This window comes from Escherichia sp. E.sYA108, from assembly GCF_011754335.1.
GTDB classification, from domain to species: domain Bacteria; phylum Pseudomonadota; class Gammaproteobacteria; order Enterobacterales; family Enterobacteriaceae; genus Escherichia; species Escherichia coli.
Map to the genome: position 1 here is coordinate 2131187 of NZ_JAAQVZ010000001.1, position 57554 is coordinate 2188740.

59 protein-coding genes, 3 tRNA genes and 1 pseudogene (2 of these 63 running past the window's edge) are annotated in these 57554 nt (G+C 49.4%); 47 read left to right on the forward strand and 16 right to left on the reverse strand.

Annotated elements, in window-relative coordinates:
- From fliE to HBM92_RS09865, 4 genes are all read left to right on the forward strand, one after another.
- Nucleotides 1-113, forward strand: the 3' portion of a protein-coding gene (fliE, locus tag HBM92_RS09850; RefSeq protein ID WP_001274301.1) for a flagellar hook-basal body complex protein FliE. Its footprint begins 202 nt before the window's first position; only the last 113 of its 315 coding nucleotides appear in the window; the start codon falls outside the window, past its left edge; the stop codon is at nt 111-113.
- 344 nt (nt 114-457) lie between these two features.
- A complete protein-coding gene (emrE, locus tag HBM92_RS09855) occupies nt 458-790 on the forward strand; it encodes a multidrug efflux SMR transporter EmrE (protein ID WP_001070440.1) in 333 nt (110 codons plus the stop codon).
- 168 nt (nt 791-958) lie between these two features.
- A complete protein-coding gene (gene ybcL, locus HBM92_RS09860) occupies nt 959-1510 on the forward strand; it encodes a Raf kinase inhibitor-like protein YbcL (RefSeq protein ID WP_001313946.1) in 552 nt (183 codons plus the stop codon).
- Nucleotides 1511-1519: 9 nt separating this feature from the next.
- Nucleotides 1520-2317 (forward strand): helix-turn-helix transcriptional regulator, encoded by a 798-nt coding sequence (locus HBM92_RS09865; protein WP_000879821.1) that lies wholly within the window; start codon nt 1520-1522, stop codon nt 2315-2317.
- Nucleotides 2318-2818: 501 nt separating this feature from the next.
- Here HBM92_RS09865 and ompC read toward each other — a convergent pair.
- The 4 genes from ompC to yedE form a co-directional block, all read right to left on the reverse strand.
- Entirely contained in the window at nt 2819-3901 is a 1083-nt protein-coding gene (gene ompC / locus HBM92_RS09875; protein ID WP_000737290.1) for a porin OmpC, read from the reverse strand.
- A gap of 512 nt (nt 3902-4413) precedes the next feature.
- The gene (locus HBM92_RS09880) at nt 4414-5082 is read right to left on the reverse strand and encodes an SOS response-associated peptidase (protein WP_000334564.1); all 669 of its coding nucleotides are present in this window, start codon (nt 5080-5082) and stop codon (nt 4414-4416) included.
- A 108-nt stretch (nt 5083-5190) separates the two neighbouring features.
- Complete coding sequence (yedF, locus tag HBM92_RS09885) at nt 5191-5424, reverse strand: sulfurtransferase-like selenium metabolism protein YedF (RefSeq protein ID WP_000790504.1); 234 nt, start codon at nt 5422-5424, stop codon at nt 5191-5193.
- Nucleotides 5421-6626, reverse strand: a complete 1206-nt coding sequence (gene yedE, locus HBM92_RS09890) for a selenium metabolism membrane protein YedE/FdhT (protein ID WP_000118896.1) — start codon at nt 6624-6626, stop codon at nt 5421-5423. The genes yedF and yedE overlap by 4 nt, the downstream gene beginning before the upstream one ends.
- A 186-nt stretch (nt 6627-6812) precedes the next feature.
- Between yedE and yedD the strand changes: the two genes are divergently transcribed.
- Nucleotides 6813-7226: a lipoprotein YedD gene (gene yedD / locus HBM92_RS09895; RefSeq protein ID WP_001296171.1), complete on the forward strand. Its 414-nt coding sequence runs from the start codon at nt 6813-6815 to the stop codon at nt 7224-7226.
- A 33-nt stretch (nt 7227-7259) separates the two neighbouring features.
- Here yedD and amyA read toward each other — a convergent pair whose 3' ends face one another.
- The 4 genes from amyA to fliD all read right to left on the reverse strand — a co-directional run bounded on the left by amyA (nt 7260) and on the right by fliD (nt 11031).
- On the reverse strand, nt 7260-8747 hold the full coding sequence (gene amyA / locus HBM92_RS09900) for an alpha-amylase (RefSeq protein WP_001245699.1): 1488 nt from the start codon (nt 8745-8747) through the stop codon (nt 7260-7262).
- A 77-nt stretch (nt 8748-8824) separates the two neighbouring features.
- A complete protein-coding gene (fliT, locus tag HBM92_RS09905; RefSeq protein WP_001057836.1) occupies nt 8825-9190 on the reverse strand; it encodes a flagella biosynthesis regulatory protein FliT in 366 nt (121 codons plus the stop codon).
- On the reverse strand, nt 9190-9600 hold the full coding sequence (gene fliS / locus HBM92_RS09910; protein WP_000270663.1) for a flagellar export chaperone FliS: 411 nt from the start codon (nt 9598-9600) through the stop codon (nt 9190-9192). Before fliS ends, fliT begins: the two co-directional genes overlap by 1 nt.
- 24 nt (nt 9601-9624) lie before the next feature.
- Nucleotides 9625-11031 (reverse strand): flagellar filament capping protein FliD, encoded by a 1407-nt coding sequence (gene fliD / locus HBM92_RS09915; protein ID WP_000146770.1) that lies wholly within the window; start codon nt 11029-11031, stop codon nt 9625-9627.
- Nucleotides 11032-11296: 265 nt separating this feature from the next.
- Here fliD and HBM92_RS09920 point away from each other — a divergent pair, with 265 nt between their 5' ends.
- The 8 genes from HBM92_RS09920 to sdiA all read left to right on the forward strand — a co-directional run bounded on the left by HBM92_RS09920 (nt 11297) and on the right by sdiA (nt 19083).
- Complete coding sequence (locus HBM92_RS09920) at nt 11297-13084, forward strand: FliC/FljB family flagellin (RefSeq protein ID WP_000079699.1); 1788 nt, start codon at nt 11297-11299, stop codon at nt 13082-13084.
- A gap of 319 nt (nt 13085-13403) precedes the next feature.
- Complete coding sequence (fliA, locus tag HBM92_RS09925) at nt 13404-14123, forward strand: RNA polymerase sigma factor FliA (protein WP_001087467.1); 720 nt, start codon at nt 13404-13406, stop codon at nt 14121-14123.
- A gap of 45 nt (nt 14124-14168) precedes the next feature.
- A complete protein-coding gene (gene fliZ / locus HBM92_RS09930; protein ID WP_001296169.1) occupies nt 14169-14720 on the forward strand; it encodes a flagella biosynthesis regulatory protein FliZ in 552 nt (183 codons plus the stop codon).
- A gap of 87 nt (nt 14721-14807) precedes the next feature.
- On the forward strand, nt 14808-15608 hold the full coding sequence (gene tcyJ / locus HBM92_RS09935) for a cystine ABC transporter substrate-binding protein (RefSeq protein WP_001296168.1): 801 nt from the start codon (nt 14808-14810) through the stop codon (nt 15606-15608).
- A gap of 104 nt (nt 15609-15712) precedes the next feature.
- Nucleotides 15713-16699 carry a D-cysteine desulfhydrase gene (dcyD, locus tag HBM92_RS09940; RefSeq protein WP_001128236.1) on the forward strand — a complete coding sequence of 329 codons (987 nt, stop codon included), beginning with the start codon at nt 15713-15715 and terminating at the stop codon, nt 16697-16699.
- A 14-nt stretch (nt 16700-16713) separates the two neighbouring features.
- A complete protein-coding gene (gene tcyL, locus HBM92_RS09945; protein ID WP_001158220.1) occupies nt 16714-17382 on the forward strand; it encodes a cystine ABC transporter permease in 669 nt (222 codons plus the stop codon).
- Nucleotides 17379-18131: an L-cystine ABC transporter ATP-binding protein TcyN gene (gene tcyN, locus HBM92_RS09950; RefSeq protein ID WP_001273000.1), complete on the forward strand. Its 753-nt coding sequence runs from the start codon at nt 17379-17381 to the stop codon at nt 18129-18131. Before tcyL ends, tcyN begins: the two co-directional genes overlap by 4 nt.
- A gap of 229 nt (nt 18132-18360) precedes the next feature.
- Complete coding sequence (gene sdiA, locus HBM92_RS09955) at nt 18361-19083, forward strand: transcriptional regulator SdiA (RefSeq protein ID WP_001154255.1); 723 nt, start codon at nt 18361-18363, stop codon at nt 19081-19083.
- Between the two features lie 67 nt (nt 19084-19150).
- Here sdiA and yecF read toward each other — a convergent pair whose 3' ends face one another.
- On the reverse strand, nt 19151-19375 hold the full coding sequence (yecF, locus tag HBM92_RS09960; RefSeq protein WP_000106474.1) for a DUF2594 family protein YecF: 225 nt from the start codon (nt 19373-19375) through the stop codon (nt 19151-19153).
- Nucleotides 19362-19538: a protein YecU gene (gene yecU, locus HBM92_RS09965; protein ID WP_001304283.1), complete on the reverse strand. Its 177-nt coding sequence runs from the start codon at nt 19536-19538 to the stop codon at nt 19362-19364. The genes yecF and yecU overlap by 14 nt, the downstream gene beginning before the upstream one ends.
- A 295-nt stretch (nt 19539-19833) precedes the next feature.
- Between yecU and uvrY the strand changes: the two genes are divergently transcribed.
- The 7 genes from uvrY to yecA all read left to right on the forward strand — a co-directional run bounded on the left by uvrY (nt 19834) and on the right by yecA (nt 24238).
- Nucleotides 19834-20490, forward strand: a complete 657-nt coding sequence (uvrY, locus tag HBM92_RS09970; protein WP_000611328.1) for a UvrY/SirA/GacA family response regulator transcription factor — start codon at nt 19834-19836, stop codon at nt 20488-20490.
- Nucleotides 20487-22319: an excinuclease ABC subunit UvrC gene (gene uvrC / locus HBM92_RS09975; protein WP_001283421.1), complete on the forward strand. Its 1833-nt coding sequence runs from the start codon at nt 20487-20489 to the stop codon at nt 22317-22319. Before uvrY ends, uvrC begins: the two co-directional genes overlap by 4 nt.
- A 56-nt stretch (nt 22320-22375) precedes the next feature.
- Nucleotides 22376-22924, forward strand: a complete 549-nt coding sequence (pgsA, locus tag HBM92_RS09980) for a CDP-diacylglycerol--glycerol-3-phosphate 3-phosphatidyltransferase (protein ID WP_001160187.1) — start codon at nt 22376-22378, stop codon at nt 22922-22924.
- Nucleotides 22925-23075: 151 nt separating this feature from the next.
- Nucleotides 23076-23151 (forward strand) — tRNA-Gly (locus HBM92_RS09985).
- Between the two features lie 53 nt (nt 23152-23204).
- Nucleotides 23205-23278, forward strand: a tRNA-Cys gene (locus HBM92_RS09990).
- A gap of 12 nt (nt 23279-23290) precedes the next feature.
- Nucleotides 23291-23377: transfer RNA gene (locus tag HBM92_RS09995), tRNA-Leu, on the forward strand.
- 195 nt (nt 23378-23572) lie between these two features.
- Nucleotides 23573-24238, forward strand: coding sequence for a UPF0149 family protein YecA (gene yecA, locus HBM92_RS10000; RefSeq protein WP_000847882.1), 666 nt, complete (start codon nt 23573-23575; stop codon nt 24236-24238).
- A gap of 61 nt (nt 24239-24299) precedes the next feature.
- Here the strand turns inward: yecA and tyrP are convergent, their stop codons facing one another.
- On the reverse strand, nt 24300-25511 hold the full coding sequence (gene tyrP / locus HBM92_RS10005; protein WP_000797555.1) for a tyrosine transporter TyrP: 1212 nt from the start codon (nt 25509-25511) through the stop codon (nt 24300-24302).
- Nucleotides 25512-25701: 190 nt separating this feature from the next.
- Here tyrP and HBM92_RS10010 point away from each other — a divergent pair, with 190 nt between their 5' ends.
- Nucleotides 25702-25941: a YecH family metal-binding protein gene (locus tag HBM92_RS10010; RefSeq protein ID WP_000377245.1), complete on the forward strand. Its 240-nt coding sequence runs from the start codon at nt 25702-25704 to the stop codon at nt 25939-25941.
- Between the two features lie 37 nt (nt 25942-25978).
- Here the strand turns inward: HBM92_RS10010 and ftnA are convergent, their stop codons facing one another.
- Both ftnA and HBM92_RS10020 read right to left on the reverse strand, forming a co-directional pair.
- Entirely contained in the window at nt 25979-26476 is a 498-nt protein-coding gene (gene ftnA, locus HBM92_RS10015) for a non-heme ferritin (protein WP_000917208.1), read from the reverse strand.
- Between the two features lie 171 nt (nt 26477-26647).
- Nucleotides 26648-26971, reverse strand: coding sequence for a YecR-like lipofamily protein (locus HBM92_RS10020; RefSeq protein WP_001237881.1), 324 nt, complete (start codon nt 26969-26971; stop codon nt 26648-26650).
- A gap of 262 nt (nt 26972-27233) precedes the next feature.
- Between HBM92_RS10020 and azuC the strand changes: the two genes are divergently transcribed.
- Together azuC and yecJ are read left to right on the forward strand one after the other, a co-directional pair.
- Entirely contained in the window at nt 27234-27320 is an 87-nt protein-coding gene (gene azuC, locus HBM92_RS10025; protein WP_010723106.1) for a stress response protein AzuC, read from the forward strand.
- A 114-nt stretch (nt 27321-27434) separates the two neighbouring features.
- On the forward strand, nt 27435-27686 hold the full coding sequence (yecJ, locus tag HBM92_RS10030) for a DUF2766 family protein YecJ (protein WP_000082127.1): 252 nt from the start codon (nt 27435-27437) through the stop codon (nt 27684-27686).
- A 78-nt stretch (nt 27687-27764) separates the two neighbouring features.
- Here the strand turns inward: yecJ and HBM92_RS10035 are convergent, their stop codons facing one another.
- A complete protein-coding gene (locus HBM92_RS10035; RefSeq protein ID WP_000179469.1) occupies nt 27765-28268 on the reverse strand; it encodes a non-heme ferritin-like protein in 504 nt (167 codons plus the stop codon).
- 796 nt (nt 28269-29064) lie between these two features.
- On the opposite strand from HBM92_RS10035, the gene araF reads away from it, so the two are divergent.
- The 5 genes from araF to otsA all read left to right on the forward strand — a co-directional run bounded on the left by araF (nt 29065) and on the right by otsA (nt 35005).
- A complete protein-coding gene (gene araF / locus HBM92_RS10040) occupies nt 29065-30054 on the forward strand; it encodes an arabinose ABC transporter substrate-binding protein AraF (protein WP_001443145.1) in 990 nt (329 codons plus the stop codon).
- A 69-nt stretch (nt 30055-30123) separates the two neighbouring features.
- A complete protein-coding gene (araG, locus tag HBM92_RS10045; RefSeq protein ID WP_001187819.1) occupies nt 30124-31638 on the forward strand; it encodes an arabinose ABC transporter ATP-binding protein AraG in 1515 nt (504 codons plus the stop codon).
- Between the two features lie 14 nt (nt 31639-31652).
- Complete coding sequence (gene araH / locus HBM92_RS10050) at nt 31653-32639, forward strand: arabinose ABC transporter permease AraH (RefSeq protein WP_000100203.1); 987 nt, start codon at nt 31653-31655, stop codon at nt 32637-32639.
- Nucleotides 32640-32805: 166 nt separating this feature from the next.
- Nucleotides 32806-33606: a trehalose-phosphatase gene (gene otsB, locus HBM92_RS10055; protein ID WP_001298457.1), complete on the forward strand. Its 801-nt coding sequence runs from the start codon at nt 32806-32808 to the stop codon at nt 33604-33606.
- The gene (gene otsA / locus HBM92_RS10060; protein ID WP_001296148.1) at nt 33581-35005 is read left to right on the forward strand and encodes an alpha,alpha-trehalose-phosphate synthase; all 1425 of its coding nucleotides are present in this window, start codon (nt 33581-33583) and stop codon (nt 35003-35005) included. The genes otsB and otsA overlap by 26 nt, the downstream gene beginning before the upstream one ends.
- Nucleotides 35006-35011: 6 nt before the next feature.
- On the opposite strand, the gene uspC is transcribed toward otsA, so the two are convergent.
- Entirely contained in the window at nt 35012-35440 is a 429-nt protein-coding gene (uspC, locus tag HBM92_RS10065; protein WP_000122412.1) for a universal stress protein UspC, read from the reverse strand.
- Between the two features lie 779 nt (nt 35441-36219).
- On the opposite strand from uspC, the gene flhD reads away from it, so the two are divergent.
- The 15 genes and pseudogenes from flhD to flhe all read left to right on the forward strand — a co-directional run bounded on the left by flhD (nt 36220) and on the right by flhe (nt 50468).
- Nucleotides 36220-36570, forward strand: a complete 351-nt coding sequence (gene flhD / locus HBM92_RS10070; RefSeq protein ID WP_001295647.1) for a flagellar transcriptional regulator FlhD — start codon at nt 36220-36222, stop codon at nt 36568-36570.
- Nucleotides 36571-36572: 2 nt separating this feature from the next.
- Complete coding sequence (flhC, locus tag HBM92_RS10075; RefSeq protein ID WP_001291603.1) at nt 36573-37151, forward strand: flagellar transcriptional regulator FlhC; 579 nt, start codon at nt 36573-36575, stop codon at nt 37149-37151.
- 125 nt (nt 37152-37276) lie between these two features.
- The gene (motA, locus tag HBM92_RS10080; RefSeq protein WP_000906320.1) at nt 37277-38164 is read left to right on the forward strand and encodes a flagellar motor stator protein MotA; all 888 of its coding nucleotides are present in this window, start codon (nt 37277-37279) and stop codon (nt 38162-38164) included.
- A complete protein-coding gene (motB, locus tag HBM92_RS10085; protein ID WP_000795634.1) occupies nt 38161-39087 on the forward strand; it encodes a flagellar motor protein MotB in 927 nt (308 codons plus the stop codon). Before motA ends, motB begins: the two co-directional genes overlap by 4 nt.
- A gap of 4 nt (nt 39088-39091) precedes the next feature.
- Nucleotides 39092-41056: a chemotaxis protein CheA gene (gene cheA, locus HBM92_RS10090; RefSeq protein WP_001441984.1), complete on the forward strand. Its 1965-nt coding sequence runs from the start codon at nt 39092-39094 to the stop codon at nt 41054-41056.
- 20 nt (nt 41057-41076) lie between these two features.
- Complete coding sequence (gene cheW / locus HBM92_RS10095; RefSeq protein ID WP_000147302.1) at nt 41077-41580, forward strand: chemotaxis protein CheW; 504 nt, start codon at nt 41077-41079, stop codon at nt 41578-41580.
- Nucleotides 41581-41724: 144 nt separating this feature from the next.
- Nucleotides 41725-43386, forward strand: coding sequence for a methyl-accepting chemotaxis protein II (tar, locus tag HBM92_RS10100; protein WP_001304288.1), 1662 nt, complete (start codon nt 41725-41727; stop codon nt 43384-43386).
- Between the two features lie 45 nt (nt 43387-43431).
- Nucleotides 43432-43583 (forward strand): annotated as a pseudogene (locus HBM92_RS25075) (Tar ligand binding domain-containing protein); the annotation flags it as partial.
- Between the two features lie 93 nt (nt 43584-43676).
- A complete protein-coding gene (gene cheR / locus HBM92_RS10110) occupies nt 43677-44537 on the forward strand; it encodes a protein-glutamate O-methyltransferase CheR (RefSeq protein WP_000204318.1) in 861 nt (286 codons plus the stop codon).
- A 2-nt stretch (nt 44538-44539) separates the two neighbouring features.
- Complete coding sequence (cheB, locus tag HBM92_RS10115; protein WP_000036371.1) at nt 44540-45589, forward strand: protein-glutamate methylesterase/protein glutamine deamidase; 1050 nt, start codon at nt 44540-44542, stop codon at nt 45587-45589.
- 14 nt (nt 45590-45603) lie between these two features.
- On the forward strand, nt 45604-45993 hold the full coding sequence (cheY, locus tag HBM92_RS10120; protein ID WP_000763860.1) for a chemotaxis response regulator CheY: 390 nt from the start codon (nt 45604-45606) through the stop codon (nt 45991-45993).
- Nucleotides 45994-46003: 10 nt separating this feature from the next.
- Nucleotides 46004-46648, forward strand: a complete 645-nt coding sequence (gene cheZ, locus HBM92_RS10125) for a protein phosphatase CheZ (RefSeq protein WP_000983609.1) — start codon at nt 46004-46006, stop codon at nt 46646-46648.
- A gap of 208 nt (nt 46649-46856) precedes the next feature.
- Complete coding sequence (gene flhB, locus HBM92_RS10130; protein WP_001278942.1) at nt 46857-48005, forward strand: flagellar biosynthesis protein FlhB; 1149 nt, start codon at nt 46857-46859, stop codon at nt 48003-48005.
- Nucleotides 47998-50076, forward strand: coding sequence for a flagellar biosynthesis protein FlhA (flhA, locus tag HBM92_RS10135; RefSeq protein ID WP_000066983.1), 2079 nt, complete (start codon nt 47998-48000; stop codon nt 50074-50076). The genes flhB and flhA overlap by 8 nt, the downstream gene beginning before the upstream one ends.
- On the forward strand, nt 50076-50468 hold the full coding sequence (gene flhe / locus HBM92_RS10140) for a flagellar protein FlhE (RefSeq protein WP_001202072.1): 393 nt from the start codon (nt 50076-50078) through the stop codon (nt 50466-50468). Before flhA ends, flhe begins: the two co-directional genes overlap by 1 nt.
- A 52-nt stretch (nt 50469-50520) precedes the next feature.
- On the opposite strand, the gene argS is transcribed toward flhe, so the two are convergent.
- Nucleotides 50521-52254 carry an arginine--tRNA ligase gene (gene argS, locus HBM92_RS10145; RefSeq protein ID WP_001025326.1) on the reverse strand — a complete coding sequence of 578 codons (1734 nt, stop codon included), beginning with the start codon at nt 52252-52254 and terminating at the stop codon, nt 50521-50523.
- Between the two features lie 215 nt (nt 52255-52469).
- On the opposite strand from argS, the gene HBM92_RS10150 reads away from it, so the two are divergent.
- The 4 genes from HBM92_RS10150 to torZ all read left to right on the forward strand — a co-directional run.
- Nucleotides 52470-53036, forward strand: coding sequence for a VOC family protein (locus HBM92_RS10150; RefSeq protein ID WP_001304291.1), 567 nt, complete (start codon nt 52470-52472; stop codon nt 53034-53036).
- Between the two features lie 13 nt (nt 53037-53049).
- Nucleotides 53050-53796, forward strand: a complete 747-nt coding sequence (cutC, locus tag HBM92_RS10155) for a copper homeostasis protein CutC (RefSeq protein WP_001185734.1) — start codon at nt 53050-53052, stop codon at nt 53794-53796.
- A gap of 387 nt (nt 53797-54183) precedes the next feature.
- Nucleotides 54184-55284, forward strand: a complete 1101-nt coding sequence (locus HBM92_RS10160) for a NapC/NirT family cytochrome c (RefSeq protein ID WP_001214284.1) — start codon at nt 54184-54186, stop codon at nt 55282-55284.
- Between the two features lie 24 nt (nt 55285-55308).
- A protein-coding gene (gene torZ, locus HBM92_RS10165) for a trimethylamine N-oxide reductase TorZ (protein ID WP_000176878.1) crosses the window boundary here: on the forward strand, nt 55309-57554 show its 5' portion. It continues 184 nt past the right edge of the window; the window shows 2246 of its 2430 coding nt (coding positions 1-2246); its start codon is at nt 55309-55311; its stop codon lies off the right edge, out of view.

Below are 57554 nucleotides of genomic sequence, written 5' to 3' on the forward strand. Positions count from 1 at the left end.
TAAACGATGTGATGACCGATATGCAAAAAGCCTCAGTTTCTATGCAAATGGGGATTCAGGTGCGTAATAAGCTGGTGGCGGCGTATCAGGAAGTGATGTCCATGCAGGTGTAGGTTGTGTAACCTGTTGACTATGCTTGTTTAATTATATCCGATCCCACAGCGTGGGGCATGGATGGGGCAAACTCACTCAATTTCTGGTTTAAAATGGATACCTGATCCTGGTTGTTTTCTGCCATCCACGATCCGTAAACGCGATAACATGTTTTGTCTTCGCTTTGCTCCCAGGAAGAGTGAACTCATTCGTTAGCCTGGGGTTCCTTCTGATCATTATTGTTCCTGCCTTTATCTCTTGCCACGCCAGAGCCCCCTGGATACACATACACCAGGATGAAAACGGTGAGTTGTGTTCAAACTGTAGTACAATTCTCTCCAGTATGAACAGGAAAGAATATGCTATGAACCCTTATATTTATCTTGGTGGCGCAATACTTGCAGAGGTCATTGGTACAACCTTAATGAAGTTTTCAGAGGGGTTTACACGGTTATGGCCCTCTGTTGGCACAATTATTTGCTATTGTGCATCATTCTGGTTATTAGCTCAGACGCTGGCTTATATACCTACAGGGATTGCTTATGCTATCTGGTCAGGAGTCGGTATCGTTCTGATTAGTTTGCTTTCCTGGGGATTTTTTGGTCAACGACTGGACCTGCCAGCTATCATAGGCATGATGTTGATTTGTGCCGGTGTGTTAGTCATTAACTTGTTGTCACGAAGTGCACCGCATTAAAAAATAATTATCCTTGAGATAACAGGAATCTGATTTGTGCATATTATGGCTAATGTTCGGGGCACCTTTATAATTATGATTGCATTTGCGCGATCATTGCGCCTTTATGCATAATGAGATCAAGGCACATCAAATAAAATAACGATAGGTCACAACAATGAGGTTTTTATGAAAAAACTTATCGTTTCAAGTGTATTGGCATTCATAACATTTTCTGCGCAGGCCGCAGCATTTCAGGTCACTAGTAATGAAATAAAAACAGGAGAGCAACTTACAACGTCTCATGTATTTTCTGGATTTGGGTGTGAAGGGGGTAATACATCGCCCTCATTAACCTGGTCTGGTGCTCCTGAAGGCACCAAAAGCTTTGCCGTAACTGTGTATGATCCAGATGCTCCTACAGGCAGTGGATGGTGGCACTGGACTGTTGCTAATATTCCAGCAACTGTAACATATTTGCCCACTGATGCAGGAAGACGTGATGGTACAAAACTTCCGACTGGTGCTGTTCAAGGCCGAAATGATTTTGGTTATGCAGGATTTGGTGGAGCATGTCCTCCCAAAGGAGATAAACCCCATCATTACCAGTTTAAAGTATGGGCTCTAAAAACTGATAAGATTCCTGTGGATTCTAATTCCAGCGGAGCGTTAGTTGGTTATATGCTTAATGCCAATAAAATTGCAACCGCTGAGATAACACCAGTTTATGAGATAAAGTAGGGTAAGAGTATGCTGGCAAAAGATAAGTCTAACCTAAAGATTGAAGAAATACGGATGCATAAACATCATGAGATTCACAGGGTTAAGCCTCTTATGCCAGCTTTATGTCGTATCCGTCAGGGAAAAAAAGTTATCAATTGGGAGACGCATAGTCTAACTGTTGATAATAATCAGATAATATTATTTCCCTGTGGATATGAATTTTATATTGCGAATTATCCAGAAGCAGGTCTTTATCTTGCAGAAATGCTTTATTATCCCATTGATCTAATTGAAAAGTTTCAAAAATTTTATGCGATAACTGATCAAATTCGTAACACGACAGGTTTCTGCTTACCTCAGAACCCCGAGTTAATATATTGTTGGGAGCAACTAAAAACATCTATTTTCCGAGGCTTCTCAACGCAAATTCAGGAACACTTAGCAATGGGCGTTCTACTTTCATTAGGAGCACATCATGTTAATTGTTTACTTTTATCAGATAGTAAACAATCATTAATAAGTCGTTGTTATAACCTAATGCTATCCGAACCTGGAACAAAATGGACAGCAAACAAGGTAGCGAGATATCTCTACATTTCTGTTTCCACATTGCATCGCCGTCTGGCAAGCGAGGGAATAAGTTTTCAAAGTATATTGGACGACGTGAGGTTAAATAATGCGTTGTCTGCTATACAAACGACAGTAAAACCCATCAGCGAGATTGCCAGGGAAAATGGTTACAAGTGTCCTTCTCGTTTTACTGAAAGGTTCCATAATCGTTTTAAGATAACACCAAGAGAGCTAAGAAAAGCGTCCAGAGAGTAAAAGTATTTTATGAAGGAGCAACAGCATCGATTTTTATTTTGGAAAATAAATACGGCATACTCAACCTATTGGAGCCTGAACAATCCGGTGACTTCTGCGCTAATCGGGGTCGTTTATAAGCACATATAATTGATACTATCTTCCTTCATCACAATTTCAGAAATGCACGTGTGATTTTTTTGCATCCGGCGTTTGGACTATGTGGAGTTCAAGAGTGGGAAAGTTACAAGAGGTTGAGGGGATAATTAAAGGGATGCTTATGACATTAGATATCCGGTTAGGTACGGATATCGTTGTTATTAAATCTAATTGATACGTTAATTGTTCACTGAGTATTATTAAAAATGGGGCGTTGAAACGCCCCAGAAAATAAAGGGTAATATATAACAGAAGGTTTATATAGTCAGAAGCAAGATAGTGCTTCTAAGGAAAGTGGCTTGAGGGGGCCACTTATATGTTGGGGAGGCAAAGCCTCCCACAACATATCTTTGAGTAATCAGATTAGAACTGGTAAACCAATCCTACAGCAACGATATCATCGGTAGCAACGCCAGATGCTTTCGTGAAATCGCTCTTATCAATCAGGTTGATTTTGTAATCAACAAAAGTGGACATATTTTTGTTGAAGTAATAGGTTGCACCTACATCAATATATTCAACCAGGTCCTGATCACCCCACGCACCCAAGTCTTTTCCTTTAGATTGCAGGTAAGCAACGGACGGACGCAGACCGAAGTCGAACTGATATTGTGCAACTACTTCGAAGTTTTGTGCTTTGTTGGCAATATGGTTATTACCAAAAACAGTCATGTTCTGGGTTTCAGAATAGGTGGTAGCCAGATAGATGTTGTTCGCATCATATTTCAGACCAGCTGCCCATACTTCAGCATTTTGACCAGATGCATTCAGGCTGTTGTTACCGTAGATAACCTGATCATTAGTGCGGTCAGATTTAGCATAGGTTGCACCTACACCGAATCCTTCATACTCATAAGTAGTGGAGAAACCGAAACCATCACCGTTAGCTTCAGTTACGTCAGTGCGGTCATTTTTACCCTGATACTGAGCAGCAAAGTTCAGACCATCAACCAGACCAAAGAAGTCGTTGTTACGATAGGTTGCAACACCTGTGGTGCGACCAGTCATGAACACATCTGTTTGGGTCCAGGTATCGCCACCGAATTCTGGCAGAACGTCGGTCCATGCACCGATATCGTATGCTACACCGTAGTTACGGCCATAATCGATGGAGCCGTAGTCACCGAATTTCAGGCCAGCGAAGGCAAGACGGGTTTTATCTTTGGAAGAACCTTGAGATTCAGCACGGTTGCCTTTGAATTCATATTCCCACTGACCGAAACCAGTCAGTTGATCGTTGATTTGAGTTTCGCCTTTGAAGCCCAGACGAACATAAGTTGTGTCGCCATCATCTGCATCGTTAGAAGAGAAGTAGTGCTTAGCATTAACTTTTCCGTACAGATCCAGCTTGTTACTGTCTTTATTGTAAATCTCTGCTGCCTGAGCAGACATCGCCATCAGTACTGATGCAGCTACAGCAGAAATTGCCACTGTTAATTTTTTCATCGTGAGCCCTTTTATTTGAACTATTATTTAAAAATGATGTCACTGCACTACAAATATTCATCTAATCAATGAGATTATTTCAAGATGTAAGTTTTAGTTTCTCATTTAAATTGTGAAGTAGATCCCTATTTTTATCTGAACTGTTTCTATTGCACACAATGCATGACTATTTTGTGAACGAATATAAATTTGGTAGTCAAATTATATTAAAGGTTGTTATTTATGTTTGACTCATAATTTATTTTTTTAATTTAAATAGCCTAAAAATAACCATGGAAATTATTTGCATGATATTTGTTTAGATTTATTAATGTAATTGAGGTGGTTTTATTTAATACGCAATATAGCGCCGCTTGATATTAGTTCTATTTTTTTTGCGTAAGATAGATGAGACAAACTGAGACGCATAATGGTTTGCAAGGCTCTAATACTTTGATGTTGAGGATGTGATGGGGCATGTACGGGGCATAGTACAATGATGTCCATCCAGGTGTAGATAATCTCCAGGCTTATCAAACAGGTTGAATTAACTCCGCGCCCTGGTTTTTAACATTACCCACCGCGCGCGACACAGGGTGCCAGATGAACTGGTTTGCTGGCACACAGCTTCTGGTAGCGATTTCTGAGGCTTCTTTACCACCAATGTCTTGCCGCATCCATTCCCGCGCAGTTTCTGGCGACAGTACCAGCGGGCGGCGGTCATGAATATCTACCAGGCCCTGGTCTGCTGCTGCAGTGACAATTAAAACTCCTTCGGCTTCGTCACCGCGCTCAAACGGTGTGCTACCTATCGCGGCTATAAAAACAGGTTGTCCATCAGCGCGATAGATAAAATAAGGCTGTTTTTTGTCGCCTTCTTTTTTCCACTCAAACCAGCCATCGGCAAAGCATATTACCCGACCATGTTGCCAGAGCGGTTTAAACATGCGACTGGTTGCGGCAGTTTCTACGCGGGCGTTAATCAGCGGCGGTTTATCCCACCATCCGGGAGCATATCCCCAGAAAACCGGATCCAGATGAAGGTGTTCATCACGTTCACTGAGCAGAAGGACTTTGGTTCCCGGCGCGACGTTGTATCTGCCAATAGGTTCGGGATCGTAGGGAATATCGCGTTCAATATCTTCCGCGAGAAACGCGAGGTAATCTTCACGCGTTTGGGATTGGGCAAAGCGTCCACACATAGAAACCTCCTGAGAGCACACTGAAAAGAATAGGAGAGGGGGCGGGTAAAATCTATGTGATAGAGAGGTAACGATGTTCCCGCTGTGGGCCACAGCGGGAATGAGGGATTACTTCTGAATTAAATAACGAATGGTCGGCCCGTCTTGCTGAATATCCAGCACCGTATAGCCGTGATTACGCGCATCCAGTGGAATATTATTGATCGACTGCGGACAGTCGCTCACCACTTCCAGGATCTCCCCTTTTTTTAACTGCGGCATCGCCTCAAGGGTTGCGACAGCCGGATAAGGGCAGGGTTCACCCACCATATCAAGACGGTAATCAGGAACGATATTTTTCATGCGATCTCCTTAGCAATCTGCGGTGCCGCACGGCGGAAGAAGCGTTTTTCCCAGCCGATAATCAACATTAGAGCTGCAAACAACAGCAAATATGTCACCAGCAGGCCACCCATCGGACCAAAGGTTTTCAGCAGGTTGATTTTGTCCCAGTCGGTGGCCAGCGCCGGAGCGAAATCATCCCAGTAATACGCCAGAATCGTTGAGCCGATCACGTTGCCCAGACCGACCCACCAGTAGTGCACCTGGCCTTCTACCGCGCGGTACATCCAGCCGGTTTCGCAGCCGCCTGCCAGCACGATGCCAAAACCAAACAGTAAACCACCAATTACCGCGTTTGGTCCCGCCCACATGATTTTGGGTTCAACGCCTAACTGTACGTAACTGAAGATCCCGATGGCACTTACCGCCATACCGATAATGATTGCTTTCGCCATATGGGTACGTCCGGTGATCCACATATCGCGGAACGCCGAAGTAAAGCAGATTTGCGCACGTTCAATCAGTAAACCAAAGCCGACGCCAAACAGCATTGCCAGCCCCAGTTTGGGTTGGTTCATCGCCGTGAGCAGCGCCCAGCCCAGCATGCCGAAAAAGACCAGCATCCCGAGACGAAAACGACGCCGCGCCTGATCCGGTTTTTGCGTCAGCGGTGAGGCGGCAGAAACTTTCTGCATTTTCACGGGAATACGGAAGATGGGCAGCAGGGTAAAGCGCGCGCCAAACCATGAACCAATGGCAGTGGCGATGGCAAAGAACCAGGCGTGCAGCGAGAACTGTGGAATTCCGGTAAAGAACGCCGCCAGGTTACAGCCCATTGCCAGACGTGCGCCAAAACCGGCGATAATACCGCCAATGATGGCCTGCATAATGCGGATACGGCTGCGCGGCATGCGCAGTTTGACATTGTTGGCCCACAGCGCTGCGGCAAAACAGCCGCCAAACATACCGAGGATCATCATTCCGTCGATGCGGGTTAATGGCGATCCTTCCAGATGGATAATTTTAAAATAACCCCACTCTTCAGCATGGACGCCGAACAACTGCAGGAGCTGACCGCCCCAACGGGTAAATTCACCCGTGACTGCCCAAAATGTGCCAGTGATGCCAAAATAGTAAGTGGAGAGAATACCCGCCGCGATGACCGCAGGGATGGGTGCCCAGAATTTAATCAACCAGGCGTGTTTGAATTGCTGCCATGACATGAATGTAGCCTCTGAACTCAGAAGGTTTGACACAAGAGTCGCGAATCATACACCATGCAAATTTATTTTCGGGGTAATAATTCACAAAAATAATGGTTAGATCAAATTTCTCTCTGAGCCTGGAAAGGCTGGCGACATCAGGGCTTTAATGCCACAATCCTCTTTTCTTCTCATGCAGGACGAATGATGAAAAAACTCGCAATTGCAGGTGCGCTCATGTTGCTGGCGGGCTGTGCCGAAGTCGAAAACTATAACAATGTCGTGAAAACCCCCGCGCCGGACTGGCTGACGGGTTACTGGCAGACCAAAGGGCCGCAACGTGCGCTGGTCAGTCCGGAAGCGATAGGCAGCCTCATTGTCACTAAAGAGGGCGATACCCTGGATTGCCGTCAGTGGCAGCGGGTGATTGCCGTGCCGGGTAAGTTGACATTGATGTCTGATGATCTCACTAACGTTACCGTAAAACGTGAGCTGTACGAGGTTGAGCGTGACGGTAACACCATTGAGTACGATGGTATGACGATGGAGCGTGTGGATCGCCCGACGGCAGAGTGTGCCGCCGCGCTGGATAAAGCGCCGTTACCGACGCCACTGCCGTAATGAAATCTCCCCGGCTTGCCGCCGGGGATGGATTTAAATCACCTCTTCGATAACCCACACGCTAACGCTGCCGCCGTTGCAAAAGAAGGTCGCTTCGCCGTTTTCGTCTGTCACTACGCTCTCTTGCCGGTTCCCCAGAAAATCACGCCAGGTTTTATTGCCGTAATTCTCTCCCAGATGAATGGTTTTTTCGCCATCATCTCCGTTCGACATGACCACCACGCAGCCGGGATATTCGTCGGTGCCACTGCGGCTAAAGGCAATGCAGTTCGGATGGTCGAAAAATAACGTCTGTACACCGTGGGCGAAACGCTGACGGGCGAGAATTAACTCATCAAGCTGTTCGATTATTGGCATATCTATCGGATAGGTTTGCCCGTCACCACCGACATCTTCGTAATGTGCACCGTAGAGGTCCGGATAGAACACCGAAGGAACGCCATTTTCCCGCAACAAAATTAAGGCATACGCCAGCGGTTTAAACCACGGTTCGACCGGTGCTTCGAGGGCTTGCAACGGTTGGGTGTCGTGGTTGGCAACGAGGGTTACGGCGTGAAAAGGATCGGCTTCCACCAGCGTCCCAGTGAAGATCTGCGTCATGTCGTAGTCGCGACCCATGCGCGATGCTTCATGGAATTTCATCTGCAGCGGCGCATCAAACAGCATGGTTTTGCCTTCCACCTGATCAATATACGTTTGCAGTTTATCGACTTCATGCGACCAGTATTCAGCTACAATAAACAGCGGCTTTGGCGCAACTTCCTGTACGTGTTCGATCCACTCTTTATAAAACCATGCCGGAATATGTTTGACCGCATCAAGACGAAAGCCGTCGCATTGCGTTTGTTCCATCACCCAGCGCGCCCAGTATTTAATCTCTTCCGTCACGGCATGATTGCGAAAATCGATATTCTCACCCATCAGATAATCGAAATTACCGAGTTCATCATCAACCTGATCGTTCCAGCCTTCGCCGGTGTAGTCGTTAACAATTTTAAATATGCCATCTTCATCAGGATTTTCGATATGGTCGATACCGCTAAAACATTTGAAATCCCAGATAAACTGCGAGTATTGCCCGGCACGGGCGGGGAAGGTGTAACGCGTCCAGCCTTCACACTCAATGATTTCTTCGTCAATTTGCGTACGGTCATCAGCATTTACACGCTGCACGCGAATAGCTTCTTTTTCATCCGCGCCCATTTTGTGGTTGACTACCACGTCCAGCAGCACCGCAATGTCATTACGTTTCAGGGCGTCAATGGCGGCCAGCAGTTGTGCTTTATCACCATATTTAGTAGGGATGCTGCCTTTCTGATCAAACTCACCTAAATCAAATAAATCATAGGAGTCGTAGCCGACCGAATACCCGCCCGATGCGCCTTTATAGGCGGGCGGCAACCAGACCATATTGATACCAATATCATTAAAACCGTCTGCGCGCTCGGCCAGTTCAGGCCAGAGCTTACCGCCTTCCGGGTAATACCAGTGAAAACATTGTAACAGCGTGGGATTACGCATTCTTCGACTCCATTCAAGGGGAATATTAGAAGCGTAGCCGTAATCGGATTATTCGCGAGCCATCGGCTCATTAAGATTCAAAAGAGGTTATCCTGCGGAGCCAGCACAAAGCCGCCCTGATCGCCATAGGCACTTAACACCGATTTTTGCACCGATGACTGACCGACCAGTTTCGCCAGTTCATCCATCCGAATCTGTAATAACTGCTTTACCTTGCTTTCGTTGTCGAGAATCAGGTGCAGCATCGGGCGGAGCTGCTCCTGCATCGTAGTGGACGGGGCAACCTCTTCAGTCAGGTGTGCGATCTCCTGCACCGCATTCACATACGCCATTTCGCTGGCGATGAGTTCGTCCCATTGTTCTTCCGTTGCCAGGCGTAACATGAGCTGGCTTTTTTCGACGAGTTGTTGCCAGGCGAAATACAAATGCGGTGCATTGTTCATCAGACTGGGTCCTGAATCAAAGAAGGGGAGAGTAAAGACTCTTTCCAGGCATCGGCAATATTACGCATTAATGCTTCCACCTCTTCGACTGCGGAGACATCGTTGCGTAAATTGGCTTGCAGCAAACGCCTGACCATATAGCTATAAAGAGCAATTAAGTTTTGGGTTAATTCGTCTTTGCTCTCTTCATCAAGACTCACCCGCAGTCCGTTCTCAATGATGTTGATCGCTTTTGACAAAGAGACACCTTTGCCTTGCTGATTGTTGTCCTGCATAAACAGGCGCGCTCTAACCAGTGCGCTTAACACTCCATCAAATAGCATGGTGACCAACTGCTGTTGGCTGGCGCTCATTACGGCGCTTTCGACGCCAATTTGTGCATAGGCCTGGGTGCCTTTTGCCGCGTACATGACCTGTCTCCCGATGAATATTGATTACTTGGAATTACTGTTGTTTTCGAACTGCTGCGTTAAGTAGCTGCTGGTGCTGTTTAACGAGGTCATTAAAACGTCCAGTTGGGTAAATTGTTCTTTATAGCGCGCGACCTGCGCATCAATGCGATCGCTGGCGGCGTTGTAGTCTTTAGTTAACTTATTCAGGGTCTTACTAACGCCATCGGTAGCGGCTTTAATAATGCCCGTTGTCGAAAGCCAACTGGTCAGGTTGCTGCCGATGGTGGTCGTGATGCCGGTTTTTTTACCATCGCCAACAATCAATGCACCTACGCCGCTGGCATCTTTTTTCAATGCAGCGGTGAGTTTGTCGGCATCCAGTTCCAGTTTGCCATCGCTGGGATCGGTCGTGATACCAATCTGCGCCAGCGTTTTATAGTTGGAAGAACTGACGGTATTACTCAGCATCGATTTCAACTGCGTCTGAATCGTTCGCAGCGTGGAGTCGCCGAGTAGTGCGCCATTGCTAGAATTCTGGCTATCAGCTCCCGCATCTACGGCGGTGTATTTGGTCAGGCTGCTGAAGGTATCTATTAGCGAGTTATAGGCATTCACCCAGTCTTTAATCGCCGTTTGCGCTTTGGAGGTGTCCTGAGTGATGGTCAGCGTCTGGTTGCCTGTGGTGACATCGTTCAGGTTCAGGGTGATGTTTTCCAGCGCGTCGCTGATGGTGTTGCTGCTGTTCTCAATGGCGACGTTATTGACCGTCAGCTGTGCATTCTGGGCGGCGACCGAGACCTCCATGCCGTTGCTGCTGGCACTGGCGTCATAGCCCATAAAACTTTGTAGCGCATCATCACCGCTGACCGAGAGTGTCATCGCATTATCAAGGCCGGTGTCATTTGATGTGACTGACAGACGATATTCACCGTTACCCACGTTAATGATGCTTGCGCTTACGCCTGCTTTTGCGTTGTTGATGGCATCACGGATCCCGCTTAAAGACGAGTTAGCCGCGCTGATATCAATGGAAATCGGATCTTTGTCGCCGCCTTGTTGAATGGTGAGTTTGCTGTCGCTGGTGGCGATCGCCGTTTTCGTATCGTCTCTGGTGGTGCGCGTTGTCAGGGTTTGCGCCTGCGCCAGATGGGTGACGCTGATGGTGTATTTCCCGGCGATGGCATTACCCGCGGTGGTGGCACTGAACGCGGTGGTGCTGCTGGTGGTGCTGGTAGCGGAAAAAAGATCGGCTTTAGACAATGCAGTATTGGCGGTCTGGAAAGTCGTCAGCGCGCTTTTCAGCGTACCGTAGGCGCTAAGTTTAGCGGTAAACGACGATTGCTGATTTGAAATAGGGGTTAGCGTCGCTTTTTGCGCGGCGGTGAGGCTATCAAGGATTGAACTTAAATCCAGACCTGACCCGACTCCCAGCGATGAAATACTTGCCATGCGATTTCCTTTTATCTTTCGACACGTAAAACGAATACCGGGGTTATCGGCCTGAATTGCGCAAAGTTTACGTTTAATTGTTTTTTTTAATAGCGGGAATAAGGGGCAGAGAAAAGAGTATTTCGTCGACTAACAAAAAATGGCTGTTTGTGAAAAAAATTCTAAAGGTTGTTTTACGACAGACGATAACAGGGTTGACGGCGATTGAGCCGACGGGTGGAAACCCAAAACGTAATCAACGACTTGCAATATAGGATAACGAATCATGGCACAAGTCATTAATACCAACAGCCTCTCGCTGATCACTCAAAATAATATCAACAAGAACCAGTCTGCGCTGTCGAGTTCTATCGAGCGTCTGTCTTCTGGCTTGCGTATTAACAGCGCGAAGGATGACGCCGCGGGTCAGGCGATTGCTAACCGTTTTACTTCTAACATTAAAGGCCTGACTCAGGCTGCACGTAACGCCAACGACGGTATTTCTGTTGCACAGACCACTGAAGGCGCGCTGTCCGAAATCAACAACAACTTACAGCGTATCCGTGAGCTGACGGTTCAGGCTTCTACCGGGACTAACTCTGATTCGGATCTGGACTCCATTCAGGACGAAATCAAATCCCGTCTCGACGAAATTGACCGCGTATCCGGTCAGACCCAGTTCAACGGCGTGAACGTACTGGCAAAAGACGGTTCGATGAAAATTCAGGTTGGTGCGAACGACGGCCAGACTATCACTATTGATCTGAAGAAAATTGACTCTGATACGCTGGGGCTGAATGGTTTTAACGTGAATGGTTCCGGTACGATAGCCAATAAAGCGGCGACCATTAGCGACCTGACAGCAGCGAAAATGGATGCTGCAACTAATACTATAACTACAACAAATAATGCGCTGACTGCATCAAAGGCCCTTGATCAACTGAAAGATGGTGACACTGTTACTATCAAAGCAGATGCAGCTCAAACTGCCACGGTCTATACATACAATGCATCTGCTGGTAACTTCTCATTCAGTAATGTATCGAATAATACTTCAGCAAAAGCAGGTGATGTAGCAGCTAGCCTTCTCCCGCCGGCTGGGCAAACTGCTAGTGGTGTTTACAAAGCAGCAAGCGGTGAAGTGAACTTTGATGTTGATGCGAATGGTAAAATTACAATCGGAGGACAGGAAGCCTATTTAACTAGTGATGGTAACTTAACTACAAACGATGCTGGTGGTGCGACTGCGGCTACGCTTGATGGTTTATTCAAGAAAGCTGGTGATGGTCAATCAATCGGGTTTAATAAGACTGCATCAGTCACGATGGGGGGAACAACTTATAACTTTAAAACGGGTGCTGATGCTGGTGCTGCAACTGCTAACGCAGGGGTATCGTTCACTGATACAGCTAGCAAAGAAACCGTTTTAAATAAAGTGGCTACAGCTAAACAAGGCACAGCAGTTGCAGCTAACGGTGATACATCCGCAACAATTACCTATAAATCTGGCGTTCAGACGTATCAGGCGGTATTTGCCGCAGGTGACGGTACTGCTAGCGCAAAATATGCCGATAATACTGACGTTTCTAATGCAACAGCAACATACACAGATGCTGATGGTGAAATGACTACAATTGGTTCATACACCACGAAGTATTCAATCGATGCTAACAACGGCAAGGTAACTGTTGATTCTGGAACTGGTACGGGTAAATATGCGCCGAAAGTCGGGGCTGAAGTATATGTTAGTGCTAATGGTACTTTAACAACAGATGCAACTAGCGAAGGCACAGTAACAAAAGATCCACTGAAAGCTCTGGATGAAGCTATCAGCTCCATCGACAAATTCCGTTCATCCCTGGGGGCTATCCAAAACCGTTTGGATTCCGCCGTCACCAACCTGAACAACACCACTACCAACCTGTCTGAAGCGCAGTCCCGTATTCAGGACGCCGACTATGCGACCGAAGTGTCCAACATGTCGAAAGCGCAGATTATCCAGCAGGCCGGTAACTCCGTGCTGGCAAAAGCCAACCAGGTACCGCAGCAGGTTCTGTCTCTGCTGCAGGGTTAATCGCCGTAACCTGATTAACTGAGACTGACGGCAACGCCAAATTGCCTGATGCGCTGCGCTTATCAGGCCTACAAGGGGAATTGCAATTTATTGAATTTGCACATTTTTGTAGGCCGGATAAGGCGTTTACGCCGCATCCGGCAACATGAATGGTAATTTGCCAGCAACGTGCTTCCCCGCCAACGGCGGGGTTTTTTCTGCCCGCAATTTACCGGTAACCCCCAAATAACCCCTCATTTCACCCACTAATCGTCCGATTAAAAACCCTGCAGAAACGGATAATCATGCCGATAACTCATATAACGCAGGGCTGTTTATCGTGAATTCACTCTATACCGCTGAAGGTGTAATGGATAAACACTCGCTGTGGCAGCGTTATGTCCCGCTGGTGCGTCACGAAGCATTGCGCCTGCAGGTTCGACTGCCCGCGAGCGTGGAACTTGACGATCTGCTACAGGCGGGCGGCATTGGGTTACTTAATGCCGTCGAACGCTATGACGCCCTACAAGGAACGGCATTTACAACTTACGCAGTGCAGCGTATCCGTGGCGCTATGCTGGATGAACTTCGCAGCCGTGACTGGGTGCCGCGCAGCGTGCGACGCAACGCGCGTGAAGTGGCACAGGCAATAGGGCAACTGGAGCAGGAACTTGGCCGCAACGCCACGGAAACTGAGGTAGCGGAACGTTTAGGGATCGATATTGCCGACTATCGCCAAATGTTGCTCGACACCAATAACAGCCAGCTCTTCTCCTACGATGAGTGGCGCGAAGAGCACGGCGATAGCATCGAACTGGTTACTGATGATCATCAGCGAGAAAACCCGCTACAACAACTGCTGGACAGTAATCTGCGCCAGCGGGTGATGGAAGCCATCGAAACGTTGCCGGAGCGCGAAAAACTGGTATTAACCCTCTATTATCAGGAAGAGCTGAATCTCAAAGAGATTGGCGCGGTGCTGGAGGTCGGGGAATCGCGGGTCAGTCAGTTACACAGCCAGGCTATTAAACGGTTACGCACTAAACTGGGTAAGTTATAACGTCAGTAAATGCCGCACTTTAATTTTGACTACCAGGAGTTCTTAATGATGGTGCAGCACCTGAAAAGACGGCCATTAAGCCGCTATCTTAAAGACTTTAAACACAGCCAGACCCATTGCGCGCATTGCCGTAAATTACTCGATCGCATTACCCTCGTTCGCGACGGCAAAATAGTGAATAAAATCGAGATTTCCCGCCTGGACACGCTGCTTGATGAAAATGGCTGGCAAGTGGAACAACAATCATGGGCGGCATTGTGCCGATTTTGCGGTGATTTACATTGCAAAACGCAGAGTGATTTTTTCGATATTATCGGCTTTAAGCAATTTCTTTTTGAGCAAACTGAAATGAGCCCTGGTACGGTGCGTGAATATGTCGTTCGTTTGCGCCGTTTGGGGAATCATCTACACGAGCAAAATATTTCCCTCGATCAGCTGCAGGACGGTTTCCTTGATGAAATCCTCGCCCCGTGGCTGCCCTCCACCAGCACCAACAATTACCGCATCGCGTTACGGAAGTATCAACACTATCAGCGCCAAACCTGTACCGGACTTGTGCAGAAATCCTCCAGCCTGCCTGCTTCTGATATATATTAAATAAGAATAAGATGTAGCGGAGTTGTTTTTGTGTTTACAAACAATGGCTCTACACTGCAAACAGACATAACAACATTCGGGGTAAATATGAAATTAGCACATCTGGGACGTCAGGCATTGATGGGTGTGATGGCCGTGGCGCTGGTTGCGGGTATGAGCGTTAAAAGTTTTGCAGATGAAGGTCTGCTTAATAAAGTCAAAGAGCGCGGCACGCTGCTGGTAGGGCTGGAAGGAACTTATCCGCCGTTCAGTTTTCAGGGGGATGACGGCAAATTAACCGGTTTTGAAGTGGAATTTGCCCAACAGCTGGCAAAACATCTTGGCGTTGAGGCGTCACTAAAACCGACCAAATGGGACGGTATGCTGGCGTCGCTGGACTCTAAACGCATTGATGTGGTGATTAATCAGGTCACCATTTCTGACGAGCGCAAGAAAAAATACGATTTCTCTACCCCGTACACCATTTCCGGTATTCAGGCGCTGGTGAAAAAAGGTAACGAAGGCACCATTAAAACGGCTGATGATCTGAAAGGCAAAAAAGTGGGTGTCGGTCTGGGCACCAACTATGAAGAGTGGCTGCGTCAGAATGTTCAGGGCGTCGATGTGCGTACCTATGATGATGACCCGACCAAATATCAGGATCTGCGCGTAGGCCGTATCGATGCGATCCTCGTTGACCGTCTGGCGGCGCTGGATCTGGTGAAGAAAACCAACGATACGCTGGCAGTAACCGGTGAAGCATTCTCCCGTCAGGAGTCTGGTGTGGCGCTGCGTAAAGGAAATGAAGACCTGCTGAAAGCGGTGAATGATGCAATTGCGGAAATGCAAAAAGATGGCACTCTGCAAGCCCTTTCCGAAAAATGGTTTGGTGCTGATGTGACCAAATAATCAGCATAATGACAAAAAAGGGCGCTTTCACTAGCGCCTTTTTTATTTACGCGTTTTCAGCGTGCATAATAAGAAAATCACAACAACACACATCGGAGGCTGTTATGCCACTGCATAATTTAACCCGTTTTCCACGGCTGGAGTTTATCGGCGCGCCAACGCCGCTCGAATATCTGCCGCGCTTTTCTGATTATCTTGGACGGGAAATTTTCATCAAACGGGATGACGTCACTCCCATGGCAATGGGCGGCAATAAATTACGTAAGCTGGAATTTCTCGCGGCAGATGCTCTGCGTGAAGGTGCCGATACGCTGATTACTGCCGGGGCGATCCAGTCTAACCATGTGCGCCAGACTGCCGCAGTTGCGGCGAAACTCGGTCTGCACTGCGTGGCGCTGCTGGAAAATCCTATTGGCACAACCGCAGAAAACTATTTAACCAACGGCAATCGTTTGTTGCTGGATCTGTTCAATACCCAGATTGAAATGTGCGACGCACTGACCGATCCCAATGCCCAACTGGAAGTGCTGGCGACGCGAGTCGAAGCACAAGGCTTTCGCCCGTATGTCATTCCGGTTGGCGGTTCTAATGCTTTGGGCGCGCTGGGTTATGTGGAGAGTGCGCTGGAAATTGCGCAACAGTGTGAAGGGGCAGTTAATATTTCGTCGGTGGTGGTCGCGTCGGGCAGTGCCGGAACTCACGCCGGACTGGCTGTTGGGCTGGAACACCTGATGCCTGAAAGCGAACTGATTGGCGTGACTGTGTCGCGTTCTGTTGCCGATCAATTGCCGAAAGTGGTTAACCTCCAACAGGCGATTGCGAAAGAACTGGAGCTGACCGCATCAGCGGAAATTTTACTCTGGGATGACTATTTTGCACCTGGCTACGGCGTGCCGAACGACGAAGGCATGGAAGCAGTGAAATTGCTGGCGCGGCTGGAAGGCATTCTGCTTGATCCTGTGTATACCGGAAAAGCGATGGCGGGGCTGATTGACGGTATCAGTCAGAAACGCTTCAAAGATGAAGGGCCGATTTTGTTTATTCATACCGGCGGTGCGCCTGCGCTGTTCGCCTATCATCCCCACGTTTAGCTCCGGGAACGCTCATGCAAGAAAGTATACAACTGGTTATTGATTCCTTGCCGTTCCTGCTGAAAGGGGCTGGGTATACGCTGCAACTCAGTATCGGCGGCATGTTTTTTGGCTTACTGCTCGGGTTTATTCTCGCGCTGATGCGCCTGTCGCCAATCTGGCCCGTGCGCTGGCTGGCGCGTTTTTATATCTCTATTTTTCGTGGTACGCCGCTCATCGCACAACTGTTTATGATCTATTACGGACTGCCACAGTTTGGTATCGAATTAGATCCCATTCCGTCAGCAATGATTGGTCTGTCGCTGAACACTGCCGCCTATGCTGCCGAAACGCTGCGCGCCGCCATTTCTTCTATTGATAAAGGTCAGTGGGAAGCTGCAGCCAGTATTGGCATGACGCCATGGCAGACCATGCGTCGCGCGATTTTGCCACAGGCGGCGCGGGTGGCGTTGCCGCCGCTGTCGAACAGCTTTATCAGCCTGGTAAAAGATACGTCGCTGGCCGCGACAATCCAGGTGCCGGAGCTGTTCCGTCAGGCTCAGTTGATTACCTCGCGCACGCTGGAGGTGTTCACCATGTACCTGGCGGCTTCGCTCATCTACTGGATTATGGCGACTGTGTTATCGACGTTGCAGAACCATTTTGAGAATCAACTTAATCGCCAGGAGAGGGAACCCAAATGAGTGCCATTGAAGTTAAGAACCTGGTGAAAAAATTCCACGGTCAGACGGTGCTGCATGGTATCGACCTTGAGGTGAAGCCTGGCGAAGTAGTGGCTATTATCGGTCCGAGTGGTTCCGGCAAAACCACGTTGCTACGCAGCATAAATCTGCTGGAACAACCGGAAGCGGGAACCATCACCGTTGGCGATATCACTATTGATACTGCACGTTCATTAAGTCAGCAAAAATCGCTGATTCGCCAGTTGCGTCAGCACGTCGGGTTTGTCTTCCAGAACTTTAATCTGTTTCCGCATCGTACGGTGCTGGAAAACATTATTGAAGGGCCGGTGATCGTCAAAGGCGAACCGAAAGAAGAGGCCACGGCGCGCGCTCGCGAGCTGCTGGCGAAAGTTGGGCTGGCCGGTAAAGAAACCAGTTATCCACGTCGTTTGTCTGGCGGTCAACAGCAGCGCGTTGCGATTGCGCGTGCTCTGGCAATGCGTCCTGAAGTGATTTTGTTTGATGAGCCAACGTCGGCGCTGGATCCAGAGCTGGTGGGCGAAGTCCTGAACACCATTCGTCAGCTGGCGCAGGAAAAGCGCACGATGGTGATTGTGACGCACGAAATGAGCTTTGCCCGGGATGTTGCGGACCGGGCGATTTTTATGGACCAGGGGCGGATAGTCGAGCAGGGGGTAGCAAAAGCGTTATTTGCTGATCCTCAGCAGCCTCGCACCCGCCAGTTCCTGGAGAAGTTTCTGCTGCAATAATAAGAAAAAATCAGCCCCGACGATTCACCAGTCGGGGCGGGACGCCATTTCAAACGTGATAAAACTGCTTAACAAATCAGCATAACTCATTAATAACATAAGAGAATGCGATGGCTTGCAAAAGTAATTCATTGCCTGAATAATATAAATTATATATAAATCTTATTTATGTGATAGTTTGAATTATCATTATAAATGATACTCACTCTCAGGGGCGTTGCGGTTTACTATGCAGGATACGGATTTTTTCAGCTGGCTTCGCACGATGTTGTTGCGTTTTCAGAGGATGGAGGCCGCAGAAGAGGTCTACCATGAAATAGAGCTTCAGGCTCAGCAGCTGGAGTACGATTACTATTCGTTATGTGTTCGCCACCCGGTACCATTCACGCGACCTAAAGTGGCTTTCTACACCAATTACCCTGAGTCGTGGGTTAGTTATTATCAGGCAAAAAATTTTCTCGCAATTGATCCGGTGCTGAACCCTGAAAACTTTAGTCAGGGCCATTTAATGTGGAATGATGACTTATTCAGCGAAGCACAGCCGTTATGGGAAGCTGCGCGCGCACATGGTTTACGCCGCGGTGTCACTCAGTATTTAATGCTGCCAAATCGGGCGTTGGGCTTTTTGTCCTTTTCCCGTTGCAGCACGCGCGAAATACCCATTCTTAGTGATGAACTGCAATTAAAAATGCAGCTACTGGTGCGCGAAAGTCTGATGGCTCTGATGCGTTTAAATGATGAAATAGTGATGACGCCAGAGATGAATTTCAGCAAGCGCGAAAAAGAAATTCTGAAATGGACGGCGGAAGGTAAGACATCAGCAGAGATAGCGATGATTTTGTCAATCTCTGAGAATACGGTCAATTTCCATCAGAAAAACATGCAGAAAAAAATCAATGCACCGAATAAGACGCAGGTTGCCTGTTACGCGGCCGCTACTGGCTTAATTTGATCTCTTTTCTGTTCTGCGTGCCAGATGCAAAAACCGGCTGAAAGGCACGCTCTCAGCCGGTTTTATATTACTGACGGTAGGCTTGTTTAATTTGCTTAACCGTTTTGGAAAATACTGCAGCCTGGGTTTCGTCTTCGATCAGCGCAAGCTGTTTTTCCATCTTTAACATCACGCGGCCCGCGTCAGCTTGTCCCATCGCCTGCAGCATCAGCGTCAGCATCGCTTTCAGGCAGGAGACTTCATTTGCCAGTTCTTGATTATTCTCGGCAGTAGAAAAATCAGGCGTACTCATTTATTTTCCTCGTCATGTTGCAATGAAAATTTGCGGTGAAAAATGTTAAGGCGGCGGAGTATACCATAAGCTTTGCTAAAAATAGCAGTGGTTGTTTTTTGAGCGCGATATCAACAGTACTATAAAATACGTTAATATAATGACCAATAAATATTTTTATCATGAATGTTTTTTGCCCGTATTGTTCGGGTTAATTAATGTTACATATTCAGCGGGCTGATTTTCATTTTTGCTGAATAAAGTCAATTTTTGTCACATTTCATCGCCGGGCTTACTGTGAAACGATCCCGGAAGCCGTTGGTGACGGGCGTGACCATAACTGTGGACAATCGAATTGACAAAAACGAGAGAAAAATCGAATACCCACCATTTTTAACGTTTCAAAGTTGCAATAAAAACCGCTAATATACGAATGACTAACTATCAGTAGCGTTATCCCTATTTCTGGAGATATTCCTTTGATCAACGTTCTACTTGTTGATGACCACGAACTGGTGCGCGCAGGGATACGACGCATTCTGGAAGATATAAAGGGTATAAAAGTCGTCGGTGAGGCATCGTGCGGTGAAGACGCCGTTAAATGGTGCCGGGCAAATGCCGTTGACGTGGTGCTAATGGACATGAGTATGCCGGGCATTGGCGGTCTTGAGGCGACGCGTAAAATCGCGCGTTCCACAGCTGATGTCAAAATCATCATGCTTACCGTCCATACAGAAAACCCTTTACCAGCGAAAGTCATGCAGGCCGGAGCTGCGGGCTACCTCAGCAAAGGCGCGGCTCCGCAGGAAGTCGTGAGTGCGATTCGTTCTGTCTATTCAGGGCAGCGTTACATTGCTTCTGATATCGCTCAACAAATGGCGTTAAGCCAGATCGAACCAGAAAAAACAGAAAGCCCATTTGCCAGTTTGTCTGAACGTGAATTGCAGATTATGCTGATGATCACCAAGGGCCAGAAGGTCAATGAGATCTCAGAACAGCTCAATCTCAGTCCGAAAACGGTGAACAGCTACCGCTATCGTATGTTCAGTAAACTAAACATTCATGGCGATGTTGAGCTGACTCACCTGGCAATTCGCCATGGTCTGTGTAATGCGGAGACATTATCAAGTCAGTGAGTGATCAGTTTGACGCAAAAGCGTTTTTAAAAACCGTAACCAGCCAGCCAGGCGTTTATCGCATGTACGATGCTGGTGGTACGGTTATCTATGTCGGCAAAGCGAAAGACCTGAAAAAACGGCTTTCCAGCTATTTCCGTAGCAACCTCGCTTCGCGCAAAACCGAAGCGCTGGTCGCCCAGATCCAGCAAATTGATGTAACGGTTACTCATACAGAAACCGAAGCGCTGTTACTGGAACACAACTACATCAAACTTTATCAGCCGCGTTACAACGTTTTGCTACGCGATGATAAATCATATCCTTTTATCTTCCTGAGTGGCGATACCCACCCGCGTCTGGCGATGCATCGTGGAGCGAAGCATGCCAAAGGTGAATATTTCGGCCCGTTCCCGAATGGCTATGCCGTACGTGAAACACTGGCGCTACTGCAAAAGATTTTCCCCATTCGCCAGTGCGAAAACAGTGTTTATCGCAACCGCTCGCGTCCGTGTCTGCAATATCAGATAGGGCGCTGTCTGGGGCCGTGCGTTGAAGGACTGGTGAGTGAAGAAGAATACGCTCAGCAGGTCGAGTATGTGCGCCTGTTTTTGTCTGGCAAAGATGATCAGGTGCTTACGCAACTCATTAGTCGTATGGAAACTGCCAGCCAGAATCTGGAGTTTGAAGAAGCGGCGCGGATTCGCGACCAAATTCAGGCGGTGCGACGTGTCACCGAAAAACAGTTTGTTTCCAATACCGGCGACGACCTTGACGTTATTGGTGTGGCGTTCGATGCGGGTATGGCTTGTGTCCACGTATTGTTCATTCGTCAGGGCAAAGTGCTCGGCAGCCGCAGCTATTTCCCGAAAGTGCCTGGCGGTACGGAACTGAGCGAGGTGGTGGAAACCTTCGTAGGTCAGTTCTATTTACAAGGCAGCCAGATGCGCACCTTACCGGGTGAGATCCTGCTCGATTTTAATCTTAGCGATAAAACGCTGCTCGCCGATTCCCTTTCAGAACTGGCGGGACGCAAGATTAATGTTCAAACCAAACCTCGTGGCGATAGAGCGCGTTATCTGAAACTCGCGCGCACCAATGCGGCGACGGCCTTAACCAGCAAACTTTCGCAGCAATCTACCGTTCACCAGCGGCTGACCGCGCTTGCCAGCGTGTTGAAATTGCCGGAAGTGAAGCGGATGGAGTGCTTTGACATCAGCCATACCATGGGTGAACAAACCGTCGCTTCCTGTGTGGTGTTTGATGCTAACGGCCCGCTGCGTGCGGAGTATCGGCGCTATAACATTACTGGCATCACGCCGGGCGATGATTATGCGGCGATGAATCAGGTGCTGCGTCGGCGTTATGGTAAAGCCATTGACGACAGTAAGATCCCGGATGTGATTCTTATCGACGGCGGCAAAGGCCAGCTTGCGCAGGCGAAAAATGTCTTCGCCGAACTGGATGTCTCATGGGATAAAAATCATCCGCTGCTACTTGGTGTTGCCAAAGGAGCAGATCGTAAGGCTGGGCTGGAAACGCTGTTCTTTGAGCCGGAAGGTGAGGGATTTAGTTTGCCGCCAGATTCTCCCGCGCTGCATGTTATCCAGCATATTCGCGATGAATCACACGATCACGCGATTGGCGGGCACCGTAAAAAACGGGCGAAGGTCAAAAATACCAGTTCCCTGGAAACCATTGAAGGCGTCGGGCCAAAACGTCGGCAAATGTTGTTGAAATATATGGGCGGTTTGCAAGGTTTACGTAACGCCAGCGTCGAGGAAATTGCAAAAGTGCCGGGTATTTCGCAAGGTCTGGCAGAAAAGATCTTCTGGTCGTTGAAACATTGATGTCTCTGTAGCAACATAGGGGTAATCTTACTGACAACAGATAGTTACCCGTCATTATGCAATTTAATATCCCTACGTTGCTTACACTGTTCCGTGTCATCCTTATCCCATTCTTTGTATTGGTCTTTTATCTGCCTGTCACCTGGTCGCCGTTTGCCGCCGCGCTCATTTTCTGCGTCGCGGCGGTGACTGACTGGTTCGATGGTTTTCTGGCACGTCGCTGGAACCAGAGTACCCGGTTTGGTGCTTTCCTTGACCCTGTCGCAGATAAAGTTCTCGTGGCTATCGCCATGGTGCTGGTAACCGAGCATTACCACAGCTGGTGGGTGACCTTACCGGCAGCAACGATGATCGCCCGTGAAATTATTATTTCTGCGCTACGCGAATGGATGGCGGAGTTGGGTAAACGCAGTAGCGTGGCTGTCTCCTGGATTGGGAAAGTGAAAACCACTGCCCAGATGGTGGCGTTAGCCTGGCTGCTGTGGCGTCCGAACATTTGGGTTGAGTACGCCGGTATTGCACTTTTCTTTGTGGCTGCGGTACTGACTCTGTGGTCAATGTTGCAATATTTGAGCGCTGCGCGTGCAGATTTGCTTGATCAGTGATCGTTTCGGCGCAATTTTCAGCAAACGATCAAAAGTGGTGAAAAATATCGTTGACTCATCGCGCCAGGTAAGTAGAATGCAACGCATCGAACGGCGGCACTGATTGCCAGACGATAATAAAATCAAGTGATTAACTGATTGCTTGATGAATGCGGGAATAGCTCAGTTGGTAGAGCACGACCTTGCCAAGGTCGGGGTCGCGAGTTCGAGTCTCGTTTCCCGCTCCAGTTTAAAAGGCATCGGCGTCAGCGGATGTCTGGCTGAAAGGCCTGAAGAATTTGGCGCGTTAACAAAGCGGTTATGTAGCGGATTGCAAATCCGTCTAGTCCGGTTCGACTCCGGAACGCGCCTCCACTTTCTTCCCGAGCCCGGATGGTGGAATCGGTAGACACAAGGGATTTAAAATCCCTCGGCGTTCGCGCTGTGCGGGTTCAAGTCCCGCTCCGGGTACCATGGGAAAGATAAGAATAAAATCAAAGCAATAAGCAGTGTCGTGAAACCACCTTCGGGTGGTTTTTTTGTGCCTGCAACTTGTCGTTACACCCTCCTTAATTTTTAATCACCGGCAAAGCCACTCAAAAAGTATCTCTGATACGGACCGGCATGTAAGATAGGTGCTGGCGAGTTGAGATCCACAAGGAAAAGCGTATGAAAACGGGACCGTTAAACGAAAGTGAGTTGGAATGGCTGGACGATATTCTGACCAAATACAACACTGACCACGCCATTCTTGATGTGGCGGAGCTGGACGGTTTATTGACGGCGGTGTTGAGTTCTCCGCAAGAGATTGAACCGGCACAGTGGCTGGTTGCCGTGTGGGGTGGGGCTGACTATGTGCCGCGCTGGGCGTCAGAGAAAGAGATGACGCGCTTTATGAACCTGGCTTTTCAACATATGGCCGATACCGCAGAGCGTCTGAACGAATTCCCGGAGCAGTTTGAGCCGTTATTCGGCTTGCGAGAAGTCGATGGCAGCGAGCTGACGATTGTTGAGGAGTGGTGCTTTGGCTATATGCGGGGCGTGGCACTTTCTGACTGGTCAACGTTGCCCGATTCGTTAAAACCAGCGCTGGAGGCGATTGCGCTGCACGGTACTGAGGAAAACTTCGAGCGGGTAGAGAAGATGTCGCCAGAAGCGTTTGAAGAGAGCGTAGATGCAATTCGACTGGCGGCGCTTGATTTACATGCATACTGGATGGCGCATCCGCAGGAAAAAGCTGTTCAGCAACCGATCAAAGCAGAAGAGAAACCGGGGCGTAACGATCCTTGTCCGTGCGGTAGTGGTAAGAAATTTAAGCAGTGCTGCCTGCATTAAGAGGTCACATTGGGTGTCAGCGTTAATTCTGGCACCCAATAAGGAATTTGAGGCTATCTAATCATCCCACTTCTGGTAACAAGCCTGCCGCAATCAAAAATTGCACGCCAATCACAGCAATACCACAGAGAAACACCACCACCAGCGCCGGACGACCACCTTTCACCCGGTAACCCGCCTGAGGATTGTGCTTCCTGCTTTGCCAGGTCAACAGCGAAGGGATAATCAATGCCAGTACCGCCAGTGCCACACCGGCGTAACCCAGCGCCATCACAAATCCTCGTGGATAAAACAGTGCAAACGCCAGTGGCGGCAGAAAGGTAATTGCACCAGTTTGCAATCGTCCACCAACGGTATTTGAACGCTGAAACAAATCTGCCAGATAATCAAATAAGCCTAACGCTACGCCGAGGAAGGACGTGGCGAGGGCTAAATCAGCAAATAAATGCACTGCCAGCTCAACATGCGGAGAGGCCACCATTTCGCGTAACGCCTGTAACAGCCCGTTTAATCCGGCATGATTAGCCAGCAATCCCATAAAGGTTGTTGAATCAATGCTGCCAAGGGTCGCCAGCTGCCAGAAAATATATGCCACCAGGGGGATCGCACTACCGATTATAAACACCCAGCGTAGCTTACGAATGTTGCCATCCATATAGCTGACAATACTCGGCACGCTACCGTGAAAACCAAACGACGTAAAAATCACCGGGATTGCAGACAGTGCCAGTCCCTGTTGCAACGGCAGGGTTAAAAGATTCACTTTGTGAATATGCGGTAGCAGCAATACCAGCATCACCACCAAAAAAATAATTTTGGCGCTGAACAGAAAACGGTTAAATAAATCGACCAGCGAAGTTCCGACACAAACCACGCCACCGGCAACAAAAGTGAACAACAGCACGCCAGCGGTTGCCGACATTGAAATACCTGTCCAGTCGCTGATGCTGGAGGCCAACAATTCACCGGCACCGCTGATGTATGCCGCAGTCAGAGCATACATTAAGAACATCATACTGAAGCCCGTCAGCCACTGACCGTAGCGTCCCAGATAGCGTTTTGCCAGCGTGCCCAGACCGGTATCTGCCGGGACATGCTGGTACACCTCCAGCAGTAATAGCGCCGTGTAGCACATCAATGCCCAAAGCCCAATTAACAAGATTAACGTGACGCTAAAACCAACACCTGCCGCAGCCAGCGGCATTGCCAGCATGCCTGCGCCAATTGTGGTTCCCGCCACGATAAAAACACTTCCCAGAGTTCTGTTTTTCACGCTTTCTTCTGTCCTGACGATCTTTATGAGTGATATCTGCGGCGCAGGTTAAGGCATAACGGCTGATTCGTCAAACCGACGTTACATATAGTGTAAATATAAATGTACAATAAAAAGCGTTCAGTTCTGCGCTGGCGCAAAGTCTTCATAAGCAGCAATCGCTACGCTAGGCTTTTTTTGAGGAGGAACGATGGACTCTATTCACGGTCATGAAGTGTTAAATATGATGATTGAATCAAGCGAGCAATATACGCATGCCAGTCTGGAAGCAGCAATTAAAGCGCGTTTTGGTGAACAGGCACGTTTTCACACCTGCTCGGCAGAAGGGATGACTGCGGGAGAGTTGGTGGCGTTTCTGGCAGCAAAAGGCAAATTTATACCTTCAGAAGAAGGTTTTTCAACCGATCAGAGTAAGATTTGCCGTCACTGATTTGAAACGGCGGCAGAAAACCTGCCGCCGGAGAGCATTAGTTTTGTGTGTCGAGGGTAGAGAGTTCTTTGTCGATAAAATACAGACCTTCGCCACTTTTGCCTGCCAGGCTTAATTTATCAATAATCGATTTGAACAGTTTCTCTTCTTCATGCTGCTCAGAAACATACCATTGCAGGAAATTAAATGTTGGGTAGTCCTGATTGGTCATTGCAGCATGAGCCAGTTCGTTAATTTTCTGCGTGATTAATTGTTCGTGTTTATAGGTTTCCTGGAATAATTCATCAAGTGAGGAATATTCAGCAAACGGAGATTCAACGGTATTAATACGCGGTAAGTTGCCGGTATCAGTCAGGTAATCAAACAGACGCTGCATATGCGTCATCTCTTCCTGGGCGTGACGGCGCAGGAACGCGGCAGCACCTTCGAAGGTATGATAGCTGCACCAGGCGCTCATTTGCTGATAAAGCAGTGAAGAGTACAGTTCCAGGTTCATCTGCTCATTAAGTTTTTCAATCATTTCTGGTTTCAGCATGATAGTGCTCCACAAAGGTTATATTTGTTGCTGTGGCGTCACTATAATTTGTTATTTTATTATTTGCAAAAGGTAAAATATAAACATCATTTATTAAAAATACGAATGGGAATAAAACGCATTACCGCTATTTATTTAATCAGCGAAGATCCCCCTCGCTGATTAAAACGTTTAGAGAAAGACAGGGAAGGCGGAATGATGGCACTGATATGACAAAGTGAATTCCGTATTCAAACATAAGGAACCCGCAAAGAGGCTACAGTTGCCTACTGGCTGACCAAAGGGGATAGCGTGGGTATAGCCTGCCTGCTGGCATGCGCGATCGGCGATCCCGCGACTGACATAACGATCGGTACGGGCATGCTGCAAAAAAGCCTGATCATAAACCAACCGAACAATACCTGTTGCCGCGTCAACTTCGCTCACATGGGCCTGGCGAGTAACCGTACATCCTGTCAGCGTTATTAAGGAAAGAGTCAGAATCAGAAGTCTCATGGTCCAGCCAGAAGAGTAAAAGAAAGCAGTATTTTACGCGTTACAGCGCTGCGACAATGGCCGGAAAAGACGCCTGGCAGGCGCTATTTCTTGCCATCTGTATGTGTCAGAAATTGGGGGGCTGCTTTTTGATTATCATTTTTATAACATTAAAGGGGTATTTATGTGATTTACATCACATAAAGATTGATTTTTGTGATGGTTGTCATATTATAAACGCAAAGACAATAACACCTGTATAACAAATGGTCGGAGTACCGCGATGAAACTGCGCAAGATCCTGAAAAGTATGTTCAATAACTATTGCAAGACGTTCAAAGACGTACCGCCAGGCAATATGTTCCGATAACAAAAAACCTGCTCCGGCAGGTTTTTTTGTGTTCTGATGACGGTGGATGTGACTATCGCTGAAGATGTGAAGCCGCTACTATAACGGCTTTCAAAATGCTATCAGGAGTTTACGATGTCCCAGCCGCTGAATGCCGATCAGGAACTGGTTTCTGATGTGGTTGCTTGCCAGTTGGTTATCAAACAAATTCTGGATGTTCTCGATGTGATCGCGCCCGTTGAAGTTCGCGAAAAAATGTCCAGCCAGCTGAAGAATATCGACTTTACTAACCATCCCGCCGCCGCAGACCCGGTCACCATGCGGGCAATCCAAAAAGCCATCGCGTTGATTGAACTCAAGTTTACCCCACAGGGCGAATCCCATTAAAAAACCGCTGCTTCAAAAAAATGAGGCAGCGGTTTCTCAAAAACTTCATCGGCGCAATGCATTGGCGCCGATGTATGATCAATGCAGCTGATGCGACACGACATTCAGAACATGTTGGTCGGTCTGCACAGGACACATACCAGCAAGTTTCGCACTGCGCACTTCATCAAGAATGGTTTGCAGTAACAGGCCATCATGCTGCTGTTCTTTTTCCAGATCGCGCAGGAAATTGACGGTTGAATCATCATTCAGTTCTTTCGCTTCATCGGCTAACTGCGCCAGCGTGCTTGAACGTTGCTCGTATTCTTCCATCGTTTTTTGGAACAGTTCTTCCAGAGAGTTCAGTTTTTCACCGGGAACATCAATGGCTTTAACGATGGGGGTAGCGCCGACACTCTTCATAAAGTTAAACATGCGCATCATTTGGGTCACATTACTCTGTGCCTGGGCGCGAAGGAAAGTGGCGGTGCCGTTCAGACTCTGTTCAGAACACCAGTTACTCAGGTGAAGGTAGAGATTGGATGCGTAAAACTCGCGGTTCATTTGAGAGTTGAGTTTGAGAAGCATTCCAGCGGTTGCCATACCTAATATCCTTATATCCAGAAGTGGAGAGGTGCAAGATAAATCAAAACACCATAATTACTGTTTGCAGAATAATTCCTTTCTGCCGGTCCGAAATGTGATCGTGGAGTCAATTCTGACGATGATCTGAAATAAGAATAACGTCTGAACGGGTATAAGAAAATGCTTAAATCATCAAGTTTATATATTTTTACATTTCATTGATGAAATCAATGTAACTGTAATGAATTTTAATGATGGTGCTTTTTGTATCTTGTTGATATTAATCGATGAATTTGAATTCATGATGAAGCAATGATTTTATAAAACGTTTTTTCATTTTTGCGATATGGCTCTCATTATACGTGTTCTGTTAATTAATGAGTACAGTGATAATTAATGGCGAAATGAATGACGCGCATTTTCCACATCTTTAAGTTGCGGTTATTACACCATTGCAAAAACTCAACGCCAGGTAATGAGGCCTATTGACTGGTTAAAAAGAAAACATCCCGCATGGGTACCAAAGACAACAAGGACTTCCAGGCTAATCTTATGGATTATTCTGCTGTGCACTCGATAATTTGTCTGACAAATTCGCTTTTCCTTATGTCTTTTCCCGCTAAATTTATGCACGTTCTCACTGTAATTCTGCGATGTGATATTGCTCTCCTATGGAGAATTAATTTCTCGCTAAAACTATGTCAACACAGTCACTTATCTTTTAGTTAAAAGGTAATGCTTTGTTTTCCGATTAATTTAACGAATGTCATTCGTTTTTGCCCTACACAAAACGACACTAAAGCTGGAGAGAACCATGCACAAATTTACTAAAGCCCTGGCAGCCATTGGTCTGGCAGCCGTTATGTCACAATCCGCTATGGCGGAGAACCTGAAGCTCGGTTTCCTGGTAAAGCAACCGGAAGAGCCGTGGTTCCAGACCGAATGGAAGTTTGCCGATAAAGCCGGGAAGGATTTAGGGTTTGAAGTTATTAAGATTGCCGTGCCGGATGGCGAAAAAACATTGAACGCTATCGACAGCCTGGCTGCCAGTGGCGCGAAAGGTTTCGTTATTTGTACTCCGGACCCGAAACTCGGCTCTGCCATCGTGGCGAAAGCGCGTGGCTACGATATGAAAGTCATTGCCGTGGATGACCAGTTTGTTAACGCCAAAGGTAAGCCAATGGATACCGTTCCGCTGGTGATGATGGCTGCGACCAAAATTGGCGAACGTCAGGGCCAGGAACTGTATAAAGAGATGCAGAAACGTGGCTGGGATGTCAAAGAAAGCGCGGTGATGGCGATTACCTCCAACGAACTGGATACGGCTCGTCGCCGTACTACGGGGTCTATGGATGCGCTGAAAGCTGCAGGATTCCCGGAAAAACAAATTTATCAGGTACCTACCAAATCTAACGACATCCCGGGGGCATTTGACGCTGCCAACTCAATGCTGGTTCAACATCCGGAAGTTAAACATTGGCTGATTGTCGGTATGAACGACAGCACCGTGCTGGGCGGCGTACGCGCGACGGAAGGTCAGGGCTTTAAAGCGAGCAATATCATCGGTATCGGTATTAACGGTGTGGATGCGGTGAGTGAACTGTCTAAGGCACAGGCAACCGGCTTCTACGGTTCCCTGCTGCCAAGCCCGGACGTACATGGTTATAAGTCCAGCGAAATGCTTTACAACTGGGTTGCAAAAGGTGTTGAACCGACCAAATTCACCGAAGTTACCGACGTGGTGCTGATCACGCGTGACAACTTTAAAGAAGAACTGGAGAAAAAAGGTTTAGGTGGTAAGTAATTTGCCGGAAAAATTCCCCTCTGCATGATGCAGAGGGGGTGTGAACGACCAGTGATTCACGGAGACGTTATGCAACAGTCTACCCCGTATCTCTCATTTCGCGGCATCGGTAAAACGTTTCCCGGCGTTAAGGCGCTGACGGATATTAGTTTTGACTGCTATGCCGGTCAGGTTCATGCGTTGATGGGTGAAAATGGCGCAGGAAAATCAACTCTCTTAAAAATCCTCAGCGGAAACTATGCGCCAACCACGGGTTCTGTAGTGATTAATGGGCAGGAAATGTCCTTTTCCGACACGACCGCAGCACTTAACGCGGGGGTGGCGATTATTTACCAGGAACTGCATCTCGTGCCGGAAATGACCGTCGCGGAAAACATCTATCTCGGCCAGCTGCCGCATAAAGGCGGCATTGTGAATCGTTCATTGCTGAATTATGAGGCAGGTTTACAACTTAAACATCTTGGTATGGATATTGACCCGGACACGCCGCTGAAATATCTCTCCATTGGTCAGTGGCAGATGGTTGAAATCGCCAAAGCGCTGGCGCGTAACGCCAAAATTATCGCCTTTGATGAGCCAACCAGCTCCCTCTCTGCCCGCGAAATCGACAATCTTTTCCGCGTTATTCGTGAACTGCGAAAAGAGGGGCGGGTGATCTTATACGTTTCTCACCGTATGGAAGAAATATTTGCCCTCAGCGATGCCATCACCGTCTTTAAAGATGGGCGTTATGTCAAAACCTTTACCGATATGCAGCAGGTTGACCACGACGCACTGGTGCAGGCGATGGTCGGGCGAGACATTGGCGATATCTACGGCTGGCAACCGCGTAGTTATGGCGAGGAGCGGCTGCGTCTTGATGCTGTGAAAGCACCAGGCGTGCGTACGCCAATAAGTCTGGCGGTTCGCAGTGGAGAAATTGTCGGTCTGTTTGGTCTGGTCGGGGCAGGGCGTAGCGAATTAATGAAAGGCATGTTTGGCGGGACGCAAATCACCGCCGGTCAGGTTTATATCGACCAACAGCCGATCGATATTCGTAAACCGAGCCACGCCATTGCCGCAGGCATGATGCTCTGCCCGGAAGATCGCAAAGCGGAAGGCATTATTCCCGTGCACTCCGTTCGCGACAATATCAACATCAGTGCCAGACGTAAACATGTGCTTGGAGGTTGTGTAATCAACAACGGTTGGGAAGAAAACAATGCCGATCACCACATTCGTTCGCTCAACATCAAAACGCCGGGCGCTGAGCAACTGATTATGAATCTCTCAGGTGGAAATCAGCAAAAAGCCATTCTGGGCCGCTGGTTATCGGAAGAGATGAAGGTCATTTTGCTGGATGAACCTACGCGCGGCATTGATGTTGGTGCTAAGCACGAAATATATAACGTGATTTATGCGCTGGCGGCGCAGGGGGTGGCGGTGCTGTTTGCCTCCAGCGACTTACCTGAAGTCCTCGGCGTTGCCGACCGGATTGTGGTGATGCGCGAAGGTGAAATCGCCGGTGAATTGTTACACGAGCAGGCAGATGAGCGTCAGGCACTGAGCCTTGCGATGCCTAAAGTCAGCCAGGCAGTTGCCTGAGTAAGGAGAGTATGATGTCTTCTGTTTCTACATCGGGTTCTGGCGCACCTAAGTCGTCATTCAGCTTCGGGCGTATCTGGGATCAGTACGGCATGCTGGTGGTGTTTGCGGTGCTTTTTATCGCCTGTGCCATTTTTGTCCCAAATTTTGCCACCTTCATTAATATGAAAGGGTTGGGCCTGGCAATTTCCATGTCGGGGATGGTGGCTTGTGGCATGTTGTTCTGCCTTGCTTCCGGTGACTTTGACCTTTCTGTCGCCTCCGTAATTGCCTGTGCGGGTGTCACCACGGCGGTGGTTATTAATCTGACTGAAAGCCTGTGGATTGGCGTGGCAGCGGGGTTGCTGCTGGGCATTCTCTGTGGTCTGGTCAATGGCTTTGTTATCGCCAAACTCAAAATAAATGCCCTGATCACGACACTGGCAACGATGCAGATTGTTCGAGGTCTGGCGTACATCATTTCAGACGGTAAAGCGGTCGGTATCGAAGATGAAAGCTTCTTTGCCCTTGGTTACGCCAACTGGTTCGGTCTGCCTGCGCCAATCTGGCTCACCGTCGCGTGTCTGATCATCTTTGGCTTGCTGCTGAATAAAACCACCTTTGGTCGTAATACCCTGGCGATTGGCGGGAACGAAGAGGCTGCGCGTCTGGCGGGTGTACCGGTTGTTCGCACCAAAATTATTATCTTTGTTCTCTCTGGCCTGGTATCAGCGATAGCCGGAATTATTCTGGCTTCACGTATGACCAGTGGGCAGCCAATGACGTCGATTGGCTATGAGCTGATTGTGATCTCCGCCTGCGTTTTAGGTGGCGTTTCTCTGAAAGGCGGCATCGGAAAAATCTCATATGTGGTGGCGGGTATCTTAATTTTAGGCACCGTGGAAAACGCCATGAACCTGCTTAATATTTCTCCTTTCGCACAGTACGTAGTTCGCGGCTTAATCCTGCTGGCAGCGGTGATTTTCGACCGTTACAAGCAAAAAGCGAAACGCACTGTCTGATGCTTTTTTCCACAACAATTTAGCGTTTTTTCCCACCACAGCCAGCCGCCACAACGGTTGGCTGTTCTTCGTTGCAAATGGCGACCCCCGTCACACTGTCTATACTTACATGTCTGTAAAGCGCGTTCTGCGCAACACAATAAGAAAAGAGAAGGAGGAGAACCGGGTGACAGAACCGTTAACCGAAACCCCTGAACTATCCGCGAAATATGCCTGGTTTTTTGATCTCGATGGAACGCTGGCGGAAATCAAACCGCATCCCGATCAGGTCGTCGTACCTGACACTATTCTGCAAGGACTTCAGCTACTGGCAACCGCAAGTGATGGTGCATTGGCATTGATATCAGGGCGCTCAATGGTGGAGCTTGATGCACTGGCAAAACCTTATCGCTTCCCATTAGCGGGCGTGCATGGGGCGGAGCGCCGTGACATCAATGGTAAAACGCATATCGTTCATCTGCCGGATGCGATTGCGCGTGATATTAGCGTGCAACTGCATACGGTCATCGCCCAGTATCCCGGCGCGGAGCTGGAGGCTAAAGGGATGGCTTTTGCGCTGCATTATCGTCAGGCTCCGCAGCATGAAGACGCATTAATGACATTAGCGCAACGTATTACTCAGATCTGGCCACAAATGGCGTTACAGCAGGGAAAGTGTGTTGTCGAGATCAAACCGAAAGGTACCAGTAAAGGTGAGGCGATTGCTGCCTTTATGCAGGAAGCTCCCTTTATCGGGCGAACGCCCGTATTTCTGGGCGATGATCTGACCGATGAATCTGGCTTCGCAGTCGTTAACCGGCTGGGCGGAATGTCAGTAAAAATTGGCACAGGTGCAACTCAGGCATCATGGCGACTGGCGGGCGTGCCGGATGTCTGGAGCTGGCTTGAAATGATAACCACCGCATTACAACAAAAAAGAGAAAATAACAGGAGTGATGACTATGAGTCGTTTAGTCGTAGTATCTAACCGGATTGCACCACCAGACGAGCACGCCGCCAGTGCCGGTGGCCTTGCCGTTGGCATACTGGGGGCACTGAAAGCCGCAGGTGGACTGTGGTTTGGCTGGAGCGGTGAAACAGGGAATGAGGATCAGCCGCTAAAAAAGGTGAAAAAGGGTAACATTACGTGGGCCTCTTTTAACCTCAGCGAACAGGACCTTGACGAATACTACAACAAATTCTCCAATGCCGTTCTCTGGCCCGCTTTTCATTATCGGCTCGATCTGGTGCAATTTCAGCGTCCTGCCTGGGATGGCTATCTACGCGTAAATGCGTTGCTGGCAGATAAATTACTGCCGCTGTTGCAAGACGATGACATTATCTGGATCCACGATTATCACCTGTTGCCCTTTGCGCATGAATTACGCAAACGGGGCGTGAATAATCGCATTGGTTTCTTTCTGCATATTCCTTTCCCGACACCGGAAATCTTCAACGCGCTGCCGACATATGACACCTTGCTTGAACAGCTTTGTGATTATGATTTGCTGGGTTTCCAGACGGAGAACGATCGTCTGGCGTTCCTGGATTGCCTTTCTAACCTGACCCGCGTCACGACACGTAGCGCAAAAAGCCATACGGCCTGCGGCAAAGCGTTTCGAACGGAAGTTTACCCGATCGGCATTGAGCCGAAAGAAATAGCGAAACAGGCTGCCGGTCCACTGCCGCCAAAACTGGCGCAACTCAAAGCAGAACTGAAAAACGTACAAAATATCTTTTCTGTCGAACGACTGGATTATTCCAAAGGTTTGCCGGAGCGTTTTCTCGCCTATGAAGCGTTACTGGAAAAATATCCGCAACATCACGGTAAAATTCGTTATACCCAGATCGCGCCAACGTCTCGTGGTGATGTGCAAGCCTATCAGGATATTCGTCATCAGCTCGAAAATGAAGCCGGACGAATTAATGGTAAATATGGGCAATTAGGCTGGACGCCGCTTTATTATTTGAATCAGCATTTTGACCGTAAATTACTGATGAAAATATTCCGCTACTCTGACGTGGGCTTAGTGACGCCACTGCGTGACGGAATGAACCTGGTGGCAAAAGAGTATGTTGCCGCTCAGGACCCAGCCAACCCGGGCGTTCTTGTTCTTTCGCAATTTGCGGGAGCGGCAAACGAGTTAACGTCGGCGTTAATTGTTAATCCCTACGATCGTGACGAAGTTGCAGCTGCGCTGGATCGTGCATTGACTATGTCGCTGGCGGAACGTATTTCCCGTCATGCAGAAATGCTGGACGTTATCGTGAAAAACGATATTAACCACTGGCAGGAGTGCTTCATTAGCGACCTAAAGCAGATAGTTCCGCGAAGCGCGGAAAGCCAGCAGCGCGATAAAGTTGCTACCTTTCCTAAGCTTGCGTAGGTGCGGTTAATCTCCCGTAAGTGGAACTAACAGCACATCGACCTCACTTGAGGTAATCACTCTTTTCGCCGAGCAGGATGCTCGCGAAAAGAAACTGTGATTGTGATTACCGCAAATCACCAAATCGAAATGATGTTTGCGACAAACTTCCAGAATATGTTCGCTTAACTCACCGTAGGCAATAAACGTCTTGTCAACGGGATACCCCGCATCCTGAATTAACTTATCAAGAAAGCTTTGCGTTTCTTCCTGCATCACATTGCGTAAATCTTCAAGCATCGGCGCAGCTAATTGATTGTACATTTCCGGGTCGGAAGCGAGAGTAATTAAACTGATGTGTCCCTTTACTGGCCTGGCGATAGATACCGCTTTTGCCAGCAGTTGCTGACTTTCCGGTGTAACCGCAACGGCGACAAGAATATTGCTATAGCTCATAACCTGTTCCTTATTCTGTGAACTTCAGGTGACATTAAAGCTTTACTCCTAATGGAGAAACGACGCAATCCCAACTCAGTTAAACAGGTAAATATTAGTCTGGTCATTAGTAAATACAATTAATCAATTGCTCTTGGTTATCATATGATTTCAACTGTATTTATAAGAAAATAATGTACTGATTTCCCATATTGAACAAGTGGTTAATATATGTAAAACATTTTATTAACATTAGGTTGATTGTTGCCTTTCTTTGTAGTTAATTAGTTTGTTGTGCGGTAAGTGTTTGTTTAAAAATGGCTTATCTGGTATTGCATTAAAGCGATTATTTATAGCAGATGATTATTTACGGTGAGTTATTTTAACTGTGCGCAACATCCCATTTCGATTATTCCTGTTTCATTTTTGCTTGCCAGTGTAGCGAAAAATTTTTTAACAGATTGAAATACACCCAAAACAAAAGTATGACTTATACATTTATGTTAAGTAATTGAGCGTTTTATGTGATCTGCATCACACATTATTGAAAATCGCAGCCCCCCTCCGTTGTATGTGCGTGGAGTGACGAGTACAGTTGCGTCGATTTAGGAAAAATCTTAGATAAGTGTAAAGACCCCCTTCTATTTGTAAGGACTTATTAAACCAAAAAGGTGGGTCTGCTTATTGCAGCTTATCGCAACTATTCTAATGCTAATTATTTTTTACCGGGGCTTCCCGGCGACATCACGGGGTGCGGTGAGACCGCATAAAAATAAAGTTGGTTATTCTGGGTGGGAATAATGCATACCTCCGAGTTGCTGAAACACATTTATGACATCAACTTGTCATATTTACTACTTGCACAGCGTCTGATTGTTCAGGACAAAGCGTCCGCTATGTTTCGTCTCGGCATAAATGAAGAAATGGCGACAACGTTAGCGGCACTGACTCTTCCGCAAATGGTTAAGCTGGCAGAAACCAATCAACTGGTTTGTCACTTCCGTTTTGACAGCCACCAGACGATTACTCAGTTGACGCAAGATTCCCGCGTTGACGATCTCCAGCAAATTCATACCGGCATCATGCTCTCAACTCGCTTGCTGAATGATGTTAATCAGCCTGAAGAAGCGCTGCGCAAGAAAAGGGCCTGATCATGAGTGAAAAAAGCATTGTTCAGGAAGCGCGGGATATTCAGCTGGCAATGGAATTGATCACCCTGGGCGCTCGTTTGCAGATGCTGGAAAGCGAAACACAGTTAAGTCGCGGACGTCTGATAAAACTCTATAAAGAACTGCGCGGAAGCCCACCGCCGAAAGGCATGCTGCCATTCTCAACCGACTGGTTTATGACCTGGGAACAAAACGTTCATGCTTCGATGTTCTGTAATGCATGGCAGTTTTTACTGAAAACTGGCTTGTGTAATGGCGTCGATGCGGTGATCAAAGCCTACCGTTTATACCTTGAACAGTGCCCGCAAGCAGAAGAAGGACCGCTGCTGGCATTAACCCGTGCCTGGACATTGGTGCGGTTTGTTGAAAGTGGATTACTGCAACTTTCCAGCTGCAACTGCTGCGGCGGAAATTTTATTACCCATGCTCACCAGCCTGTTGGCAGCTTTGCCTGCAGCTTATGTCAGCCGCCATCCCGGGCAGTAAAAAGACGTAAACTTTCCCAGAATCCTGCCGATATTATCCCACAACTGCTGGATGAACAGAGAGTACAGGCTGTTTAACTGATACGGTGTGGCGAAACATTCCAGCAGCGGTAACGATGTACCGCTGCTTTTTTTGCCCCTATCGCGTGTTAACGCCTGACGACTGAACATCCTGTCATGGTCAACAGTGGAAGGATGATGTCGTGCTTATCTTATTAGGTTACCTGGTTGTTCTCGGTACAGTTTTCGGCGGTTATTTGATGACCGGTGGAAACCTTGGAGCACTCTATCAACCCGCTGAACTGGTGATTATTGCCGGTGCAGGGATTGGGTCGTTTATCGTCGGCAATAATGGCAAAGCGATTAAAGGCACGCTGAAGGCGCTGCCGTTGCTGTTTCGTCGCTCCAAATACACCAAAGCAATGTATATGGATCTGCTGGCTCTGCTTTATCGGTTGATGGCGAAATCGCGGCAGATGGGGATGTTTTCGCTGGAACGCGATATTGAAAATCCCCGTGAGAGCGAGATCTTCGCCAGCTACCCACGCATCCTTGCGGATAGCGTCATGCTTGAATTTATCGTCGATTATCTGCGCCTGATTATCAGCGGTCACATGAACACCTTCGAAATCGAAGCTCTGATGGATGAAGAGATTGAGACGCACGAAAGCGAGGCAGAAGTCCCGGCGAACAGTCTGGCGCTGGTCGGGGACTCACTTCCGGCGTTTGGTATTGTTGCGGCTGTAATGGGGGTAGTTCACGCGTTAGGTTCAGCCGATCGTCCTGCCGCCGAGCTGGGGGCGCTTATCGCTCATGCGATGGTGGGGACTTTCCTCGGCATTTTATTGGCTTACGGATTTATTTCCCCATTAGCGAGTGTTTTACGTCAGAAAAGCGCCGAAACCAGCAAAATGATGCAGTGCGTCAAAGTCACACTGCTATCTAATCTGAACGGTTACGCACCGCCTATCGCCGTTGAGTTTGGTCGCAAAACGCTCTATTCCAGCGAACGTCCGTCGTTTATTGAACTGGAAGAGCATGTGCGTGCGGTGAAAAATCCGCAACAACAGACGACAACCGAGGAAGCATGAAGAATCAAGCGCATCCGATTATTGTCGTCAAACGACGCAAAGCCAAAAGCCACGGGGCAGCACATGGATCGTGGAAGATTGCTTATGCCGACTTTATGACCGCAATGATGGCCTTTTTTCTGGTGATGTGGCTGATCTCTATCTCCAGTCCAAAAGAGCTGATTCAGATTGCGGAGTACTTCCGGACTCCACTGGCGACTGCGGTTACGGGCGGCGATCGCATTTCTAATAGTGAAAGCCCAATTCCCGGTGGGGGTGATGATTACACCCAAAGCCAGGGGGAAGTGAATAAGCAGCCGAACATCGAAGAGCTGAAAAAACGCATGGAGCAAAGTCGATTGCGGAAATTGCGTGGCGATCTCGACCAGTTGATTGAGTCCGATCCGAAACTGCGGGCGTTACGTCCACATCTCAAAATCGATCTGGTCCAGGAAGGTCTACGTATTCAGATCATCGATAGCCAGAATCGCCCGATGTTTAGAACCGGCAGTGCCGACGTCGAACCCTATATGCGCGACATTCTGCGCGCCATCGCGCCCGTACTGAACGGTATTCCCAACCGAATTAGCCTCTCGGGTCATACCGATGATTTTCCCTACGCCAGCGGTGAGAAAGGTTACAGCAACTGGGAGCTTTCTGCCGATCGTGCCAATGCATCCCGCCGCGAACTGATGGTTGGTGGGTTGAATGGCGGCAAAGTGTTACGTGTCGTCGGCATGGCGGCAACGATGCGCTTAAGCGATCGCGGACCTGATGATGCCGTCAACCGTCGCATCAGCCTGCTGGTACTGAACAAACACGCCGAACAGGCCATTTTGAATGAAAACGCCGAAAGCCAGAATGAGCCAGTAAGCGCCCTGGAAAAACCTGAGGTTGCACCACAGGTCAGTGTTCCCACAATGCCATCAGCCGAACCGAGGTGACAGCGTGAGCATGGATATAAGCGATTTTTATCAGACATTTTTTGATGAAGCGGACGAACTGTTGGCTGATATGGAGCAGCATTTGCTGGTTTTGCAGCCGGAAGCGCCAGATGCCGAACAATTGAATGCCATCTTTCGGGCTGCCCACTCGATCAAAGGAGGGGCAGGAACCTTTGGCTTCAGCGTTTTGCAGGAAACCACGCATCTGATGGAAAACCTGCTCGATGAAGCCAGACGAGGTGAGATGCAACTCAACACCGACATTATCAATCTGTTTTTGGAAACGAAGGACATCATGCAAGAACAGCTCGACGCTTATAAACAGTCGCAAGAGCCGGATGCCGCCAGCTTCAATTATATCTGCCAGGCCTTACGTCAACTGGCATTAGAAGCGAAAGGCGAAACGCCATCTGCAGTGACCCGATTAAGTGTGGTTGCCAAAAGTGAACCGCAAGATGAGCAGAGTCGTAGTCAGTCACCGCGACGAATTATCCTTTCGCGCCTGAAGGCCGGCGAAGTCGACCTGCTGGAAGAAGAGTTGGGGCATCTGACAACGTTAACTGACGTGGTGAAAGGGGCTGATTCCCTCTCGGCAATATTACCGGACGACATCGCCGAAGATGACATCACTGCGGTACTCTGTTTTGTGATTGAAGCCGATCAGATTACCTTTGAAACAGTAGACGTCTCGCCAAAAATATCCACCCCACCAATGCTTAAACTGGCAGCCGAACAAGCGCCAACCGGTCGCGTGGAGCGGGAAAAAACGACGCGCAGCAGTGAATCCACCAGCATCCGTGTAGCGGTAGAAAAGGTTGATCAATTAATTAACCTCGTCGGTGAGCTGGTCATCACCCAGTCCATGCTTGCCCAGCGTTCCAGCGAACTGGACCCGGTTAATCATGGTGATTTGATTACCAGCATGGGGCAGTTACAACGTAACGCTCGTGATTTGCAGGAATCAGTGATGTCGATTCGCATGATGCCGATGGAATATGTCTTTAGTCGCTATCCCCGGCTGGTGCGTGATCTGGCGGGAAAACTCGGCAAGCAGGTAGAACTGACGCTGGTGGGCAGTTCCACTGAACTCGACAAGAGCCTGATAGAACGCATTATCGACCCGCTGACCCACCTGGTACGCAATAGCCTCGATCACGGTATTGAACTGCCAGAAAAACGGCTCGCTGCAGGTAAAAACAGCGTCGGAAATTTAATTCTGTCTGCCGAACATCAGGGCGGCAACATTTGCATTGAAGTGACCGACGATGGGGCGGGGCTAAACCGTGAACGAATTCTGGCAAAAGCGGCCTCGCAAGGTCTGACCGTCAGCGAAAACATGAGCGACGACGAAGTTGCAATGCTGATATTTGCACCTGGCTTCTCCACGGCGGAGCAGGTCACCGACGTCTCCGGGCGTGGCGTCGGCATGGACGTCGTTAAACGTAATATCCAGGAGATGGGCGGTCATGTCGAGATCCAGTCGAAGCAGGGTACTGGCACGACGATCCGCATTTTACTGCCGCTGACGCTGGCAATTCTTGACGGCATGTCCGTACGCGTTGCGGATGAAGTTTTCATTCTGCCGCTGAATGCTGTCATGGAATCACTGCAACCCCGTGAAGCCGATCTGCATCCACTGGCTGGCGGCGAGCGGGTGCTGGAAGTGCGGGGTGAATATCTGCCCATCGTCGAACTGTGGAAAGTGTTCAACGTCGCGGGCGCGAAAACCGAAGCCACCCAGGGAATTGTGGTGATCTTGCAAAGTGGCGGTCGCCGCTACGCCTTGCTGGTGGATCAATTAATTGGTCAACACCAGGTTGTGGTTAAAAACCTTGAAAGTAACTATCGCAAAGTCCCCGGCATTTCTGCTGCGACCATTCTTGGCGACGGCAGCGTGGCACTGATTGTTGATGTCTCCGCCTTGCAGGCGATAAACCGCGAACAACGTATGGCGAACACCGCCGCCTGAATGAGTAAAAAGGTAACAATATGACCGGTATGACGAATGTAACAAAGCTGGCCAGCGAGCCGTCAGGCCAGGAATTTCTGGTATTTACCCTTGGTGATGAAGAGTACGGTATTGATATTCTGAAAGTGCAGGAGATCCGTGGCTACGATCAGGTGACACGGATTGCGAACACGCCAGCGTTTATCAAAGGCGTCACGAATCTGCGCGGCGTTATTGTGCCGATTGTTGACTTACGAATTAAGTTCAGCCAGGTGGATGTGGACTATAACGACAACACGGTAGTTATCGTCCTGAATCTCGGACAGCGGGTGGTCGGCATCGTGGTTGACGGCGTCTCAGACGTGCTTTCATTGACGGCGGAGCAAATTCGTCCGGCACCGGAATTTGCCGTGACGCTTTCAACCGAATATCTCACAGGACTGGGCGCACTGGGCGACCGCATGTTGATTCTGGTGAACATCGAAAAACTGCTGAACAGCGAAGAGATGGCGCTGTTAGATAGCGCGGCGTCAGAAGTGGCGTAATTCTCCCGATTTCCTCAATTGAAATGAACCCGATGATCTGCGCATCGGGTTTTTTATTTCAATTGCGCGGCGGGTGGCATCAGCAATAAAGTTTCCCCCCTCCTTGCCGATAACGAGATCAACATGTTTTCAGGAAGGTGCCTTATGATTAACCGTATCCGCGTAGTCACGCTGTTGGTAATGGTGCTGGGGGTATTCGCACTGTTACAGCTTATTTCCGGCAGTCTGTTTTTTTCTTCCCTTCACCATAGCCAGAAGAGCTTTGTGGTTTCCAATCAATTACGGGAACAGCAGGGCGAGCTGACGTCAACATGGGATTTAATGCTGCAAACGCGCATTAACCTGAGTCGTTCAGCGGTGCGGATGATGATGGATTCATCCAATCAGCAAAGTAATGCCAAAGTTGAATTGCTCGATAGCGCCAGGAAAACATTGGCCCAGGCCGCGACTCATTATAAAAAATTCAAAAGCATGGCACCGTTACCTGAAATGGTCGCTACCAGTCGTAATATTGATGAAAAATATAAAAACTATCACACAGCGTTAACTGAACTGATTGATTATCTTGATTATGGCAATACTGGAGCTTATTTCGCTCAGCCAACCCAGGGAATGCAAAATGCAATGGGCGAAGCGTTTGCTCAGTACGCCCTCAGCAGTGAAAAACTGTATCGCGATATCGTCACTGACAACGTAGATGATTACCGATTTGCCCAGTGGCAACTGGCGGTTATCGCGCTGGTGGTGGTATTGATTCTGCTGGTGGCGTGGTACGGTATTCGCCGTATGTTGCTTACACCGCTGGCAAAAATTATTGCGCATATTCGCGAAATTGCCGGTGGTAACCTGGCGAATACCCTGACCATTGACGGGCGCAGTGAAATGGGCGACCTGGCGCAGAGCGTTTCACATATGCAACGCTCTTTGACTGACACCGTCACTCATGTGCGCGAAGGTTCAGATGCCATCTATGCCGGTACCCGTGAAATTGCGGCGGGCAACACCGATCTTTCCTCCCGTACTGAACAGCAGGCATCCGCGCTGGAAGAAACTGCCGCCAGCATGGAGCAGCTCACCGCGACAGTGAAGCAAAACGCCGATAACGCCCGCCAGGCCTCGCAACTGGCGCAAAGTGCCTCCGACACCGCCCAGCACGGCGGCAAAGTGGTGGATGGCGTAGTGAAAACGATGCATGAGATCGCCGATAGTTCGAAGAAAATTGCCGACATTATCAGCGTTATTGATGGTATTGCCTTCCAGACTAATATCCTCGCGCTGAATGCCGCTGTTGAAGCCGCGCGAGCGGGTGAACAGGGCCGTGGTTTTGCCGTGGTGGCGGGTGAAGTGCGTAATCTTGCCAGTCGCAGTGCACAGGCGGCAAAAGAGATCAAAGCCCTCATTGAAGACTCCGTCTCGCGCGTTGATACCGGTTCGGTGCTGGTCGAAAGCGCTGGGGAAACAATGAACAATATCGTCAATGCTGTCACTCGCGTGACTGACATTATGGGCGAGATTGCATCAGCATCGGATGAACAGAGCCGTGGCATCGATCAAGTCGCATTGGCGGTTTCGGAAATGGATCGCGTCACGCAACAGAACGCATCGCTGGTGCAGGAATCAGCTGCCGCCGCAGCTGCGCTGGAAGAACAGGCGAGTCGTTTAACGCAAGCGGTTTCCGCGTTCCGTCTGGCAGCCAGCCCACTCACCAATAAACCGCAAACACCATCCCGTCCTGCCAGTGAGCAACCACCGGCACAGCCACGACTGCGAATTGCTGAACAAGATCCAAACTGGGAAACATTTTGACGAGTATTTACTAAAGCGGTCATTGCCGCCTGATGGGGAGCGTTGATGTTTAATCGTATTCGAATTTCGACCACGCTGTTTTTAATTTTGATTCTCTGCGGGATCTTGCAGATTGGCAGTAACGGCATGTCTTTTGGGCATTTCGCGACGATTTGCAACGACTGAATCAGGCCGACCATCTTTCGTCGCGTGTGGCGGTATTTACCCTTGAAGAACATGAAGTAGCACGACATGAGTCGGCGCAGTTACAAATTGCGCCAGTGGTATCCTGAAGTGATTGAGAAGGCGCTATGACTTCATCTCTGCCCTGTGGGCAAACGTCTTTATTGTTACAGATGACCGAGCGCCTGGCGCTTTCCGACGCGCATTTTCGGCGGATAAGTCAATTGATCTATCAACGCGCCGGGATCGTTCTGGCTGACCATAAACGCGACATGGTTTACAACCGACTGGTTCGTCGTTTGCGTGCGCTGGGACTGGCGGATTTCGGTCATTACCTGAACTTGCTGGAATCTAATCAGCACAGCGGTGAGTGGCAGGCGTTTATCAATTCGCTGACCACGAATCTGACGGCATTTTTCCGTGAGGCACACCATTTTCCTCTGCTCGCGGATCACGCACGTCGCCGTTCTGGCGAGTATCGCGTATGGAGCGCGGCGGCTTCAACCGGCGAAGAGCCGTACAGCATAGCGATGACGCTGGCTGATACATTGGGCACCGCGCCCGGACGCTGGAAAGTGTTTGCCAGCGATATCGACACCGAAGTGCTGGAAAAAGCCAGAAGCGGTATTTATCGCCATGAAGAGTTGAAAAACCTGACGCCGCAGCAACTGCAACGGTATTTCATGCGAGGGACGGGACCGCATGAAGGGCTGGTACGCGTGCGTCAGGAGCTGGCGAACTATGTTGATTTTGCCCCGCTGAATTTACTGGCGAAACAGTACACCGTGCCGGGGCCGTTTGATGCGATCTTCTGTCGTAACGTCATGATCTACTTCGATCAAACTACCCAGCAGGAGATTTTGCGCCGCTTTGTTCCGCTCCTTAAACCCGACGGATTGCTGTTTGCGGGTCACTCTGAAAACTTTAGCCACCTTGAGCGCCGCTTCACGCTGCGTGGTCAGACGGTGTATGCGCTAAGTAAGGATTAACGATGAGCAAAATCAGGGTGTTATCTGTCGATGATTCGGCACTGATGCGCCAGATCATGACAGAAATCATCAACAGCCATAGCGACATGGAAATGGTGGCGACCGCCCCTGATCCGCTGGTTGCGCGTGATTTGATTAAGAAATTCAATCCCGATGTATTGACGCTGGATGTTGAAATGCCGCGGATGGACGGACTGGATTTCCTCGAAAAATTAATGCGTTTGCGTCCAATGCCCGTTGTGATGGTTTCTTCCCTGACCGGCAAAGGGTCAGAAGTCACGCTGCGCGCGCTGGAGTTGGGGGCGATAGATTTTGTCACCAAACCGCAACTGGGTATTCGCGAAGGAATGCTGGCGTATAGCGAAATGATTGCTGAAAAGGTGCGTACGGCAGCAAAGGCGAGCCTTGCAGCACATAAGCCATTGTCGGCACCGACAACGCTGAAGGCGGGGCCGTTGTTGAGTTCTGAAAAACTGATTGCGATTGGTGCTTCAACGGGTGGAACTGAGGCAATTCGTCACGTACTGCAACCGTTGCCGCTTTCCAGTCCGGCACTGTTAATTACCCAGCATATGCCGCCCGGTTTCACCCGCTCTTTTGCCGACAGACTTAATAAGCTTTGCCAGATCGGGGTTAAAGAAGCCGAAGACGGAGAGCGCGTCTTGCCGGGACATGCCTATATCGCGCCGGGCGATCGGCATATGGAGCTGGCGCGTAGCGGCGCGAATTATCAAATCAAAATTCACGATGGCCCGGCGGTTAATCGCCATCGGCCATCGGTAGATGTGTTGTTCCATTCTGTCGCCAAACAGGCGGGGCGTAATGCGGTTGGGGTGATCCTGACGGGCATGGGCAACGACGGCGCGGCGGGAATGTTGGCGATGCGTCAGGCGGGGGCATGGACCCTTGCGCAAAACGAAGCAAGTTGCGTGGTGTTCGGCATGCCGCGCGAGGCCATCAATATGGGTGGTGTCTGCGAAGTGGTCGATCTTAGCCAGGTAAGTCAGCAAATGCTGGCAAAAATTAGTGCCGGACAGGCGATACGTATTTAAATCAGGAGTGTGAAATGGCGGATAAAGAACTTAAATTTTTGGTTGTGGATGACTTTTCCACCATGCGACGCATAGTGCGTAACCTGCTGAAAGAGCTGGGATTCAATAATGTTGAGGAAGCGGAAGATGGCCTCGACGCTCTCAATAAGTTGCAGGCAGGCGGTTATGGATTTGTTATCTCCGACTGGAACATGCCCAATATGGATGGCCTGGAGTTGCTGAAAACGATTCGTGCGGATGGCGCGATGTCGGCATTGCCAGTGTTAATGGTGACTGCAGAAGCGAAGAAAGAGAACATCATTGCTGCGGCGCAAGCGGGGGCCAGTGGCTATGTGGTGAAACCATTTACCGCCGCGACGCTGGAGGAAAAACTCAACAAAATCTTTGAGAAACTGGGCATGTGAGGATGCGACTATGATGCAACCATCAATCAAACCTGCTGACGAGCATTCAGCTGGCGATATCATTGCGCGCATCGGCAGCCTGACGCGTATGCTGCGCGACAGTTTGCGGGAACTGGGGCTGGATCAGGCCATTGCCGAAGCAGCGGAAGCTATCCCCGATGCGCGCGATCGTTTGTACTATGTTGTGCAGATGACCGCCCAGGCTGCGGAGCGGGCGCTGAACAGTGTTGAGGCGTCACAACCGCATCAGGATCAAATGGAGAAATCAGCAAAAGCGTTAACCCAACGTTGGGATGACTGGTTTGCCGATCCGATTGACCTTGCCGACGCCCGTGAACTGGTAACAGACACGCGGCAATTTCTGGCAGATGTCCCCGCACATACCAGCTTTACTAACGCGCAACTGCTGGAAATCATGATGGCGCAGGATTTTCAGGATCTCACCGGACAGGTCATTAAGCGGATGATGGACGTCATTCAGGAGATCGAACGTCAGTTGCTGATGGTGCTGTTGGAAAACATCCCGGAACAGGAGTCGCGTCCAAAACGTGAAAACCAGAGTTTGCTTAATGGACCTCAGGTCGATACCAGCAAAGCCGGTGTGGTAGCCAGTCAGGATCAGGTGGACGATTTGTTGGATAGTCTTGGATTTTGATTTGTATTGCCTGATGTGACGTGGCCGCGTCACATCAGATCTTCAAGGTTGGATAAGGCGTTTACGCCGTACCCGACAAACATGTCACCATGCCTGATGTGCTGTGGCAAAAGCCCTAAATCCCGCCTGTTTTGCCCCTTACTCAAACCATTGAACGCTTTGCGCTCTGGCATCATTTACGCTTAATACTCTTTCCAGGATTGGCGACGTGTCTGACGAGAGCGACGACAAAACAGAAGCCCCCACACCTCACCGACTAGAAAAAGCGCGGGAAGAGGGGCAAATCCCGCGTTCCCGTGAACTGACTTCACTGCTGATTTTGCTGGTGGGCGTTAGTGTTATCTGGTTTGGCGGTGTGTCGCTGGCCCGTCGATTGTCGGGCATGCTCTCCGCAGGGCTGCATTTTGATCACAGTATTATCAATGACCCGAATCTGATCCTCGGGCAGATTATTCTGCTGATCAGAGAAGCCATGCTGGCGCTGCTACCGCTGATTAGCGGCGTGGTGCTGGTGGCGATTATTTCTCCGGTTATGCTGGGGGGGCTGGTATTTAGCGGAAAATCCTTGCAGCCGAAGTTTTCCAAACTCAACCCGCTACCGGGCATTAAACGGATGTTCTCGGCACAGACTGGCGCGGAGTTGCTTAAGGCAATTTTGAAAACCATCCTGGTTGGCAGCGTGACGGGGTTTTTTCTCTGGCATCACTGGCCGCAGATGATGCGCTTAATGGCCGAGTCTCCGATTACCGCCATGGGTAATGCGATGGATCTGGTAGGGCTATGCGCGCTGCTGGTGGTGCTTGGTGTCATTCCAATGGTGGGATTTGACGTCTTTTTCCAAATCTTCAGCCACCTGAAAAAGCTGCGAATGTCACGGCAGGATATTCGTGATGAGTTCAAACAAAGCGAAGGCGACCCCCATGTTAAAGGGCGGATCCGTCAGATGCAGCGAGCGGCCGCACGGCGTCGGATGATGGCCGATGTGCCGAAAGCGGATGTCATTGTCAATAACCCGACCCACTATTCGGTAGCGTTGCAGTATGACGAAAACAAAATGAGCGCACCGAAAGTGGTCGCTAAAGGTGCAGGGCTGGTCGCGCTGCGCATTCGTGAAATTGGCGCTGAAAATAACGTCCCGACGCTTGAAGCGCCGCCGCTGGCGCGAGCGCTGTATCGACATGCGGAGATCGGTCAACAAATCCCGGGTCAACTGTACGCCGCAGTGGCGGAAGTGCTGGCCTGGGTCTGGCAACTGAAACGCTGGCGTCTGGCTGGTGGACAGCGCCCTGTACAACCTACTCATCTTCCGGTGCCGGAAGCCCTGGATTTTATTAACGAGAAACCGACCCATGAGTAATCTGGCCGCGATGCTGCGCCTGCCCGCAAACCTGAAATCGACACAATGGCAGATCCTTGCCGGACCGATTTTGATCCTGTTGATCTTGTCGATGATGGTGCTGCCACTGCCCGCATTCATACTCGACCTGTTGTTTACCTTCAATATTGCCTTGTCGATCATGGTGTTGCTGGTGGCGATGTTTACCCAGCGCACGCTTGAGTTTGCTGCGTTTCCGACCATCCTGTTGTTTACCACGCTGTTGCGTCTCGCACTTAACGTGGCTTCAACCCGTATCATTTTGATGGAAGGGCATACCGGCGCGGCGGCGGCTGGAAAGGTGGTCGAAGCGTTCGGTCACTTCCTCGTTGGTGGCAATTTCGCTATCGGTATCGTGGTGTTTGTCATTCTCGTGATCATCAACTTTATGGTTATCACCAAAGGTGCCGGGCGTATCGCAGAAGTGGGTGCGCGCTTTGTTCTCGATGGTATGCCGGGTAAGCAGATGGCGATTGACGCCGACCTTAACGCCGGATTGATTGGTGAAGATGAGGCGAAAAAACGCCGCTCCGAAGTGACTCAGGAAGCCGATTTTTACGGCTCAATGGACGGGGCAAGTAAGTTTGTTCGCGGCGATGCCATCGCCGGGATCCTTATCATGGTCATAAACGTTGTCGGCGGGTTGCTGGTCGGTGTGCTGCAACATGGCATGAGCATGGGACACGCGGCGGAAAGTTATACGCTATTGACCATTGGCGACGGTCTGGTGGCACAAATCCCGGCGCTGGTGATTTCTACCGCCGCGGGGGTCATCGTTACGCGTGTCAGCACCGATCAGGATGTTGGCGAGCAGATGGTGAATCAGCTTTTCAGTAACCCGAGCGTTATGTTGTTAAGCGCCGCCGTGCTCGGTTTACTCGGCCTGGTGCCTGGAATGCCGAACCTGGTATTTTTGCTGTTCACTGCCGGATTGCTGGGGCTGGCCTGGTGGATCCGCGGACGTGAACAAAAAGCGCCTGCTGAACCAAAACCGGTAAAAATGGCAGAGAATAATACCGTTGTCGAAGCGACGTGGAACGATGTACAACTGGAAGATTCTCTGGGAATGGAAGTGGGTTATCGACTGATCCCGATGGTCGATTTCCAGCAGGATGGTGAGTTGTTGGGCCGTATACGCAGTATTCGCAAGAAATTTGCTCAGGAGATGGGGTTTCTGCCGCCAGTGGTGCACATTCGCGACAATATGGATCTGCAACCTGCCCGCTATCGCATTTTGATGAAAGGCGTGGAGATAGGCAGTGGTGATGCTTATCCGGGGCGTTGGTTGGCGATTAACCCTGGAACCGCTGCCGGGACGTTACCTGGTGAGGCGACCGTCGATCCGGCATTTGGCCTGAATGCTATCTGGATTGAAAGTGCGCTTAAAGAGCAGGCGCAGATTCAGGGGTACACCGTGGTTGAGGCCAGCACGGTGGTGGCAACGCATCTTAACCACCTCATTAGCCAGCATGCCGCAGAGCTGTTTGGTCGTCAGGAGGCGCAACAGCTGCTGGATCGCGTCGCCCAGGAGATGCCAAAGCTGACGGAAGATCTCGTTCCTGGCGTCGTCACGCTTACCACACTGCATAAAGTGCTGCAAAATCTGCTCGATGAAAAAGTGCCGATTCGCGATATGCGCACCATTCTCGAAACGCTGGCGGAACATGCGCCCATCCAGAGCGATCCGCATGAATTAACCGCCGTCGTGCGCGTAGCGTTGGGACGGGCGATTACCCAGCAGTGGTTTCCTGGCAAAGATGAAGTCCATGTTATTGGCCTCGATACACCGCTGGAACGTTTGTTGCTACAGGCATTGCAGGGCGGGGGGGGACTGGAGCCAGGGCTGGCGGATCGCTTGTTGGCGCAAACTCAGGAAGCGCTATCCCGTCAGGAGATGTTGGGTGCGCCGCCGGTACTGTTGGTGAACCACGCGCTGCGACCATTATTGTCTCGCTTCCTGCGCCGCAGCTTGCCGCAGTTAGTGGTGCTGTCGAATCTGGAACTATCAGATAACCGACATATCCGTATGACGGCGACGATTGGCGGCAAATAATGAGAGCCTTATTAGCAATATTATTGTTTCCGCTGCTGGTGCAAGCCGCCGGGGAGGGGATGTGGCAGGCGAGTAGCGTGGGCGTTACGCTGAATCACCGTGGTGAGTCGATGTCGTCAGCGCCTCTTTCTACTCGACAACCTGCTGCAGGATTGATGACGCTGGTGGCGTGGCGTTATCAGCTTATCGGCCCGACACCTGCAGGACTGCGGGTTCGCTTGTGTTCACAATCTCGTTGTGTCGAATTAGAAGGGCAGAGTGGAACCACCGTGGCCTTTTCCGGTATAGCGGCAGCAGAACCGTTGCGATTTATCTGGGAAGTGCCTGGCGGTGGGCGGTTAATTCCGCCGCTAAAGATTCAACGGAATGAAGTGATTGTAAATTATCGTTAATGATAAAAAAGCCGATGTCTGCAATAACATCGGCTGTTGCCGTATAACGCGATTACATACGCTCTACTGTCTCAATACCCAGCGTATCCAGACCCAGCTTCAGCGTCTTCGCCGTCAGTTGTGCCAGTTTCAGACGGCTGTTACGCACTTCTTCGTTTTCTGCGCTGAGGATCGGGCAGTGCTCGTAGAAGCCAGAGAACAGACCGGCTAGATCGTACAGGTAAGCACACATCACATGCGGCGTGCCTTCACGGGCAACCACAGTGAGGGTTTCTTCAAACTGCAGCAGGCGAGCTGCCAGTTGCGCTTCACGATCTTCACGGATGATTACCGGAGCTGCAGCCAGTTGCTCTTCGTTAATTTCTGCTTTACGGAACACGGACAATACACGCGTGTAAGCATACTGCATGTATGGCGCGGTATTACCCTCAAACGCCAGCATGTTGTCCCAGTCGAAGATGTAGTCTGTGGTGCGGTTTTTGGAGAGATCCGCATATTTCACCGCACCAATACCAACCGCGTTAGCCAGTTTTTCCAGCTCGTCGGCTGGCATATCCGGGTTCTTTTCTGCCACCAGACGACGTGCACGCTCCAGGGCTTCATCCAGCAGATCGGCCAGTTTCACCGTACCGCCAGCGCGGGTTTTGAACGGTTTACCATCTTTGCCCAGCATCATGCCGAACATGTGGTGTTCCAGCGGTACGGATTCCGGTACATAGCCCGCTTTACGGACGATCGCCCATGCCTGCATCAGGTGTTGATGCTGACGGGAATCGATGTAATACAGCACGCGATCGGCATGCAGTGTTTCATAACGATATTTCGCACAGGCGATATCAGTGGTGGTGTAGAGATAGCCGCCATCTTTCTTCTGAATGATAACGCCCATCGGTTCGCCTTCCTTGTTTTTGAACTCATCAAGGAATACAACGGTCGCGCCTTCACTTTCTACTGCCAGACCTTTGGCTTTCAGGTCCGCCACGATACCCGGCAGCATTGGGTTGTAGAGACTTTCACCCATGACGTCATCGCGGGTCAACGTCACGTTCAGACGATCGTAGGTGATCTGGTTCTGCGTCATGGTGATGTCGACCAGTTTGCGCCACATCTCGCGGAAATATTCGTCACCGCTTTGCAGTTTTACCACGTAGTTACGTGCACGCTCGGCAAACTCTTCATCCTCGTCGTAATGCTTTTTCGCATCGCGGTAGAAACCTTCAAGGTCAGCCAGCTCCATTTCACCGGCGTTTTCCTGCTGCTGCTTTTCCAGCCATGCAATCAGCATACCGAACTGAGTGCCCCAGTCGCCGACGTGGTTTGCGCGAATCACTTTGTGACCGAGGAACTCCAGAGTACGCACTGCTGCGTCACCAATAATGGTAGAGCGCAGGTGACCGACATGCATCTCTTTCGCCACGTTTGGCGCAGAGTAGTCAACCACAATGGTTTGTTTTTCTGGCGTAGCAACACCGAGACGATCGGACGCCAGCGCCTGCTGAACATGTTCAGCCAGGAATGCCGGATCAAGGAAAATGTTGATAAAGCCTGGACCGGCGATCTCAACTTTGCTGGCGATACCGTTAAGATCCAGATGAGTCAGCACCTGCTCTGCTAATTGTCGCGGTGCCATACCCAGTTTTTTAGCAACTGCCATCATGCCGTTAGCCTGATAGTCGCCGAACTGAACTTTTGCTGACTGACGAACCTGCGGTTCGCAATCCGCAGGCGCGCCTGCCGCAATCATGGCCTGACGGACTTTTTCTGAGAGAAGAGCCTGAATATTCACCGGAATACCTTACATTGATGAAGCGAGCAAAAATTGCCCGCACCAGTTAAAGAAATTAGGGCGGGAGTATACTGCAAATGGCTGTTTTCGTCAGCAACGTGCGCGTGGCGTATTGCCGTTTTCACTATTGCATCAGAAGCGGCGTGAAATCAGCGGTTGGTTGGCGCAGGGCAACAGGGTAAATTAACGCTTTTAATGAAAGACGAAGAGTGATTATGGCGAACTGGCAATCTATCGACGAGCTGCAGGATATTGCATCGGATTTACCGCGATTTACCCACGCATTAGATGAACTTTCCCGCCGTCTGGGGTTGGATATCACTCCGCTGACTGCCGATCACATTTCCTTGCGTTGCCATCAAAACGTCACCGCTGAACGCTGGCGTCGCGGGTTTGAACAGTGCGGCGAGCTTTTGTCAGAAAATATGATCAATGGCAGACCGATTTGTCTGTTTAAATTGCATGAACCGGTACAGGTTGCGCACTGGCAGTTTTCCATTGTGGAGCTACCGTGGCCCGGGGAAAAACGTTACCCGCACGAAGGTTGGGAACATATTGAAATCGTTCTGCCGGGTGATCCAGAAACGCTGAATGCCCGTGCGCTGGCATTGCTTTCTGATGAAGGACTCAGCCTGCCGGGGATCTCAGTTAAAACCAGTTCGCCAAAAGGTGAGCATGAACGATTACCGAATCCGACGCTGGCGGTCACCGATGGTAAAACAACCATTAAGTTTCATCCGTGGTCCATTGAAGAGATCGTTGCCAGCGAGCAGTCGGCGTAACTAAGGAGCAAAAATGGCATTACTGGAAATTTGCTGTTACAGCATGGAATGCGCGCTAACGGCGCAGCAAAACGGCGCTGACAGAGTTGAATTATGCGCAGCTCCAAAAGAGGGGGGCTTAACGCCGTCGTTGGGGGTACTGAAATCCGTGCGCCAGCGGGTGACGATCCCAGTGCATCCGATTATCCGCCCACGCGGTGGTGATTTTTGCTACAGCGACGGTGAGTTTGCCGCCATTCTTGAAGATGTGCGCACAGTCCGCGAATTAGGTTTTCCTGGACTGGTGACGGGCGTTCTCGATGTTGACGGGAATGTCGATATGCCACGAATGGAAAAAATAATGGCTGCTGCCGGTCCGCTGGCAGTGACTTTTCATCGCGCCTTCGATATGTGCGCTAACCCTTTAAATACACTCAATAATCTTACGGAATTGGGCATTGCCCGGGTACTGACATCAGGGCAAAAATCAGACGCACTGCAAGGTTTATCAAAAATTATGGAACTTATTGCCCATCGTGATGCTCCAATCATTATGGCCGGAGCAGGAGTCCGTGCGGAAAACCTGCACCACTTCCTCGATGCCGGAGTGCTGGAAGTCCATAGCTCCGCGGGAGCGTGGCAAGCCTCACCGATGCGTTATCGTAATCAAGGATTGTCCATGTCATCAGATGCACACGCGGACGAGTATTCGCGTTATGTCGTAGACGGGGCGGCGGTTGCTGAAATGAAAGGAATCATTGAACGCCATCAGGCCAAATGATTTTTACCGTTGCATCATGTCGCCCAATATGATGCTTGCTCGTACCAGGCCCCTGCAATTTCAACAGGGGCCTTTTTTTATCCCTGAGCAGTATAAAAAACGAACGATTGCCGTGATCTGTTGAGCGGGTGACAGTGCGCATAGCGTTGTGCTAAAAATATTTTATATATTCACATTCATTATGTGATTTAAATTGCCAAAACTGACAAATATATATTCTAAATAACAACTGGGTTATTCCTTAGCAATTAATGATTACATTGTAATAAATCATATTCTTTATCGATTATTTCAGGCAGTGTTGTGCCGAATTAAGCAAGTAGTCAATTCGTTGTGTATTTATTTATACAATGGTATCGGTGTCCTGGAATTTAATTAGAGGAATCTATGCGAGGGAAAAAACGCATTGGGTTATTGTTTTTGCTGATAGCGGTTGTGGTTGGTGGCGGCGGGTTATTGCTGGCGCAAAAAGCCTTACATAAAACGTCGGATACCGCATTTTGCCTTTCCTGCCACTCGATGAGTAAACCTTTTGAGGAATATCAGGGAACTGTCCACTTTTCAAACCAGAAAGGGATACGTGCGGAATGTGCCGATTGCCATATTCCAAAGTCAGGGATGGATTATTTATTTGCTAAATTAAAAGCATCTAAAGATATTTATCATGAATTTGTTAGCGGCAAAATAGACAGTGATGATAAGTTCGAAGCTCATCGCCAGGAAATGGCCGAAACAGTATGGAAAGAATTAAAAGCAACTGACTCTGCAACCTGCCGTAGTTGCCATTCTTTTGATGCCATGGATATTGCCTCGCAAAGTGAATCTGCGCAGAAAATGCATAATAAAGCGCAAAAGGACGGCGAAACCTGTATCGATTGCCATAAAGGCATTGCCCATTTTCCGCCAGAAATAAAAATGGATGACAACGCGGCGCATGAGCTGGAAAGTCAGGCCGCTACTTCAGTTACTAATGGCGCACATATTTATCCTTTCAAAACTTCTCGCATAGGCGAACTGGCTACCGTGACTCCTGGTACCGATCTTACCGTCGTTGATGCCAGTGGCAAACAGCCAATTGTTCGGTTGCAGGGTTATCAAATGCAGGGCAGTGAAAACACGCTCTACCTGGCGGCAGGCCAACGGCTGGCGCTCGCCACATTAAGTGAAGAAGGTATCAAGGCGCTAACGGTAAACGGGGAATGGCAGGCTGACGAATACGGCAATCAATGGCGTCAGGCGTCTTTGCAGGGGGCGCTTATCGATCCCGCATTAGCGGACCGTAAACCGCTATGGCAATACGCTGAAAAACTTGACGATACCTATTGCGCTGGCTGCCATGCCCCTATTGCCGCCGACCATTACACCGTCAATACATGGCCGTCCATTGCCAAAGGAATGGGTGCGCGAACCAGCATGAGCGAAAACGAACTGGACATTTTGACGCGGTACTTCCAGTACAACGCCAAAGATATTACCGAGAAACAGTGATCCTCGTTGATCAGGGAGGAAGTTATGACATTAACAAGACGTGAATTTATTAAACATAGCGGTATTGCGGCAGGGACGCTGGTGGTGACATCGGCTGCACCGCTACCCGCATGGGCAGAAGAGAAGGGCGGCAAAATTCTCACTGCGGGCCGTTGGGGAGCGATGAACGTAGAAGTGAAGGACGGCAAGATTGTTTCTTCGACAGGCGCGCTGGCGAAAACCATACCGAACTCCTTACAGTCTACGGCGGCGGATCAGGTACACACCACGGCGCGTATTCAGCATCCGATGGTGAGAAAAAGCTATCTCGATAATCCACTGCAACCGGTGAAAGGTCGTGGCGAAGATACCTATGTACAGGTGAGCTGGGAACAAGCATTAAAACTGATTCATGAACAACACGATCGCATTCGCAAAGCTAACGGACCATCGGCCATTTTTGCCGGATCTTATGGCTGGCGTTCTTCTGGTGTGTTGCATAAAGCGCAAACCTTACTGCAACGTTATATGAACCTGGCGGGCGGTTATTCCGGGCATAGCGGCGATTATTCAACCGGAGCGGCACAGGTGATCATGCCGCATGTGGTCGGTTCTGTAGAGGTGTATGAACAGCAGACCTCCTGGCCGCTGATTCTGGAAAACAGCCAGGTGGTGGTGCTGTGGGGGATGAACCCGCTGAACACGCTCAAAATTGCTTGGAGCAGTACCGATGAGCAAGGGCTGGAATACTTCCATCAGCTGAAAAAATCTGGCAAACCAGTGATTGCCATTGATCCTATCCGCTCCGAAACCATCGAATTCTTTGGCGATAATGCCACCTGGATCGCACCGAATATGGGCACCGATGTGGCACTGATGTTAGGGATTGCGCATACCCTGATGACACAAGGCAAACACGATAAAGTGTTCCTTGAAAAATACACTACCGGGTATCCGCAGTTTGAAGAGTATCTGACAGGTAAGAGCGATAATACGCCGAAGAGCGCGGCCTGGGCGGCGGAAATTACTGGCGTACCGGAAGCGCAGATAGTCAAACTCGCTGAACTGATGGCGGCAAATCGCACAATGCTGATGGCAGGCTGGGGAATTCAGCGCCAGCAATATGGTGAACAGAAACACTGGATGCTGGTGACGCTGGCGGCGATGTTAGGGCAGATTGGTACACCGGGCGGCGGGTTTGGTTTCTCTTATCATTACTCCAACGGTGGCAACCCGACGCGTGTTGGCGGCGTGCTACCAGAAATGTCTGCGGCGATTGCCGGACAGGCCAGCGAGGCCGCTGATGATGGCGGAATGACGGCGATTCCTGTTGCCCGTATCGTCGATGCGCTGGAAAATCCTGGCGGCAAATATCAGCATAACGGTAAAGAACAAACGTATCCGAATATCAAAATGATCTGGTGGGCGGGTGGCGGTAACTTTACCCATCACCAGGATACTAATCGTCTGATTAAAGCATGGCAGAAACCGGAGATGATCGTCGTTTCTGAATGCTACTGGACCGCAGCAGCCAAACACGCAGATATCGTATTACCGATCACCACATCGTTTGAGCGCAATGACCTGACGATGACCGGTGATTACAGCAACCAGCATATTGTGCTGATGAAGCAGGCTGTCGCTCCGCAATTTGAAGCGCGCAACGATTTTGACGTGTTTGCCGATCTTGCTGAATTACTCAAACCTGGCGGAAAAGAGATCTATACCGAAGGTAAAGATGAAATGGCGTGGCTGAAATTTTTCTATGATGCCGCTCAGAAAGGTGCGCGTGCGCAACGCGTGACGATGCCAATGTTTAATGCCTTCTGGCAGCAAAATAAACTGATCGAAATGCGCCGCAGCGAGAAGAACGAACAGTACATTCGTTATGGTGATTTCCGCGCCGATCCGGTGAAAAATGCGCTGGGTACACCAAGCGGCAAAATTGAGATTTACTCCAGAACGCTGGAAAAATTTGGCTATAAGGATTGCCCGGCACACCCAACCTGGCTTGCGCCTGATGAGTGGAAGGGTACCGCCGACGAGAAGCAGTTGCAGCTTCTGACCGCACATCCGGCACACCGTTTACACAGTCAGCTTAACTATGCGGAACTGCGTAAAAAATATGCGGTTGCCGATCGTGAACCAATCACTATTCACACCGAAGATGCTGCTCGCTTTGGTATTGCGAATGGCGATCTGGTGCGTGTCTGGAACAAGCGCGGTCAGATTCTGACAGGCGCGGTGGTGACTGACGGGATCAAAAAAGGCGTGGTATGCGTGCATGAAGG

Excerpts from the sequence above, each read along its gene's own strand:
- cheZ (WP_000983609.1), top strand. The coding sequence starts at position 46,004 with ATGATGCAACCATCAATCAAACCTGCTGACGAGCATTCAGCTGGCGAT.
- amyA (WP_001245699.1), bottom strand. The coding sequence starts at position 8,747 with ATGCGTAATCCCACGCTGTTACAATGTTTTCACTGGTATTACCCGGAA.
- yecJ (WP_000082127.1), top strand. The coding sequence starts at position 27,435 with ATGTCCCAGCCGCTGAATGCCGATCAGGAACTGGTTTCTGATGTGGTT.
- motB (WP_000795634.1), top strand. The coding sequence starts at position 38,161 with ATGAAGAATCAAGCGCATCCGATTATTGTCGTCAAACGACGCAAAGCC.
- azuC (WP_010723106.1), top strand. The coding sequence starts at position 27,234 with ATGAAACTGCGCAAGATCCTGAAAAGTATGTTCAATAACTATTGCAAG.
- emrE (WP_001070440.1), top strand. The coding sequence starts at position 458 with ATGAACCCTTATATTTATCTTGGTGGCGCAATACTTGCAGAGGTCATT.
- HBM92_RS09880 (WP_000334564.1), bottom strand. The coding sequence starts at position 5,082 with ATGTGTGGACGCTTTGCCCAATCCCAAACGCGTGAAGATTACCTCGCG.
- HBM92_RS10020 (WP_001237881.1), bottom strand. The coding sequence starts at position 26,971 with ATGAGACTTCTGATTCTGACTCTTTCCTTAATAACGCTGACAGGATGT.
- cheW (WP_000147302.1), top strand. The coding sequence starts at position 41,077 with ATGACCGGTATGACGAATGTAACAAAGCTGGCCAGCGAGCCGTCAGGC.
- yedF (WP_000790504.1), bottom strand. The coding sequence starts at position 5,424 with ATGAAAAATATCGTTCCTGATTACCGTCTTGATATGGTGGGTGAACCC.
- HBM92_RS09920 (WP_000079699.1), top strand. The coding sequence starts at position 11,297 with ATGGCACAAGTCATTAATACCAACAGCCTCTCGCTGATCACTCAAAAT.
- HBM92_RS10010 (WP_000377245.1), top strand. The coding sequence starts at position 25,702 with ATGGACTCTATTCACGGTCATGAAGTGTTAAATATGATGATTGAATCA.
- yecF (WP_000106474.1), bottom strand. The coding sequence starts at position 19,375 with ATGAGTACGCCTGATTTTTCTACTGCCGAGAATAATCAAGAACTGGCA.
- araF (WP_001443145.1), top strand. The coding sequence starts at position 29,065 with ATGCACAAATTTACTAAAGCCCTGGCAGCCATTGGTCTGGCAGCCGTT.
- ompC (WP_000737290.1), bottom strand. The coding sequence starts at position 3,901 with ATGAAAAAATTAACAGTGGCAATTTCTGCTGTAGCTGCATCAGTACTG.
- ybcL (WP_001313946.1), top strand. The coding sequence starts at position 959 with ATGAAAAAACTTATCGTTTCAAGTGTATTGGCATTCATAACATTTTCT.
- araG (WP_001187819.1), top strand. The coding sequence starts at position 30,124 with ATGCAACAGTCTACCCCGTATCTCTCATTTCGCGGCATCGGTAAAACG.
- yecA (WP_000847882.1), top strand. The coding sequence starts at position 23,573 with ATGAAAACGGGACCGTTAAACGAAAGTGAGTTGGAATGGCTGGACGAT.
- HBM92_RS09865 (WP_000879821.1), top strand. The coding sequence starts at position 1,520 with ATGCTGGCAAAAGATAAGTCTAACCTAAAGATTGAAGAAATACGGATG.
- ftnA (WP_000917208.1), bottom strand. The coding sequence starts at position 26,476 with ATGCTGAAACCAGAAATGATTGAAAAACTTAATGAGCAGATGAACCTG.
- flhC (WP_001291603.1), top strand. The coding sequence starts at position 36,573 with ATGAGTGAAAAAAGCATTGTTCAGGAAGCGCGGGATATTCAGCTGGCA.
- cheY (WP_000763860.1), top strand. The coding sequence starts at position 45,604 with ATGGCGGATAAAGAACTTAAATTTTTGGTTGTGGATGACTTTTCCACC.
- fliS (WP_000270663.1), bottom strand. The coding sequence starts at position 9,600 with ATGTACGCGGCAAAAGGCACCCAGGCCTATGCACAAATTGGCGTCGAA.
- HBM92_RS10150 (WP_001304291.1), top strand. The coding sequence starts at position 52,470 with ATGGCGAACTGGCAATCTATCGACGAGCTGCAGGATATTGCATCGGAT.
- sdiA (WP_001154255.1), top strand. The coding sequence starts at position 18,361 with ATGCAGGATACGGATTTTTTCAGCTGGCTTCGCACGATGTTGTTGCGT.
- tcyL (WP_001158220.1), top strand. The coding sequence starts at position 16,714 with ATGCAAGAAAGTATACAACTGGTTATTGATTCCTTGCCGTTCCTGCTG.
- araH (WP_000100203.1), top strand. The coding sequence starts at position 31,653 with ATGTCTTCTGTTTCTACATCGGGTTCTGGCGCACCTAAGTCGTCATTC.
- tcyN (WP_001273000.1), top strand. The coding sequence starts at position 17,379 with ATGAGTGCCATTGAAGTTAAGAACCTGGTGAAAAAATTCCACGGTCAG.
- dcyD (WP_001128236.1), top strand. The coding sequence starts at position 15,713 with ATGCCACTGCATAATTTAACCCGTTTTCCACGGCTGGAGTTTATCGGC.
- flhe (WP_001202072.1), top strand. The coding sequence starts at position 50,076 with ATGAGAGCCTTATTAGCAATATTATTGTTTCCGCTGCTGGTGCAAGCC.
- yedD (WP_001296171.1), top strand. The coding sequence starts at position 6,813 with ATGAAAAAACTCGCAATTGCAGGTGCGCTCATGTTGCTGGCGGGCTGT.
- cutC (WP_001185734.1), top strand. The coding sequence starts at position 53,050 with ATGGCATTACTGGAAATTTGCTGTTACAGCATGGAATGCGCGCTAACG.
- pgsA (WP_001160187.1), top strand. The coding sequence starts at position 22,376 with ATGCAATTTAATATCCCTACGTTGCTTACACTGTTCCGTGTCATCCTT.
- fliD (WP_000146770.1), bottom strand. The coding sequence starts at position 11,031 with ATGGCAAGTATTTCATCGCTGGGAGTCGGGTCAGGTCTGGATTTAAGT.
- tcyJ (WP_001296168.1), top strand. The coding sequence starts at position 14,808 with ATGAAATTAGCACATCTGGGACGTCAGGCATTGATGGGTGTGATGGCC.
- HBM92_RS10035 (WP_000179469.1), bottom strand. The coding sequence starts at position 28,268 with ATGGCAACCGCTGGAATGCTTCTCAAACTCAACTCTCAAATGAACCGC.
- tar (WP_001304288.1), top strand. The coding sequence starts at position 41,725 with ATGATTAACCGTATCCGCGTAGTCACGCTGTTGGTAATGGTGCTGGGG.
- yecU (WP_001304283.1), bottom strand. The coding sequence starts at position 19,538 with ATGATAAAAATATTTATTGGTCATTATATTAACGTATTTTATAGTACT.
- flhD (WP_001295647.1), top strand. The coding sequence starts at position 36,220 with ATGCATACCTCCGAGTTGCTGAAACACATTTATGACATCAACTTGTCA.
- uspC (WP_000122412.1), bottom strand. The coding sequence starts at position 35,440 with ATGAGCTATAGCAATATTCTTGTCGCCGTTGCGGTTACACCGGAAAGT.
- HBM92_RS10160 (WP_001214284.1), top strand. The coding sequence starts at position 54,184 with ATGCGAGGGAAAAAACGCATTGGGTTATTGTTTTTGCTGATAGCGGTT.
- fliT (WP_001057836.1), bottom strand. The coding sequence starts at position 9,190 with ATGAACAATGCACCGCATTTGTATTTCGCCTGGCAACAACTCGTCGAA.
- cheB (WP_000036371.1), top strand. The coding sequence starts at position 44,540 with ATGAGCAAAATCAGGGTGTTATCTGTCGATGATTCGGCACTGATGCGC.
- otsA (WP_001296148.1), top strand. The coding sequence starts at position 33,581 with ATGAGTCGTTTAGTCGTAGTATCTAACCGGATTGCACCACCAGACGAG.
- fliZ (WP_001296169.1), top strand. The coding sequence starts at position 14,169 with ATGATGGTGCAGCACCTGAAAAGACGGCCATTAAGCCGCTATCTTAAA.
- cheR (WP_000204318.1), top strand. The coding sequence starts at position 43,677 with ATGACTTCATCTCTGCCCTGTGGGCAAACGTCTTTATTGTTACAGATG.
- flhA (WP_000066983.1), top strand. The coding sequence starts at position 47,998 with ATGAGTAATCTGGCCGCGATGCTGCGCCTGCCCGCAAACCTGAAATCG.
- yedE (WP_000118896.1), bottom strand. The coding sequence starts at position 6,626 with ATGTCATGGCAGCAATTCAAACACGCCTGGTTGATTAAATTCTGGGCA.